The sequence below is a fragment of the Streptomyces sp. NPDC059740 genome (assembly GCF_042733155.1).
GTDB lineage: Bacteria > Actinomycetota > Actinomycetes > Streptomycetales > Streptomycetaceae > Streptomyces.
Genome location: NZ_JBHWGP010000045.1, coordinates 1 through 46171, shown reverse-complemented (window position 1 = coordinate 46171; position 46171 = coordinate 1). Strand labels below are relative to the sequence as shown.

27 protein-coding genes are annotated in these 46171 nt (G+C 73.0%); 9 read left to right on the top strand and 18 right to left on the bottom strand.

Going from position 1 to position 46171, the window contains the following annotated elements:
- Together ACFV3R_RS30905 and ACFV3R_RS30900 are read right to left on the bottom strand one after the other, a co-directional pair.
- The coding region (locus tag ACFV3R_RS30905) for a type I polyketide synthase (protein WP_385590039.1) at positions 1-1572 on the bottom strand (1572 nt) is incomplete at its 3' end.
- Between the two features lie 22 nt (positions 1573-1594).
- Positions 1595-15541 carry a type I polyketide synthase gene (locus ACFV3R_RS30900; RefSeq protein ID WP_385590037.1) on the bottom strand — a complete coding sequence of 4649 codons (13947 nt, stop codon included), beginning with the start codon at positions 15539-15541 and terminating at the stop codon, positions 1595-1597.
- A 411-nt stretch (positions 15542-15952) separates the two neighbouring features.
- On the opposite strand from ACFV3R_RS30900, the gene ACFV3R_RS30895 reads away from it, so the two are divergent.
- From ACFV3R_RS30895 to ACFV3R_RS30885, 3 genes are read left to right on the top strand one after another with little or no spacing between them, the layout of a single operon-like run.
- Entirely contained in the window at positions 15953-16306 is a 354-nt protein-coding gene (locus ACFV3R_RS30895; RefSeq protein ID WP_385590034.1) for a hypothetical protein, read from the top strand.
- A complete protein-coding gene (locus tag ACFV3R_RS30890; RefSeq protein WP_385590032.1) occupies positions 16303-17124 on the top strand; it encodes a class II aldolase/adducin family protein in 822 nt (273 codons plus the stop codon). Before ACFV3R_RS30895 ends, ACFV3R_RS30890 begins: the two co-directional genes overlap by 4 nt.
- Positions 17125-17158: 34 nt before the next feature.
- Positions 17159-20182 (top strand): non-ribosomal peptide synthetase, encoded by a 3024-nt coding sequence (locus ACFV3R_RS30885; RefSeq protein WP_385590030.1) that lies wholly within the window; start codon positions 17159-17161, stop codon positions 20180-20182.
- Positions 20183-20481: 299 nt separating this feature from the next.
- Here the strand turns inward: ACFV3R_RS30885 and ACFV3R_RS30880 are convergent, their stop codons facing one another.
- The 6 genes from ACFV3R_RS30880 to ACFV3R_RS30855 all read right to left on the bottom strand — a co-directional run bounded on the left by ACFV3R_RS30880 (position 20482) and on the right by ACFV3R_RS30855 (position 25653).
- Positions 20482-21693 carry an amidohydrolase family protein gene (locus ACFV3R_RS30880; RefSeq protein ID WP_385590028.1) on the bottom strand — a complete coding sequence of 404 codons (1212 nt, stop codon included), beginning with the start codon at positions 21691-21693 and terminating at the stop codon, positions 20482-20484.
- Entirely contained in the window at positions 21690-22829 is a 1140-nt protein-coding gene (locus ACFV3R_RS30875) for an MAB_1171c family putative transporter (protein ID WP_385590026.1), read from the bottom strand. The genes ACFV3R_RS30880 and ACFV3R_RS30875 overlap by 4 nt, the downstream gene beginning before the upstream one ends.
- Entirely contained in the window at positions 22826-23347 is a 522-nt protein-coding gene (locus ACFV3R_RS30870) for a hypothetical protein (protein ID WP_385590024.1), read from the bottom strand. The genes ACFV3R_RS30875 and ACFV3R_RS30870 overlap by 4 nt, the downstream gene beginning before the upstream one ends.
- Positions 23334-23879 carry a hypothetical protein gene (locus ACFV3R_RS30865; protein WP_385590022.1) on the bottom strand — a complete coding sequence of 182 codons (546 nt, stop codon included), beginning with the start codon at positions 23877-23879 and terminating at the stop codon, positions 23334-23336. Before ACFV3R_RS30865 ends, ACFV3R_RS30870 begins: the two co-directional genes overlap by 14 nt.
- A 214-nt stretch (positions 23880-24093) precedes the next feature.
- Positions 24094-24339 carry a hypothetical protein gene (locus ACFV3R_RS30860; RefSeq protein WP_385590045.1) on the bottom strand — a complete coding sequence of 82 codons (246 nt, stop codon included), beginning with the start codon at positions 24337-24339 and terminating at the stop codon, positions 24094-24096.
- A 24-nt stretch (positions 24340-24363) separates the two neighbouring features.
- On the bottom strand, positions 24364-25653 hold the full coding sequence (locus ACFV3R_RS30855) for a PAS domain-containing protein (RefSeq protein WP_385590020.1): 1290 nt from the start codon (positions 25651-25653) through the stop codon (positions 24364-24366).
- Between the two features lie 391 nt (positions 25654-26044).
- On the opposite strand from ACFV3R_RS30855, the gene ACFV3R_RS30850 reads away from it, so the two are divergent.
- From ACFV3R_RS30850 to ACFV3R_RS30840, 3 genes are read left to right on the top strand one after another with little or no spacing between them, the layout of a single operon-like run.
- A complete protein-coding gene (locus tag ACFV3R_RS30850) occupies positions 26045-27496 on the top strand; it encodes an acetyl-CoA carboxylase biotin carboxylase subunit family protein (protein WP_385590018.1) in 1452 nt (483 codons plus the stop codon).
- Positions 27493-29505 (top strand): PEP/pyruvate-binding domain-containing protein, encoded by a 2013-nt coding sequence (locus tag ACFV3R_RS30845; RefSeq protein WP_385590016.1) that lies wholly within the window; start codon positions 27493-27495, stop codon positions 29503-29505. The genes ACFV3R_RS30850 and ACFV3R_RS30845 overlap by 4 nt, the downstream gene beginning before the upstream one ends.
- A complete protein-coding gene (locus tag ACFV3R_RS30840; RefSeq protein ID WP_385590014.1) occupies positions 29502-30917 on the top strand; it encodes an MFS transporter in 1416 nt (471 codons plus the stop codon). Before ACFV3R_RS30845 ends, ACFV3R_RS30840 begins: the two co-directional genes overlap by 4 nt.
- Positions 30918-31040: 123 nt before the next feature.
- On the opposite strand, the gene ACFV3R_RS30835 is transcribed toward ACFV3R_RS30840, so the two are convergent.
- The 6 genes from ACFV3R_RS30835 to ACFV3R_RS30810 all read right to left on the bottom strand — a co-directional run bounded on the left by ACFV3R_RS30835 (position 31041) and on the right by ACFV3R_RS30810 (position 35840).
- A complete protein-coding gene (locus tag ACFV3R_RS30835) occupies positions 31041-31643 on the bottom strand; it encodes a hypothetical protein (RefSeq protein WP_385590012.1) in 603 nt (200 codons plus the stop codon).
- 327 nt (positions 31644-31970) lie between these two features.
- The gene (locus ACFV3R_RS30830; protein WP_385590010.1) at positions 31971-32699 is read right to left on the bottom strand and encodes an SDR family oxidoreductase; all 729 of its coding nucleotides are present in this window, start codon (positions 32697-32699) and stop codon (positions 31971-31973) included.
- Between the two features lie 98 nt (positions 32700-32797).
- Positions 32798-33496, bottom strand: a complete 699-nt coding sequence (locus ACFV3R_RS30825; RefSeq protein ID WP_385590008.1) for a nitroreductase — start codon at positions 33494-33496, stop codon at positions 32798-32800.
- A gap of 227 nt (positions 33497-33723) precedes the next feature.
- Positions 33724-34209: a MarR family winged helix-turn-helix transcriptional regulator gene (locus ACFV3R_RS30820; protein WP_385590005.1), complete on the bottom strand. Its 486-nt coding sequence runs from the start codon at positions 34207-34209 to the stop codon at positions 33724-33726.
- A 197-nt stretch (positions 34210-34406) separates the two neighbouring features.
- A complete protein-coding gene (locus tag ACFV3R_RS30815) occupies positions 34407-35159 on the bottom strand; it encodes an SDR family NAD(P)-dependent oxidoreductase (RefSeq protein WP_385590003.1) in 753 nt (250 codons plus the stop codon).
- Between the two features lie 69 nt (positions 35160-35228).
- Positions 35229-35840 carry an NAD(P)-dependent oxidoreductase gene (locus ACFV3R_RS30810; protein WP_385590001.1) on the bottom strand — a complete coding sequence of 204 codons (612 nt, stop codon included), beginning with the start codon at positions 35838-35840 and terminating at the stop codon, positions 35229-35231.
- A gap of 134 nt (positions 35841-35974) precedes the next feature.
- Here ACFV3R_RS30810 and ACFV3R_RS30805 point away from each other — a divergent pair, with 134 nt between their 5' ends.
- Both ACFV3R_RS30805 and ACFV3R_RS30800 read left to right on the top strand, forming a co-directional pair.
- Positions 35975-36640 carry a TetR/AcrR family transcriptional regulator gene (locus ACFV3R_RS30805; RefSeq protein WP_385589999.1) on the top strand — a complete coding sequence of 222 codons (666 nt, stop codon included), beginning with the start codon at positions 35975-35977 and terminating at the stop codon, positions 36638-36640.
- Between the two features lie 271 nt (positions 36641-36911).
- A complete protein-coding gene (locus ACFV3R_RS30800; RefSeq protein ID WP_385589997.1) occupies positions 36912-39719 on the top strand; it encodes a glycoside hydrolase family 2 TIM barrel-domain containing protein in 2808 nt (935 codons plus the stop codon).
- Positions 39720-39843: 124 nt separating this feature from the next.
- Here the strand turns inward: ACFV3R_RS30800 and ACFV3R_RS30795 are convergent, their stop codons facing one another.
- The 3 genes from ACFV3R_RS30795 to ACFV3R_RS30785 all read right to left on the bottom strand — a co-directional run bounded on the left by ACFV3R_RS30795 (position 39844) and on the right by ACFV3R_RS30785 (position 44376).
- Positions 39844-40644 (bottom strand): TIGR03084 family metal-binding protein, encoded by an 801-nt coding sequence (locus ACFV3R_RS30795; protein WP_385589995.1) that lies wholly within the window; start codon positions 40642-40644, stop codon positions 39844-39846.
- Positions 40645-40700: 56 nt separating this feature from the next.
- A complete protein-coding gene (locus ACFV3R_RS30790; RefSeq protein ID WP_385589993.1) occupies positions 40701-43022 on the bottom strand; it encodes a protein kinase in 2322 nt (773 codons plus the stop codon).
- A gap of 760 nt (positions 43023-43782) precedes the next feature.
- The gene (locus tag ACFV3R_RS30785; RefSeq protein ID WP_385589991.1) at positions 43783-44376 is read right to left on the bottom strand and encodes a snapalysin family zinc-dependent metalloprotease; all 594 of its coding nucleotides are present in this window, start codon (positions 44374-44376) and stop codon (positions 43783-43785) included.
- A 347-nt stretch (positions 44377-44723) separates the two neighbouring features.
- On the opposite strand from ACFV3R_RS30785, the gene ACFV3R_RS30780 reads away from it, so the two are divergent.
- On the top strand, positions 44724-45947 hold the full coding sequence (locus ACFV3R_RS30780; RefSeq protein ID WP_385590043.1) for a metallophosphoesterase: 1224 nt from the start codon (positions 44724-44726) through the stop codon (positions 45945-45947).
- Positions 45948-46077: 130 nt separating this feature from the next.
- Here the strand turns inward: ACFV3R_RS30780 and ACFV3R_RS30775 are convergent.
- Positions 46078-46171, bottom strand: a 94-nt coding sequence (locus ACFV3R_RS30775) for an acyl-CoA dehydrogenase family protein (protein ID WP_385590041.1), incomplete at its 5' end; no start/stop codon positions are given.

The following is a 46171-nucleotide window of genomic DNA, read 5'->3' as shown; positions in this document are numbered from 1 at the left end:
CGGACGACCCAACACCTCCTCCCGCAACCGACCCGCAAACTCCCCCAACCCCCCACCCGAACGCGCCGACAACACCCACACCGGAACATCACCCAAGGGCGCGGACGAGTCCGGGCGTTGCACGGTCGCCGGCTCATCGGCTGCCTGCCCGGCCTCCTCCACGGCCGCCTGGGCGGGTGTCCGGTCGGCGTCGGCCGGGGCGTCCTGCGGGGTGGGGGCCTCCTCCAGGACGACGTGGACGTTGGTCCCGCTCGCGCCGAAGGCGGAGACACCGGCCCGCCGCGGGCGGGCCGTGTCCGCCGGCCAGTCGACGGGCTCCTGGAGCAGGCGGACCTCACCCGCCGACCAGTCCACATGCGGGGTCGGCTCCTCGGCGTGCAGGGTCTTCGGCAGCAGTCCGTGCTGCAGCGCCATCACCATCTTGATCACACCGGCCGCTCCGGCGGCGGTCTGCGTGTGGCCGATGTTGGACTTCACCGAGCCCAGCCACAACGGCCGGTTTCCGGCCCGCTCCTGGCCGTAGGTGGCCAGGAGCGCCTGCGCCTCGATCGGGTCACCCAGCTCGGTGCCCGTACCGTGCGCCTCCACCACGTCCACATCGGAGGCCGACAACCGCGCGTCGGCCAGGGCCTCGCGGATCACCCGGCGCTGCGCGGGGCCGCTCGGCGCCGTCAGGCCGTTGGAGGCACCGTCCTGGTTCATCGCGCTGCCGCGGATGACGGCGAGCACCTGGTGGCCGTTGCGCTCGGCGTCCGAGAGGCGCTCCAGCAGCACCAGGCCGGCGCCCTCCGCCCACCCGGTGCCGTCGGCCCGCGCGGAGAACGCCTTGCAGCGCCCGTCGGAGGCGAGCCCCTGCTGCTTGGCGAAGTCGGCGAACATCAGGGGTGTGGCCATCACCATCACGCCGCCCGCCACCGCGAGCGTGCACTCACCGGCCCGTAGTGACCTGGTGGCGAGGTGGACGGAGACCAGCGCCGACGAGCACGCGGTGTCCACCGTCAACGCCGGTCCGTTCAGCCCGAGGGTGTAGGCGAGCCGGCCGGAGAGGACGCTGATGGCGCTGCCGGAGATCAGGTGGCCCTCGCCGCTGCCCGTCCCGCGGGAGATCCAGTCGTAGCCGGAGGCGGTGGCCCCGACGTAGACGCCGGTGCGGGAGCCGCGCAGCGTGGCCGGGTCGATGCCGGCCCGTTCCAGCGTCTCCCAGCACACCTCCAGCAGCACCCGCTGCTGCGGGTCCATCGCCAGCGCCTCACGCGGCGAGATCCCGAAGAACCCCGCGTCGAACCCGGCGGCGTCGTGCACGAACCCGCCCTGCCGCTCGTACCCGGTGGCGTGGGCCTCGGCCGGGTCCCAGCCGCGGTCGGAGGGGAAACCGCCCACTGCGTCCGTCCCCGACGCGACCAGGTTCCACAGCTCCTGCGGGCTGCGCACCCCGCCTGGGTAGCGGCAGCCCATGCCGACGACGGCGACGGGTTCGCAGTTCGCCGTCTCCAGCTCCCGCAGGCGCTCCCGGGTCTCGTGCAGGTTCGCAGTGACCTGCTTCAGGAAGTACCGGAGCCTGTCCTCGCTCACTAGTTCCACCTCGTTGCAGGGGTCATTGGATGCCGAATTCCTTGCCGATGAAGTCGAAGACCTCGTCGTCGTCCGCCGCCGCGAGCTGCTCGGCGACGTCGGGCCCGTCCGTCGCCCGTGCCCGGAGGCGCTTCCAGGTCGCCGTCAGGGCGTCCAGCCGGGCGGTGATGCGTGCGGCGGCCTCGTCGTCCGTGGGCTCTTCGCCGTCCGTCTGCTCCGTCAGGCCGGTCAGCAGCGACTCAAGCCGGTCCAGTTCGGCCAGGACGGGTGCCGGGCCGGTGCCCTCGTCCGCCTCGTCCGCAGGGCCCGCGAGGTGCCGCAGCAGGTGAGCGGCGAGGGCGTGTGCCGTCGGGTGCTCGAAGACCACGGTGGAGGGCAGCTTCGCTCCGGTGGCGGCGGCCAGCCGGTTGCGCAGCTCGATCGCGGTCAGGGAGTCGAAGCCGAGGTCGCGGAAGGCGCGTTCGGGGTCGATGTCTTCGGAGCCGGTGTGGTCGAGCACCCGGGCCGCCTCGGCGCGGACCAGGTCGACCAGCGCGTCCTCCCGTCGGGTCGGCGGGAGTTCGGCCAGCCGGCGGGTCAGGTCGGTGCCGCCTCCCTCGGCCTCGCCGTCCGCTCCCGGCCCCGGGTCGGCGACGGCCTCCGGCAGTTCGGCCAGCAGCGGACTGGGGCGGTGCAGGGTGAAGGCCGGGGCGAAGGCGCTCCAGTCGACGTCGGCGACGGTGACCAGGGTGTCGCCGCTGTCCACGGCCTGCCCGAGGGCGCGGAGGGCCACCTGCGGGTCCAGCTCGCGCAGCCCGTGCCGCACCGACCGGCCGGTGGCGCCGTCCTCCCATGGTCCCCAGGCCACGGAGGTGACCACCTGTCCGCGGGCGCGGCGCTGTTCGGCGAGCGCGTCCACGAAGGCGTTGCCTGCGGCGTAGCCGGGGACGAGGGCGCTGCCCCAGGTGGTGGCGACGGAGGAGAACAGCACGAAGGCGTCGAGGTCGAGGCCGGCTGTGAGCTCGTCGAGCCACTGTGCGCCGGCGGCGCGGGCGCCGGCGACCTCGGCCAGTTCCTCGGTGGTGGTGTCGGCCAGAGGGGTGGACTGACCGGCCCCGGCGGTGTGCACGACGCCGGTCAGTGCGGGGCCGTGGGCCGCCGTACGGCGCAGCAGGCCGTCGAGTTCGCTGCGCCGGACGCTGTCGCAGGCCGCGATGTCCACGGCGGTGCCGGTGGCGGCCACGTCGGCGGCGAGCGCGGCGAGCGCCTCGGTGCCTTCGGTGAGCGGACGGCCGGCGGCGAGCACGACGCGGTCGGCGCCGAGGGCGGCCAGCCAGCGTCCGACTTCGGAGCCGATGGCGCCGGTGCCGCCGGTGACCAGGACGGTGCCGCGGGGTTGCCAGCCGCCGGCTGGGGGCCGGGGGCGGCCGGCCCGCACCAGACGGCGGGCCAGGACGCCCTGCGGGCGCAGTGCCACCTGGTCCTCGCCGAGGCCGGCCAGCAGGGCGGCGAGCCTGGGCGCGGTGCCTCCGTCCCAGACGGCCGGCAGGTCGACCAGGCCGCCCCAGCGGTCGGGGTGCTCCAGGCCGGCCACCAGACCGAGGCCCCAGACCTGGGCCTGGTGGGGGCTGCCCGCCTCGTCAGGACCGGTGGCGACGGCACCGCGGGTGAGGACCCACAGCGGTGCGTCGGTGCCGGTGGTGCCCAGGGCCTGGACGAGCTCCAGCGTGGTGGCCAGTCCGCGGCTGAGGGCGGGGTGCCCGGTGTCGGGGTGGTACGGGGACTCGTCGAGGGCAAGCAGCGAGACGACACCGGCGAGGGCGGTGTGCCGGGTCAGACCGGCGGGGTCGTGGCCGTCCGCGACGAGGACTTCGGCGCCCCGGTCGGTCAGGGCGCGCGTGACCAGGTGGGCGGTCTCCGGGTCGGTGGACGCGCCGACGAGCAGCCAGGTGCCGGTGGGGGCCTTGGGGGTGGCCGGGTCGGGGACACGGGACCAGCTGACCCGGTAGCGCAGGTGGGCGAGGGCCGAACCGTCGCGCTCGCGGCGGCGGAACGTCGACAGGGCGGGCAACAGGCCGCCCACGGTGGTGTCCTCGACCTCGTCGAGGTCGAGCAGGGTGGCCAGGGAGCGTGCGTCGCCGCTCTCCACGGCGGTCCAGAACGCGGTCTCGCTCTCGGTCCCGTGCGTGCCCGTGGTGGCCCGGACGACCGTGTCGGGCCAGTAGCGGCGGCGCTGGAAGGCGTAGGTGGGCAGCGGCACGGTGGCGGCCCGGCGCAGTACCGCGGTCCAGTCGACGGCGACTCCGGCGGTGTGGGCCGCCGCCAGGGAGGCCAGCAGGCGGTCGGCGCCGCCGTCGTCGCGGCGCAGCGTCCCGGACACGATCGGTGCGTGTTCGGCCAGGGTGTCCCCGACGGGTCCGACCAGCACCGGGTGCGGTGAGACCTCCAGGAACGTCCGGTGTCCGGTCTCGCCCAGGATGCGTACGGCGCGTTCGAACTCGACGGCCTGCCGGAGGCTTGCGTACCAGTAGGCCGGGTCCAGTTCGGGACCGGTGAGCGTCTCCCCGTTCATCGCGGAGACCATCGGCACCTGACCCTCGCGGGGCGCGATGCCGTCCAGGGCGGTCAGGATCTCCGCACGCAACTCCTCCACGTGCGCGCTGTGGGAGGCGTAGTCCACCGGGACCACCCGGGTGCGCACCGACTCCGAGCAGGAGGCGGCCAACTCCCGCAGCGCCTCCGGCTCACCGGAAACCACGGTGGCCCGCGGGCCGTTGACCGCCGCAACCGACAGCCGGTCCCCGAACGAGGCGATCCACTCCCGCACGGTGACCGCGTCCTGCGCCACCGCCATCATCCCGCCACGCCCCGCCAGCGCCCGAAGCGTCCGACTGCGCAGCGCCACCACCCGCGCCCCGTCCTCCAGCGACAGAATCCCGGCCACCGTCGCAGCAGCGATCTCACCCTGCGAGTGACCCACCACCGCATCGGGACCAACCCCCGCGGCCTGCCACACCGCCGCCAACGACACCATCACCGCCCACAACGCCGGCTGCACCACATCCGCAGCCTCAAAGCCATGCAGCCCGGCCAGGACCTCGTCCAACTCCCAGTCCACGTGCGGCGCAAGGGCCCGGGCACACTCGGCCAACCGCGCCGCGAACACCGGCGACACCTCGGCCAGCTCCCGGCCCATGCCGACCCACTGGCTCCCCTGCCCAGGGAAGACGAACACCGTCCGGCCACTCCCGCCGGTGGGGACGAAGCCAGTGACCGCGGTGTCGGTGGGTTGCCCGGTCGCGACGGCGGCGAGTCCCGCTGCCAGTTCCTCGCGGTTGGCGCCGACCACGACGGCCCGGTGTTCGAACGTCGCGCGGGTGGTGGCCAGCGACCAAGCCACGTCCGCGGGCTCCAGCTCCGGCCGGGCCAGCACGTGCTCGCGCAGGCGGCCCGCCTGGGCCGCGAGACCGTCGGCGGAGCGGCCGGAGACCGGCCAGGCCACCGTGTCGGCGTCGAGGGCCCCCGGGGCGAGCAGCTCGTGCGGTTGCGTGTGCCCGGCCGCGGGCTCCTCGGGGGGTGCCTCTTCCAGGACGACGTGCGCGTTGGTGCCGCTGACGCCGAACCCGGAGACACCGGCGCGGCGCGGTCGGTCGCCCTTCGGCCAGTCCACGGGATGCTGCAGCAGCCGTACCTCGCCGGCCGACCAGTCGACGTGCGGGGAGGGCCGGCCGGCGTGCAGGGTGCGGGGCAGCAGACCGTGCTGCATCGCCAGTACCATCTTGATCACGCCCGCCACGCCCGCGGCGGCCTGGGTGTGGCCGATGTTGGACTTCACCGAGCCCAGCCACAGGGGCCGGTCCGCGGGCCGGTCCTGGCCGTAGGTGGCCAGCAGGGCCTGCGCCTCGATCGGGTCGCCCAGTTCGGTGCCCGTACCGTGCGCCTCGACGACGTCCACGTCGGCGGCGCAGAGGCCGGCGGCGGCCAGCGCGGCGCGGATGACGCGTTGCTGAGAGGGGCCGTTGGGGGCGGTGAGCCCGTTGGAGGCGCCGTCCTGGTTGACCGCGCTGCCGCGGACCAGTGCCAGCACCTGGTGGCCGTTGCGGCGGGCATCGGAGAGCCGCTCAACGGCCAGGACTCCCACGCCTTCGGCCATGCCCATGCCGTCGGCGCCGGCCCCGAAGGCCTTGCACCGGCCGTCGGCCGCCAGGCCGCGCTGCCGGGAGAAGCCGATCAGGTCGCGCGGGGTGGGCATCACGGTGACGCCGCCGACCAGTGCCAGTTCGCACTCTGCGGCGCGCAGCGCCTCGCAGGCCGTGTGCAGGGCGACCAGTGAGGAGGAGCAGGCGGTGTCCACGGTCAGGGCGGGGCCTTCCAGGCCCAGGAGGTAGGACACCCGTCCGGAGAGGACGCTGGTGGCGGTGCCGATCATCAGCTGGCTCTCCAGGCCGTTGCCGGTGTCGGCTCCGGCCTCCAGCCGGTCGTAGCCCGAGCCGAAGCCGCCGACGAACACGCCGGTGCGGGTGCCCCGCAGTGCGGTGGGGTCGATGCCGCCCTGTTCCAGTGCCTCCCAGACGGTCTCCAGCAGGAGTCGCTGCTGGGGGTCCATGGCCAGCGCCTCGCGCGGGCTGATGCCGAAGAAGGCGGCGTCGAAGTCGGGGGCCTCGTGGAGGAAGCCGCCACCGCGGACGTACAGGGTGCCGGGGTGGTCGGGGTCGGGGTCGTAGAGGTCGGCCAGGTCCCAGCCGCGGTCGGTGGGCAGGCCGGAGACGGCGTCTGCGCCGGCCGCGAGCAGTCGCCACAGCTCCTCGGGTCCGCGGACGCCGCCGGGGAGGCGGCAGCCCATGGCAACGACGGCCAGCGGCTCGTCCGGTACGGATCGGCCCGGGGTGGCCGGCCGGGTTCCGGCCGGGGCGCTGTCGGCCCCGACCAGTTCCTGGCGCAGGTGGGTGGCGAGGGCGCCCGGGTCGGGGTGGTCGAAGAGCAGGGTGGCGGGGAGCCTCAGGCCGGTGGCGCCGGCGAGCCGGTTGCGCAGCTCCACCGACGTCAGGGAGTCCAGGCCGATCTCGCTGAACGCCCGCCCGGGTGCGATCACGTCGGCGGTGGCGTACCCCATGACGGTGGCGGCCTCGTTGCGGATCAGCTCTTCCAGGAGGCGTTCCTGGTCGGTGCGGGTGAGATCGGCCAGGCGGTGTGCGAGGCTCGGTGCGCGGTCCTGGGCTGCGGCCTCGGTGGCGGCGGCCAGGGCCTGTGCCGCGGCCCGGATCTCCGGCAGGTCCCGCATCAGCGGAGCCCGGCGCAGCTGCTCGGGTCCCCGGGCGGTGGCCATCGCGGCGAAGTCCACGGCCATCAGGGAGAGCACGGGGTGCCGGGTGTCCTCGATGGCCTGCGCCATGGCGCGCACGGCGTCGTGGGGCTCCATCAGGACCTCCCACTTGTTGCGGGCCAACCGCTGACGGGCCCCTTCGCTGGCTTGTCCGACACCGCCGCCGGCCCAGGGGCCCCAGGCCAGCGAGGTGGCGGCCCGGCCGCGGGCCCGGCGCTGTTCCGCCAGGGCGTCGAGGTAGGCGTTGGCGGCGGCGTAGTTGCCCTGGCCACCGCTGCCGAAGGTGGCGGAGATGGAGGAGCACAGGACGAAGGCGTCCAGGTCCAGGTCCGCGGTCAGCTCGTCCAGGGCGGTGGCACCGGACGCCTTGCCGGCCAGGGTGTTCGTCAGGCGGGCGGGGTCGAGCCGGTCCAGGACGCCGTCGTCGAGGGCCCCGGCGGCGTGTACCACGGCTGACAACTGGGGTCCGGTGGCGGCGATGCGGTCCAGGAGTCCGGCCAGGGACGGCTTCCGCGCGGTGTCGCAGGTGACCACCTCGACGGGGGCTCCGCTTCCGGCAAGTTCGGCGGCGAGGCGGGCGGCGCCGTCGGCGGCGGGGCCGGAGCGGCTGGTGAGGACCACCCTGCGGGCGCCGCGGCCGGTCAGCCAACGGGCGGTGTGACCGCCGATGTGGCCGGTGCCGCCGGTGATCAGGGCGGTGCCGTGGGTGGCGAAACGGCCCCTGCCGGCGGGGGGTTTCGGGGCGTGGGCCAGGCGGCGCAGCCGGATTCCGGCGGGGCGGAGGGCGACCTCGTTCTCGTCGCGGGCGGCGAGGACGGCGGTCAGCCGGGTGGCGGCCCGTGCGTCGAAGTGTGCGGGCAGGTCGATCAGCCCGCCCCATCGGTCGGGGTGCTCTGCCGCGGCGGTGCGACCCAGGGCCCAGGTCTGGGCCTGGGCCGGGTCGGCGGGCGGTTCGTCGGGGCCGGTGGCGACGGCCCCGCGGGTGAGCACCCACAGCGGGGCGTCGGTGCGGGCGTCGCCGAGGGCCTGGACGGCGGTGAGGGTGGCGGCGATGCCGGATGCGACGGCCGGGTGGCCGGGCAGGGGGCTGGTGTCGAGGGCCAGCAGGGAGAGCACTCCGGTGAGGGCATCCTGTCCGACGGCCGCGCTGATGCGGGCGGCAAGGGCTGCGCGGTCGGGGTGGGCCGGGTCGACGTCGAGGACGAGCGTCCGGGCTCCGTGGTCGGCAAGGGCCCCGACGCACGGGTGCGGGGCCGTGCCGGCGGGGGTGAGCACCAGCCAGCGGCCGTCGAGTGCGGTGGGGGCCGGTTCGGCTCCTCGGGCCCAGTCGATGACGAACCGCCAGTCGTGCACGGCTGTTTCGGTGTACCCGGCTCGTTCGGCGGTGGCGTCCGGGGTCGTGGGGGCGGGGGCTGCGGCCGGTTCGAGCCAGTAGCGGGTGCGTTGGAAGGCGTAGGTGGGCAGTTCGGTCCGGGTGGCGGGGGGCAGCACGGCGCTCCAGTCCACCGGCAGTCCGGCCGTGTACGCCTCGGCCAGGGCGGTCAACAGGCGTCGGGCGTCGCCCTGTTCGCGTTCCAGGGTGCCGATGGCCAGCGGTGCGGGCAGGCCGGCGCCCTCCGTGGTCTCCACGACGGCTGCGGTGAGGACGGGGTGGGCGGAGACCTCGACGAAGCTGCGGTACCCCGAGCGCGCCAGAGCCTCCACCGCCTCCGCGAACCGCACCGTCTCCCGCACGTTCGCATACCAGTACCGCGCCCCCAACCGCTCACCCCCCACCCAGTCCCCCACCACCGTCGAGAAGAACGGCACCCTCCCCACCCGCGGCCGCACATGCCCCAACTCACCCGGCAACGACACCGCCAACGGCTCACACAACACCGAATGCGCCACAAAATCCGTCGCCGGAACCCGCCACCGCATCACCCGCCGCGCCCGCAACACCCGCTCGAACTCCACCAACGCCCCCGGCTCCCCCGACACCACCGTCGACACCGGACCATTCACCGCCGCCACCGACAACCGCTCCCCCCACGCCCCCAACAACCCCCGCACCTCACCCACCGGCATCACCACCGACAACAAACCACCCTCAACCCCCAACCCCACCAACGCCCGCGACCGCAACGCCACCACCGCAGCCCCATCCTCCAACGACAAAATCCCCGCCACCGTCGCCGCCGCAATCTCCCCCTGCGAATGACCCACCACCGCATCCGGAGTAACCCCCGCCGCCTCCCACACCGCAGCCAACGACACCATCACCGCCCACAACACCGGCTGCACCACATCCGCCGAACCCCACCCCACACCCACCGACTCCCCCACCAACACCGCCCGCACATCGAACCCCACCCACGGCTCCAACGCCGCCACACACTCCGCAAACCGCCCCGCAAACACCGGCGACTCCCCCAGCAACCGCCGCCCCATCCCCACCCACTGACTCCCCTGACCAGGAAAGACGAAGACGGTACGACCGTCTCGGGCGGTGCCGGTGACGGTGCCGGGAGCGGGCCGGCCGGTCATCACGGCGGTCAGGCCCCCGGTCAGCTCCGCGCGGTCGGTGCCGACCACCACGGCCCGGTGCTCGAAGCTGCTGCGGGTGGTGGCCAGGGACCAGGCCACGTCGGCCACCTCGGGCGCGTCCTCGGCGAGGACGTGCTCGCGCAGCCGGCCCGCCTGGCCGGCCAGCGCCTCAGGGCCCCGGGCGGACAGCGGCCACGCCGTCACCGCCACGTCCGCCGACAGCACCGGCGTCGCGTCCACGACGGGCGGTTCCGCCTCCGAGTGCTGTCCTGCCGAGTGCTGTTCGAGGATGACGTGCACGTTGGTCCCGCTCATCCCGAACGCCGAGACGCCTGCCCGGCGGGGAACGCCGGCCTCGGTCGTCCAGGGTCGTTCGCGGGTCAGCAGCCGCACCTGACCGCTGTCCCAGTCGATGTGCGGGGACGGCTCCTCGGCGTACAGGGTGCGCGGCAGCGTGCCGTGCCGCATCGCCAGCACCATCTTGATCAGGCCGGCGAGGCCGGCGGCGGTCTGGGTGTGCCCGATGTTGGACTTCGCCGAACCCAGCCACAGTGGCCGGTCCGCGGGCCGGTCCTGCCCGTAGGTGGCGAGCAGGGCGTGGGCCTCCACGGGGTCGCCGAGGGTGGTTCCGGTGCCGTGCGCCTCGACCGCGTCCACCTCGGCGGCGCCCAGCCCGGCGGCGGCCAGCGCGGCCCGGATGACCCGCTGCTGGGAGAGGCCGTTGGGAGCGGTCAGGCCGTTGGAGGCACCGTCCTGGTTGACGGCCGTCCCACGCACGACCGCCAGTACCGGGTGACCGTTGCGCAGGGCGTCCGAGAGCCGTTCGACCACGACGGTCCCGGCGCCCTCGGCCAGGCCCATGCCGTCCGCCGCGGCGCCGAACGCCCGGCACCGGCCGTCCGGCGACAGTCCCCGCTGCCGGGAGAAGCCCACGAACTGGGACGGGGTCGCCATCACCATCACCCCGCCCACCAGGGCCAGCCCGCACTCGCCGGAGCGGAGCGCCTGGCAGGCCAGGTGCAGGGCCACCAGCGAGGAGGAGCAGGCGGTGTCGATGGTCAGGGAGGGCCCTTCCAGGCCGAGGGTGTAGGAGACGCGCCCGGAGATGATGCTGCTGGCGTGGCCGGTCACGAGGTAGCCCTCGGAGGCGCCGTCGCCTTCGGGCAGGCCGGCGCCGTAGCCGGTGAGTGCGGCGCCGGCGAACACGCCGGTGGCGGAGCCGCGCAGCGATGCCGGGTCGATGCCGGCCCGCTCCAGCGCCTCCCAGCCGGTCTCCAGCAGCAAGCGCTGTTGGGGGTCGACGGCGACCGCCTCGCGCGGGTTGATGCCGAAGAACTCCGCGTCGAAGTCGGCCGCGTCGTGGAGGAACCCGCCGGAGTGGGTCAGGGACTTGCCCGGGCTGTCGGGGTCGGGGTCGTACAGGTCGGGGTCCCAGCCGCGCTCGGTGGGGAAGTCCGCGATCACGTCGGCACCGGACGCGAGCAGGTCCCAGTACTGGTCGGGCGTGGCCACGCCGCCGGGGAAGCGGCAGCCGATGCCGACGACGGCGATCGGCTCCTCCGGGTCGGCCGCGGGGGCCGGGCCGGGAGCGGCGGCGGTGGTCGCGGTGCCGAGCAGTTCGGCGGCCAGGTGGGCGCCGAGGGCCGCCGGTGTCGGGTGGTCGAAGACGATGGAGGAGCGCAGTCTCAGGCCGGTGGCGGCGGACAGCCGCTTGCTGAGGTCCACTGCGGTCAGGGAGTCGAAGCCGAGGTCGCGGAAGGCGCGGCCGGCGGGTACGTCCTCGGCGGCACGGTGCCCGAGAGCTGCGGCGGCGTGGTCGCGGACCAGTTGGGCTGCGAGGCGTTCGCGCTCCGCGGGGGTGGCGGCGGCGAGGCTGCGGGCCAGGTCACCGGCCGCGCCGCTACGGGGAGCGGGGCCGGGCTCGCCGGCGTCGAGCGCCTGGTGTGCCTCGGGGATGCGCTCCAGCAGGGAGCGGGAGCGGGCCGCGGTGAACACCGGCGCGAAGCGTGACCAGTCCATGTCGGCCACGGCGAGGTACGCGCCGACGGCGGCGCCCTCGTCGAGGATGCGGCCCAGGGCGTCGAGGGCGGGACCGGCCTGCAGGAAACGTGTGCCCTGGGCGCGCAGGGAGGAGGGGGTGACGGTGCCGGGGGCGTGCGACGCGGCGGCGTCGACCGCGTCCCAGTCGCGGGTGTTCCAGATGCCCCAGCCCAGGGAGAGCGCGGAGCGGCCGCGGGCGCGGCGCTGTTCGGCCAGGGCGTCGAGGTGTGCGTTGGCGGCGGCGTAGACGCCGTGCTCGTTGCTGCCCCAGGCCGCGGCTATCGACGAGAACAGCACGAAGTCGTCGACCCCGCCGGCGAGTTCGTCGAGGATGTCGGCGCCCACGGCCTTGGCGGCGAGGGCGGTGGCCAGGCCGTCGAGGTCGGTGTCCTCGATGCGGGTGAGGTGGAAGACGTTGGCGGCATGCACGATCGTGCTCAGCGCCGGGCCGGTGGCGTCGATGCGCTCCAACAGCGCGGCTACTTCGCTGCGTTCGGCGATGTCGCAGGTGACGAGGTCGACGGCGGTTCCGGCGCCGGCAAGCTGGGCGACGTGGGAGGCGAGTGCGGGTGTCGGACCGGAGCGGGTGGGCAGCACCAGGCGCGGCGCCCCGCGCCCGGCCAGCCAGGGACTGAGGTGCAGGCCGATGGAGCCGGTGCCGCCGGTGACGAGCACGGTGCCGCGGGGCGCCCAGCGGGTCGGTTCGGGCGTGGCGGTGGGACGACGCGGTGCGCGTTCCAGACGGCGGCCCAGCAGCCCGGCGCCGCGGACGGCGACCTGGTCCTCCCGGCCGTCGGCGAGCGCCGAGACCAGGTGGGTGGCGGCTCGTTCGTCGAGCCTCTCGGGCAGGTCGACGAGGCCGCCCCAGCGGTCCGGGTGTTCCAGGCCGGCCACCCGGCCCAGTCCCCAGACCTGAGCCTGTACGGGGTCGGCCGGCGGTTCGCCGGGGCCGGTGGACACCGCCCCCCGGGTGGCGGCCCACAGCGGCGCGCCGACACCGGCGTCACCCAGGGCCTGCACCAGGGCCATCGTCGCGGCGACGCCTCGGGGGACGGCGGGAGCCCCGGGCAGCTGCCCGCCGTCGAGTGCGAGCAGTGAGAGGACGCCTGCCGGGGCGCCGTCGGTGCAGGCGGCCGAGACCAACTCGGCGAGGGCGGAGCGGTCGACGGTGTCGGTGCGCAGCACGACGGTCCGGGCGCCGTGCGCGGTGAGGGCTCGCACGCAGTCGTCCGGGTCGGTCGCCGCGGTCATGACGAGCCAGGTGCCGCTCAGCGAGGCGGGGGGCGCGGCGGGGAGGGGCTGCCAGGCCGTGCGGTAGCGCCACGTCTCGTCCGGGGAGGCGGGTGCGGTGGCCACAGGCTCGGCCCGCCGGGGCCAGTAGCGGCGGCGTTGGAAGGCGTAGGTGGGGAGGTCGACGGTGCTGCCGCGCCCCAGCACGGCGGCCCAGTCCACCGTCACACCTTGGGTGTGGGCCTCGGCCAGGGAGGTGAGGAGCCGGTCGGCCCCGCCGTCGTCACGCCGCAGCGTGCTCACCACCACCGGGGCCTGTTCCACCAGGCTGTCCGAGACGGCCATGGTGAGCACGGGGTGCGGCGAGACCTCGACGTAGGTTCCGTGCCCCCGGTCGGCGAGAGTGCGGACCGCCCGCTCGAACTCGACCGTCTCGCGCAACGAGGCATACCAGTAGGCCGCGTCCAGCTCCGGACCGGTGAGCGTCTCGCCACTCATCGCCGAGACCATCGGCACCTGACCCTCGCGGGGCGCGATGCCGTCCAGGGCGGTCAGGATCTCCGCACGCAGTTCGTCCACGTGCGCGCTATGCGAGGCGTAGTCCACCGGGACCATCCGGGTGCGCACCGACTCCGGGCAGGAAGCGGCCAACTCCCGCAGCGCCTCCGGCTCACCGGAAACCACGGTGGCCCGCGGGCCGTTGACCGCCGCAACCGCCAACCGCTCCCCGAAACCGGCGATCCGCTCCCGCACGGTGGCCGCGTCTTCCGCCACCGCCATCATCCCGCCACGCCCCGCCAGCGCCCGAAGCGTCCGACTGCGGAGCGCCACCACCTGCGCCCCGTCCTCCAGCGACAGGATGCCGGCCACGGTCGCAGCAGCGATCTCACCCTGCGAGTGACCGACCACCGCATCGGGACCAACCCCCGCGGCCTGCCACACCGCAGCCAACGACACCATCACCGCCCACAACGCCGGCTGCACCACATCCGCAGCCTCGAAGCCATGCAGCCCGGCCAGGACGTCGTCCAACTCCCATTCCACGTACGGCGAAAGGGCGCGACCACACTCCGCCAACCGCGCCGCAAAGACCGGCGAAGACTGGGCCAGCTCCCGGCCCATACCGACCCACTGACTCCCCTGACCCGGGAAGACGAACACCGTCCGGCCCGGGCCTTCGGGCAGGGCCTCGCCTGTGACGACCGCCGGGTCCGTCGCCCCTTCGGCCAGGGCGGTCAGGGCCTGGAGGGGGCTGGGGCCGAGCAGGAGCGCCCGGTGCTCGAAGGTCGACCGTGTGGTGGCCAGAGTCCAGGCCACGTCGGCGGGCTCCAGCTCCGGCCGGGCCAGCAGGTGGGCGCGCAGCCTGCCCGCCTGGGAGGTGAGCGCGGCCGAGGAGCGCGCGGAGAGCAGCCACGCCGTCGCATCTGTCAGCACCGGCGCGGCCGGGGTTCCCAGTGCCGCGTCCGGCTGCTCCGGGTCCGCCTCGGTGGCGGGGGGCTCGGCCACGACCATGTGCACGTTGGTGCCGCTGATGCCGAAGGCGGAGACGGCGGCCCGTCGCGGGCGCTCGCCCGCGGTCCACGGCACCGGCTCGCGCAGCAACCGCACCTGCCCTGCTGCCCAGTCCACACGTTCCGACGGCTGCTCGGCGTGCAGCGTCGGTGGCAGCATGCCGTGCTGGAGCGCCATCACCATCTTGATGACGCCCGCCACGCCGGCGGCTGCCTGGGTGTGCCCGATGTTGGACTTGACCGATCCGAGCCACAGCGGCCGGCCCTCGGGCCGGTCCTGGCCGTAGGTGGCAAGCAACGCCTGTGCCTCGATCGGGTCGCCGAGGGTCGTCCCGGTGCCGTGCGCCTCGACCGCGTCCACGTCGGCGGCGGTGAGGCGGGCAGCGGCGAGTGCGGCTTGGATGACGCGGCGTTGCGAGGGGCCGTTGGGGGCGGTCAGTCCGTTGGAGGCGCCGTCCTGGTTGACCGCGCTGCCGCTGATCACCGCCATGACCCGGTGGCCGTTGCGCCGGGCGTCGGAGAGACGTTCCAGCACCAGCATGCCGGCGCCCTCGCCCCAGCCGGTGCCGTCGGCCTGGTCGGAGAACGGCTTGCACCGGCCGTCCGCGGCCAGGCCCTGCTGCCGGGCGAACTCCCGGAAGAGCACCGGGGTGGACATCACCGTGACACCACCGGCCAGGGCCAGCGTGCACTCCTCGGCCCGCAGCGCCTGTGCGGCCAGGTGCAGTGCCACCAGGGAGGAGGAGCAGGCGGTGTCGACCGAGATCGAGGGGCCTTCGAGGCCGAGTGTGAAGGAGATCCGTCCGGACAGCACGCTGTTGGCGGTGCCGGTGAGCAGGTGACCGGTGGCGTCCGCGAAGTCCATGCGCTCGCCGGTGGCGTAGCCGGCGGACGAGGAGTAGAGACCGGCGAAGACGCCGGTGCGTGAGCCGCGCAGCGAGGCCGGGTCGATGCCGGCCCGCTCCAGGGCTTCCCAGGCGGTCTCCAGCAGCAGACGCTGCTGCGGGTCCATCGCCAGTGCCTCACGCGGCGAGATCCCGAAGAAGTCGGCGTCGAAGTCGGCTGCGTCGTGGAGGAACCCGCCCTGGCGGGTGGCGGGGCCGGGGAGGTCCGGGTCGTCGAGGTGTTCGGCGTCCCAACCGCGGTCGCCGGGGAAGGCGGAGACGGCGTCCACGCCGCCGGCCACCAGCTGCCACAGTTCCTCGGGGCCGGTGACGCCTCCGGGGTAGCGGCATCCGATGCCGACGACGGCCACGGGTTCGTACCTGCGCTCGGAGACCTCCCGCAGCTGCTTGCGGGTGGTGCGCAGGCTGGCGGTCACCATCTTGAGATAGTCGCGAAGCTTCTCTTCGTCCGCCATTTCCCTACCATTCCAAGATCATCGGAATTTTCGCCGTCAACACCCGTGGACTGGTCTGAATACTGCGTGGCAGCGGATCTCCCACTACTTCGGCCCGGAGGGTACTACGAGTCGGCGATCTTTCCGCCACCTCGTTCAAATGCCGCCCGGCGGCGGTTGGACAGCTGCGGCCGACAACTCCACCCGCCGCCGTGAACCGCACCGCGTGCGAGTGGTCGGGGAACGCGAACCGGAGGCCGGTGGAGCGCGCCGGCCCGGCGTCAGGGGCGGTGTCCAACTGCGGCGTTCGCCAATTGATGGGTGAAAACCGGACTGCTAGCCTCGGCCGGGCACGTCAAAGGCCGATCAGAATGCCTTGATGCCCGATTTACCTGAAGTACATTCCGAGCGCTGGACGAGGAGTGACGGACAGTGGGTTACAAGTTCTCGCTGGTTCTCAATCGAGAAGTAACCGAGCAGGAAACGGTGAAGCTGAAGGAAATCGCCTGCGGGAACGCTGCTTTCGACAGTGACACGCTGCCGACCGATGCGTCCGTCGCGGTCACCCGAATAGATTTCGACGACACGGTCTCCCCCACCCTCGCCGAGGCCATCGAAGCCGGCATGCAGGCGGTCAAGCAGCTGCCCGAGCTGGAGATCCCCGGCCTCAGCGTGCCCGCCCAGCCCGCGGGCCCCGTCACCGAGACGGACGAGGCGGTGACCGCCGAGGCCACCGGGCCCGAGGGCACCGCGGCGGAGAAGGCGGAGAGCAAGGCCGCGTCGTGACCGCCAGAGAAGAACTGTCGATCGAGAACCTGAGGCCGATCCCGGAGAAGGAACTGCTCTCCCGCTACCGGCCGGTCTCCCCCGAGGGCTACCAGGACCCGGCCGAGGAGCGCCGCTACCGCAAGGAGCGCCTCGCGGCGGCGCTGCGACTGTTCGGCCACTTCGGCTTCGACGAGGGCGTCGCCGGCCACATCAGCGCGCGCGACCCGGAGTACCCGGACCACTTCTGGGTCAACCCGTTCGCCGTCCCCTTCTCCCACGTGCGCGTCAGCGACCTGCTGCTGGTGGACGAGGAGGGGAACGTCGTCAAGGGCGAGTACCTGGTGAACAAGGCCGCGTTCGTCATCCACTCGTGCATCCACCGGGCGCGTCCCGAGGTCGTCGGCGTCGCCCACGCGCACTCCATGCACGGCAAGGCGCTGTCCGCCACCGACCAGCGGATCGAGCCCCTCACCCAGGACGCCTGCGTCTTCCACGACGACCACTCCGTCTTCGAGGAGTACACCGGACTCGTCAACGACCTGGCCGAGGGGCGGCGCCTGGCGCAGACGCTCGGTTCGCACAAGGCGATGATCCTGCGCAACCACGGCCTGCTGACGGTGGGCAACTCGGTGGACTCGGCGGCGTACTGGTTCGTCGCCATGGAACGCTCCGCCCAGGCACAGCTGTTGGCCAAAGCCGCCGGTACGGCGCTGCCCATCCCGCCGGAGTACGCCAAGTTGACGTATGAACAGTCCGGCATGGACCAGGGCGGGTGGATACAGTTCCAGCCACTGTTCGAGTACATCGCTCGAAGAGAACCGGACCTGTTCGACTGATCGCCGCAGGCGAGTCGGAGAGAGCGAGGAGCCCATGACCCAGCCTCCCTGCGACACCGGTCACGGTGTCTTCCAACGGCCGATATCCCCGACCGAGTGGTGGTTCCTCGCCCACCCCGACGCACTCAGCCCCACCATCGGCATCGTGGTGGAGGGCGACGGGACGATCGGGTACGAGCGTCTGGCGGAGGCCGTCGCCGTCGCCTCCGCGGCCTGTCCGGGTGCCCGCCTCGTCCACACCGAGCAGACCTGGGTCGACGGCGGCGCCCCGCCGCCGGTGGTGGTGCTCGACACCGGTTCGCGCCCGGTCGACCTGGCGAACCTCCCGGAGCTGCAGGCACCGCTGTCCGGGCCGGACGTCCCGTTCTGCCAGGTCCTCCTGGTGCGGGGCGCCACCACGGCGGTGGCCTTCCGCGCCCACCACGCGGTGATGGACGCCCGGGGCGTGCTCATGTGGGCCAGTGACGTCTTCCGGGTGCTGCGCGGGGAGGCACCGGTCGGCGCACCGGACCCGGTCAGCGACAAGGACGTCTACGAGCAGGCGCTGGACTCGCAGAAGCTGCTCCTGCCGCTGCACGACAAGCCCTCCATCCTCGGTCCCTGCGAACCGACCGACCCCTCGCGGTCGGTCTGCGCACGACGCACCGTGCAGGGCACCGACCCCGGCCTCGTGGCGCGGCTCGCGGTGATGCTCGCGGAGCTCGTCGAAGCCGACCGGCCGGCGGTGTTCTACGTCCCCATCGACCTGCGCCACTCCGTCCCGGGGGTGCGCAGCACCGCCAGCCTCGCCCTGGGGCTCAACGTGGAGGTGGCCCGGGGTGACACCTGGCAGGCCGTCCACGAGCGGCTGTTGCGTGGGGTGAAGGACTGCGAGCACCTGCGGAACGTGCCCCCGGCCGAGCTGATGGAGAACCCGCTGCCGACGCTCGGCGAGGGCATCACCACCATCGACCGGACGGCCCGCGGCAAGGAGTCCTTCCCCACGGACGCGGGTCTCTCGCACGTGGGCCGGGTGGACCTGGAGCTGCTGGAGGCACCCGGTTTCAGCGCCCGGACCGCGTTCGTGCTGGCCCGTCCCGTGCCGACCAGTGCCCCCGAGCTGAACCTGCTGGAGGTCGGGCGGCACACCGAGATCACCCTGTCCTGGTGGGACGGCGCGGTGACCGCGGAGCGCGTCGAGGCCCTGCTGGACCGTGTCGAGGAGGAGCTCTCGCCGGCCGCGCACCGGAACTGGGCGGGCAACGACACCGCCGTGGCCCCCGTGGACCGCACCGACGTCGTCAGCCGCTTCCTGCGCCGCGTCGAGGAACGCCCCGACGCACCCGCCCTGGAGGGGCCTGACGAGCACCTGACCTACCGCGAGCTGGAACGCCGCACCGCCGCGGTGGCCGCCGAACTCCGAAGACGCGGGGTCGGTCCGGAGACGGTGGTCGGCGTCCTCGGCGACCGCTCCGTGGCCGCGCTGGTCGGGGTGTGGGGGGTGCTCCGGGCGGGCGGGGCCTACCTGCCGCTCGACGCGCGCAACCCCGACGCACGTATCGCCGACATGCTGGCCGACGCGGGTGCGCCGGTCTGCCTGACGCAGCGTCCGTACCAGGAGCGGGACTGCTTCCCCGACGGTTGCACCCCCCTGACCGTCGAAAGTTTCCGGGAGGTGCGGGACGCGGTCGTGGTGGACCCGGAGATCCCCGACGACCGGCTCGCCTACGTGATCTACACCTCCGGCTCGACGGGGCGCCCCAAGGGCGTCGAGGTCGAACACGGCAGCCTGCGCAACTTCGTGGACTGGGCCGTGCGCGACTTCGGCCTGGACACCGCGACCCGCATGCCGCTGCTGGCCTCCCTGGGTTTCGACGTCGCGGCCAACAGCATCTACCTGCCGCTGCTCTCCGGCGGCACGGTCCTGCTCCGGCCGGCGGACATCAGCCCGGCGATGCTGCGGGAGGTGCTGCTCGACTCCGGCGCCGACTCCCTCACCCTCACCCCCTCGCACCTGGCGCTGGTCAACCGGCTCGGGCTCCGTCCGGCGGGCTTCCGCAGCGTGGTGGTGATCGGGGAGCAACTGCACACGGCCACCGCCCGCGAGGCGCGCGAGGTGTTCGGACCGGACTGCGCCATCGTCAACACCTACGGCCCCACCGAGGCCACCGTGATGATGACCGAGCACTGGTTCGACGCCGAGACCGACACCGGCACCGTGGTGCCCATCGGGGTGCCCACGGACAACTGCACGGTCCACCTGCTCAGCGCGCACGGCCGGTTCGTCGCCGAAGGCGAGTCCGGGGAACTGTGCATCGGCGGGGCCCAGCTGGCCCGCGGCTACCGGGGGCGGCCCGACCTCACCGCGCAGCGCTTCGTCCGGCTCGCCGACGGAACCCGCGTCTACCGCACGGGCGACGTGGCCCGCCTCCTCCCCAGTGGTGAACTGGAGTTCGAGGTCCGTATGGACGACCAGGTGAAGATCCTCGGCCACCGCGTCGAGCCCGGTGAGGTCGCCCAGGCACTCAAGTCGCACCCGGCCGTCGCCGACGCCCTGGTCGCCGCGCGCACGGCCGGCGACCACAAGGCTCTGGCCGCCTACGTGGTGAGCGCCGCGGAGGTGACCACCGAGGAGATCACCGCACACCTCTCGGCCACCTTGCCGACCTACATGCTCCCCGCTGCCACGGTCTTCGTCGACCACATACCGCACACGCTGAACGGCAAGGCCGACCTGCGGGGGCTGCCCGACCCGTTCGCGCAGCCGCTGCCGGTGGCGGGCGCGACCGCCGGCCCCGGGGAGCGCGGCCTCCTGGAGAGCGCGGTCGCCCTTGTCTGGGCAGAGGTCCTGGGCAGTCCCCACGAACTGATCACCCGTGACGCGGGCTTCCACGACCTCGGTGGCAACTCCCTGGAGTTCCTGACCATGCTCGCCTCCGTGGCGAACCGGATCGTGGGCGAGGAGGGCCGGGACCGGTTCGACGCCATGCTCGGCCGGATCGTCCGCGAACCCACGCTCGCCCGGGTGGCCGCCTGCGCCCGCGAGGCCAGGGAGCCGGCCACCCTGCTCACGGCCTGAGAGGGTGGGCGGCTCCGGACCGGCCGGCCGCCCACCCGCAGCCCCGAGGACAGCGGTCGTCCCCTGCCGACCGCGCCGGGTCCGGGGCGGTGCCGCCCCGCACCACCCCGGACCCGGGACCCGGCTGTCCGAGCCCGCCGCGCCCAGGACCTGACCTCGCCTTCCCGTGACCGCCCCGAGCTCAGCCGCGCGACCTCGGTGGCCGCTCGCACCGCGTCGCCGGGCAGCCCGCTCACGGGACGTACTCGCAGCGCGCGACCTGGTACCGCGAGGCAGTGCCGGATACGGGAGAGGAGGGCCTAGAAGGCCGTCTGCGGGGTGATGACGCGCCGCACCTCGCGCAGGGCGGCCAGATCGGTGAGCGGGTCGCCGTCGACGACCAGGATGTCGGCCCTCCTGCCGGGTGCCAGCGTCCCGGTGTCCGTGAGGCCGAGGGCGTCCGCCGCGTGCACCGTGGCCATGTCCAGCACCTCCGCGGTGCTGAACCCCAGGGAGACGAAGAACTCCAGCATGCCCGCGTAGTCCCCGAAGTGCGCGCCCGGGACCCCGGCGTCGGTACCGGCGATGAAGCGGACCCCGGCGTCGCGCATCCCCCGGATGATGCGGCACATCGACTCGGCCCGCTCGGCACCCAGTTGCTCCAGGAACAGCCGCCAGTCACCCGAGACGCAGCGGCAGACGTAGGTGCCGTCCTCAGCCATCCGGCGGATGGTCTCCTCGTCTGGCACCATGCCCTCGGCGGTGCGCCAGGAGCAGTGCTCGACGGTGCGCACCCCGGCCGCGACGCAGTGCCCGATGGTGTCGGTGCCGTGGGCGTGCGCGGCAACCGCCAGCCTGTGGCGTGCGGCCTCCTGGACGATCAACCGGAGTTGGTCCTCGGTGAACTGCGCCTCCCACATCCGCGGGCCGCCCGGAGTGAGGGCTCCTCCCGAGGCCATCACCTTGATCAGGTCGGCCCCGGCCGCCGCGTTGCGCGCGATGCGGTCCCGGATGGCTTCCTCGGTGGCCACCTCGCCGCCGAGGAAGCCGCAGTGACCGCCGGGCGAGGTGAGTGGTGTGGTCGCGGCGACGATGCGGGGGCCGGTCACGGAGCCCGCGGCGACGGCGTCCCGCAGCCGGACGGTGAGGGCGTCCCGGTCGCCCAGGTCCCGCACCGTCGTCACGCCCGAGGCGAGGAGGTGACCGGCACGCTCGGCCATCGCGGTGGCCAGCTCGTGCGGATCGGCCTCGGCCACGTTGCGGATCGGGTCGGGGCCCGAGTCGAAGGAGAGGTGGACGTGGCAGTCGATCAGGCCGGGCAGGACCGTGGCACCGGGGTGGTCCAGACGGCGCACTGCGCTACCGGCTGCGGCCTCGACCTCGCGGACCGGCCCGACCGCGGTGATCCGGCCGGACTCCACGAGGACGGCACCGTTCCGGGTCACTTGCCCGTCGGGGCCGGTGAGCACACGGTCGGCGACTATCAGGGTCGCGTTGCCACTGCTCGCAGTGGCGGGGGCGGAGGCGGTCACGCTGTCCTTTCCCGCAAGGCGTTGGAGAGGGTGATGAGTTCCCGGGCGTCGGCGGCCAGGTCGTTGCCCACCGGCGAGGAGATCCGGACGGCGGTGTAGGCCGGGTCGGCCTCCTGGTCCGCCGCCTTCATCGCGACGGCCTTGGGGAGGTGCTGGGCGAGCCGGTCGGCACTGCCGCGTTCGAGGTCCTCGTCCGGCGCGACCCGGGCCAGGTACGGGCTGATCCGCACCAGGCCGTCCCGGCACTCGATGACCCGGCGGTAGAACCGCTGTTCCTGGTTGCGGCGCTGCAGCAGCCGCCGCCACACGGAGGTGTCCGGTGTCCGGTCCAGCACCAGCTCCGGGTAGGCGGCGGTGAGAGCGGTCCAGAGCGGGTCGAGTTGGCGGCACAACCGCCGGTGGTGGAGGTAGGACCGTGACCGGGCCACCAGTTGGGCACCGCCCGAGCAGCACACGCCGAGGAGGACGAGGTACTGCGACCAGTTGGTCAGGTTCCAGTTGGCCGTGTTGAAGCCCGCGTGCCCCGTCGGGTCGTCGATGCGCAGGAACACCCAGGTGATGCGGCCCAGGGAGGTGAGGGTGAGCCCGAGGAGTCCCAGGCCCATGGCCCACAGGCCGAGCCGGAGGTGGCGGAAGGTCCGGCGTGCGTAACGCAACGCCCACGCCGCGGAGACCAGGTAGGCGTAGACGAAGTAGGCGTTGCCGACGAGGTAGAACGCGGCGATGGTCACACGCCCCATGTCGGGCGTGGTGAGGGTGTGGCCGCGCAGGGCGGCGGGGGTCGCCACCATCACCGCGACGGACACGAGTTGAACGGCGGCGAGCAGGGCCACGTTGACGCGCCGAAGCCGGCTGGAGCGGCCGGCGCCCCGTACGGCGGAGGTGAAGAAGAAGATCAGGGCCAGCAGGCCCGCCATGTAGATCGCGTTGAACACGATCTTCCCGACGCCCGTCGTCGTGGCGCCGTCGATCGCCGCGGTGGCGGCCGGCAGGCTCAGGCTCTCCCCGACGGCGAGCAGGGCGAGGCAGGCGAAGAGGGCTCGCAACGCCCGGTCGTAGGGGGCCCGCAGCAGGTCGAAGCCCTTCCAGAGCGCGCCGACGGTCATGAGCAGAATGGCGATGAGCTGGAAGGTCACAGCCACCCCCACCGCGGGTTGAGCGCAGACCGCAGCGGGCGCAGTTCCGGGTCCTCGGCGCCCCGCGGGGTGACGTAGTCGATCACCACCGCCCACTCCTGGATGATGGTCGCCACCAGCTCCGCCTCCCGTTCGTAGTCCTCGGCGTAGCAGGTACGGCGGAAGCCCCGGGAGGACCCGTCGCCGGAGAAGTCGGGCCCGAGGTCGGGGAGGGCGCCGGCGTCCGTGTTGTCGTCCTGGTGGTCGGCGAGGATGTGCCCGATCTCGTGCAGGATGATGTGGTCCTGGTGCACCCGCGTCGTCTCCTCCTGGTAGAAGACGACCTCCTCGTGCGGCCGGGACATCCACAGGCCGAACGGTCCGGGTATGGGCAGCGCCCACGGGACCAGGCGGATCGGCCGGCCCCGGTGATCCCCGATCCGCCGGCACAACTCCTCGACGCGCAACGGGGGCTCGATGTCCAGCTCCCGCAGCAGACGCCGGCAGCGGCGACGCAGCTCTCGTTCACGAACGGCCACGTTGGTCCCTCCCGCCTTCCGCCCGGGACGGGGCCGACGGCTCCGCTGCGCCGTCGCGCGGCACGGGAACGCCGTCCTCCTCCTGGTCGAAGGACTCGATCATTCTGAGCAAGTGGCCCCGCATGGCGGGCGTCATCTCACCGGCCCGCATCGCGATGGCCCGTACCTGGTGGTCCGCCAGCCACTGCCGCAGCAGTTCGTCCTCGCCGGCCGCCGGCTTCTGAGCGGCGACCAGCTGCTGCACGCTGATCGGTGACGTCCTGGGGGGACGCCGGTCGTCGAAGAACTTGGCCAGTCCTTCGAGGACGGCCAGGGAGGGGTTGGTGTGCGAGCCGTTGCGCAGCATTGCCAGGTAACTGCGGGACAGGGTCGCCGGATGCGTCGGGTCGGCGGTCACCGCCTTCGCCACCTCGGCGGTCGAGTACTCGCGCTCCCGGCCCTTGGCGTCCGTCCAACACACCTGCGCGAAGAGTCTGTTGAGTCTCTCCGCCAGAGGGCCCTGCCCTCGCCTCTCGTCACTGCCGGCCGCCATGACCACGCTCCCCGTGCCGCTTCGACCTCGCGTTGTCACGGTCAGGATGGCACACCTCGAACGTGTGCCGGATGGGACGGGTGGTACCGGGGGTTGACCCGGCGTGCGGCAACCCTCCAATATATTGGACATCTTCCCCGTCCGGGGAGCGGGGTGGGACGGGGGTCCACCCCGCTCCCGTCAGGTCCTCCTCCCCCGGCTGACCTCCCGGCCGTCACGCGCCGGGCCGGCGCCTCGCCGGGAGCCGACCGCCTCTTCCCCGCGCGTCGGCTCCCCCGGGCGTCGCGGGCCCCTCTCCGGGCACCACCCGCACACCCGGACCACCCGGACCGCTTACACGGTAGATGCAGGTGTCGTCGCCCCACAGGGTCGCCTCGGCCACGGCGTACCCGCCCCGTGCGTCGCTGCCTGCCTCCAGGATCTCCATCTCCACCCTGACCAGCCGGGTGGCCGGCGTGATCCGCCCATAGCTGCGGCGCCCGGCTCAGGAGGGGCTCGGCGGGCGGAGGGCCGTGGCCGGGTTCGGGGGCCAGGCGCGCGGGGCGAGGATGCCGAGCACGTAGGCACGGGCGACCAGGGCGGGCCGGGTCGCGGCGCCCAGGAGCGCCCGGAGCCGGCTGAGGTGGTAGTCGACCGCCTGCCGGGACAGCTTCAGCGAGGTGGCGATCTCGCCGTTGGTGCTCCCCCCGGCGAGGAGGCACAGTATGCGGATCTGGGCGGCGGTCAGCGGGGGGTGGGCCTCGTGGGCGATGCCCTGGTGGGTGACGACGGCCCAGACGTGCGCGACCCGGCCGACGGGCCCGCGCACCGTGGTCAGGTGGAGCTGTGCGCGGCGCTGGCGCCCTTCGGCGTCCAGGAGCACGGCGGGGGTCTCCACCCGTCTGATGCGGCGGGTGATCAATGCCTCCCAGGCCGTGCGCAGCGGGCGGAGGTCGGGCGTGGCGGCGAGCAGGGTGTGCGCGCGGCGGCCGACGAGGTCGGACAGAGTCGTCCGGAAGAGTTCGGCCGCTGCCGTACCCGCCTGTTCGATACGGCCGTTGACCGAGAGGAGCGCGCAGGGCAGACCGCTGTGGTCGCGCAGCGCCCGCAGGTTCTCCTCGGCCTCCCGGCGCTGGTCCATCGCGCGGGCGTGTTCGGTGATGTCGACGTAGATGCCTGCCACACAGGTCTGGCCGTTCTCCTGGACGGGGAAGCGGTGGCCGGCCGCCTGCCCGGTGCTGCCGTCCGAGCGGTGGTAGCTCAGGTGGTGGCGTACCGGCTTGCCCCGGCGGAGGATCTCCTGGTCCAGGGCCCGGAACTGCGCGGCGTCGGAGGGCGGGTCGAGGTCCTCGATACGGCTGCCGACGACCCGCTCCGGGGTGGTGCCGTAGAGGTGCGCGTAGGAGTGGTTGGCCCACAGGTAGCACCCGGTCCGGTCGCGGATGAAGGCCGCGGCCGGGGCGAAGTCGGCGAATTCCGCGAAGGCGGCGTACCGGCGGCCAGTCGCGGGCTGCGCAGCGGTCTCCACTGCGAGTCCGCAGGCAGGGCCCCGGCTCTCGTCCGGGGGCCATCTCACGTGGAACGACCGGCCGTCGAACCGGACGAGGCAGTGTCCGTCTTCGGACGGGCGTCCCGCAGCGGACACCTCGCGGCGCGTGCGGTCCAGGAAGCGCTGCACGGTGGGGAGGTCGGTGAAGGCGCCGCCGCCTCCCTCCACGAGACGCCCCTGCTCGTCCGCCTCCCACCAGGACACGGGGAGCTGCTCCAGCAGTGCACTGAGACCGGAATCCTTCACGACGGCCTTTCCGTCCATGTTCCCGCCGGTCGGCGGGGAGTGACACGGCGATGCCTATCCCGTGCGGAACCCGCCCAAGCCCGGTTCTCGGCCGACTGTGACGCACGCGTCCACCCTCGGAGCGCCTGGGCATGCGTCCCCACCGAACCTCCACCCCACTCGCGGTGGGACTTTGGCGTTTGCCTGACCGGCGCCCGCCTCCGAAGGCGCTTCGGGGCTCCGCCGTCTGATTCCCTTGAGTGCGCCACCGGTCACCCGCTGTGTTCTACGCGGGTTGCGTCCCGCTGTACCTCGACCACGTCCGAGGGCGGGACCGGCAGGCGATCAGGAAGCGGGGCCGAGCCACCGCTCGGCTCCTGGAACGGGGCAATGTGATGGGAGACGGACTTCAGTGAGCACAGTGCTGTTGGTGTACGCCAAGGGCGGTCCCCCGCTCGGCCATGTCCTGTCCCGGGCGGCCGCGCGGGCGGAGGTGCACCTGCTGGCCCTCAGCGCGCTTCCGGCAACGGTCGCCGAGCCTGCGGGAAGTCTGTGCGCCTCCGTCGTGACGCCCACCGACGCGGAGAAGGCGGACCTCGTCCCGCTGATCGTCGCGCGGGCCGGAGCCGTCGGTGCGGACGCGGTCCTGACCTTCTCCGAGTACGCGGTCGTGGCCGTCGCCGAGGCCTGTGAGGTGCTCGGGCTCGCCGGAGCGGGAGACGCCGCCGCGCTCGCCCGCGACAAGCGGATGATGCGGCACACCTGGTACCGGCGCGGCCTGCCGCAGCCCGAGTTCCGCCCCGTCACCACGGAGTCGGACCTGCACGCGGCCGCCGCCGCCCTGCCCGTCCCCATGCTGCTGAAGGCGGCCTGGAGTGCGGGCTCCACCGCCCACCAGGTCATCGGCTCCCCGCAGGAGGCCGTCGCCGCCTGGCGGCGCTCGCGCGAGGTGATGGCCGAGTCGGCGCAGCTGGGCTTCGCCGAACTCCATGTCCCCGAGGCCGACGGCCACTTCGTGGTCGAGGAGATCGTGACCGATGACGCCGCGCACTGGTTCGACGAGCCCGGCTGGGGCGACTACGTCAGCGTCGAGGGCGTGGTGGCGGACGGCGTCTTCCACCCCGTCTGCGTCAGTGGCCGGATGCCGACGGTGGAGCCGTTCACCGAGCGGGCGGGCATCACCCCCGCGCCGCTTCCCGCGGACCTCCAGGACCGTGTCGTGGCCCTCGCCCGGGAGGCCGTCGACGCCCTCGGCCTGCGCGACTGCGGCACGCACACCGAGATCAAACTCGGCGCCGGCGGACGCATGTGGCTGATCGAGACAGCCGCACGCTTCGGCGGGGCCATGACCGTCCCGCAGATCGAGGAGGTTTTCGGACTCGACCTGGTCGGCATGCTCGTGGACCACCTCCTGGGCCGCCCGGTCACCTGGCCGGAACGGGTCCTCGGCCCCGAGCAGGCACGAGGCGCGGCGGGTTCCCTCGTCGTCCTCGCGGTGGACGGCCGCAACGAGGCCTGGCCGGACCGCAGGGTGTGGGACTTCCCGCTGGTCCAGGAGGCGGTCGTGCTGAGCGAGGGCAGCACTCTCTCGGTGGTACCGGAGAGTTCACTGCCCGACGGCTGCACCGTGCCGGTCTACGACCCCGCCGGCGGAGCCAACACGATGGCGGCCCTGTGCCTGCTCTCCGCCGCCGACGCGCGCACCGTTCTCCGGGACTTGACGACCCTGGTGGACGCGCTCCCCGTCGTGCTGCGGCCCGCCGTGTCCGCGGCGCCGCAGCCGGTGCCCGCACCACCGCAGTCCGAGCCCGTCACCCGCCCGCGGGTCCGGGCGGTCGCCCAGTCCGAGGGAGCCCCCGCATGAGCACCACCGTGCTTCCCGCCGCTGTCGCCAAGGCCGCGACCGACCGCACGGTCGTCGGCGAGAACCTCTCGCTGCCGCTGTTCCGCACCCTGTCCGGAGTCCTGGCCGGGCATCCCTACCTCAAGGTCGTCGTCGACCGTGCCGAAGCGACCTGGCACCTGCTCGACACGGCTGCACACCCCTTTCACGTCAACTACACGGCCACCCGGATCCTCGGAATGGGCCTCGACGAACTCGACTCCCGGCTGGACGAGTTCAACGCCTCGGTCTACACCGACCCCGAACGCCGCTTCCTGCTCGGCGTGCTGTCCCTGCACACCGAGCAGGAAGCGGAGGGCCGCGAGCGCACCTTCCTCGTGCTGGAGACGACCGAGGCCGACACCATGCACGGGGAGTTGCTCGAGTTCTTCTACGCCTTCGTCCGGGAGCGCGTCGACGGCAGGCTGCCGCTCCTCCTCAAGCCCGCCAACCACGGCCAGGAGGAGGAGCTGGCCGCGATCAGCGAGCAGCGGGTGCCGCGCGTCCTCAGTCACGAACTCTTCGGCACCAGGACCCGCACACCGCTCAACCCCGGTGAGGCAACGGGCCGGTTGCGCTACTTCCGCACCGTGGCGGAGTACGAGGCCGCGGCCGGCGGGCTCGGCTGGACGGACATCGTCGCCATGCCCTGCCTGCCGGACGACGTGCCGAGGGTGGCCGGCTTCGTCAACACCGCGCCCATCACCCCGCTGTCCCACACCAACGTCCTCGCCTCCGGATGGGGCATACCCAACGCCATCATCCGCGACCTGGAACAGCTCGTGGAGAAGGACAGCCTGGACGGCTCATGGGTCCGCTACCGGGTCCGTGAGGACGAGATCAGCCTGGAGCTGCTGGAGCAGGTCCCCGAGTTGCGGGCTCCGTCCTGGCACCAGCAACGCATCCGGTTGGAGCCGCCCCTCCTGGAGGACGCGCCCGTACTCTCCCTGTACCGGCTGCGCAGCGCCGACCGGGACCGCTACGGCACCAAGGCGGCCAACCTCGGAGAGCTGCACCACGTGCTCGACAGCCGCACCGCCGACCTCACCGCCTTCCACGGCCGCCCCCGCCCACCGCGGGAGAACCTGTACGGGCACCTCGCGGCCCGGCTCGGCCTCCACGCCCCCTCCCCCGCGAAACTCCGCGCCGCCGCCGCCTCCTTCGTGGCCCGCACGGTCCGGGCCCCCGAGGGTGTCGCGTTGCCCTTCTCCCTCCTGCACCGCTTCCTCACCTCCTCACCCGCCCTGCAACAGGGCATCGGCAAGCTGAAGATGGCGCTCGAACTTGACGCCACCGACGTGCTCGACTCGCTCTGCCTGGAGATCCAGCACCTGATCCGGCACACCCCGGTGCCCGAGTCCGTCGCCGGACAGATCACCCGCGCCTGCCCCGCCCCGCTCGCGGCGGGCGACCGCCTCGTGGTGCGCTCCTCCTCCAACGCCGAGGACCTTCCGGGCTTCTCCGCGGCCGGGGTCTACGACTCCGTCACCACCGTCCGCGGGGCCGGCGAACTCCTCGCCGCAGTGCGGCAGGTGTGGGCCTCCCTGCTCTCACCGCGCAGCGTGCGGCTGCGCCACCAGGTCGGCATCTCCCTGGACGACACGTACATGGGCGTGATCATCCAGCTGTACGTCCCCGCTGCGCTCGGCGGCGTCCTGGTGACCTGCAACCCCACGCGGCGCGAGGACTTCCGCAACGTCTACCTCAACTGCTCGCCGGGCTCGCCCGAACAGGTCGTCGAGGGAGGGGTCCTGCCGCAGCAGTACCTCTACAACACCGTCGAGGGCGGTGGGCGCACCGTCGCCCTCGGTTCCTGGCCGGAGGGACTGCCCGCCGCCGTGCGCGCCCGGCTCGCGGACCTGTCCCTGACCGGGCGGCTGCTGCAGTCCCACTTCAGCGCACCCGAGGTGGACGACCCCCTGGACATCGAGTGGCTGCTGACCGACCAGGGCGACTTCCGCCTGGTCCAGATCCGCCCCTACGCGCTGTGAACCCCCGCCTCCGGCCGTCCACGGGCACGTCCCCGACCGGCACCGCCCGCCGCGTCATCCGGCTCAACTACGGTTTCCAGCTGCTGTTCAACCTGCTGTGGTGGATGCCGGTGTTCTACGCCTACCAGAGGGAGGCCGGCCTCTCCGACAGCCAGATCTTCGGTATCCAGAGCATCTACTACGTGGCCTTCTGCCTCTTCGAGATCCCGACCGGGTTGATCGCCGACCGCATCGGTACCCGCAACTGCCTGTGGGCCGGTGCCGTCGTCATGACGGCGGCGAACCTCACCCCGGTGTTCAGCGCCTCGTACACCGGCTTCCTCGTCCACTTCCTCGCCGTCGCGGCCGGCCGCTCCCTCACCTCGGGAGCAGCCAGCGCCTACCTCTACGACGGGCTGCGCGCCGAGCGTTGCGAGGAGCACTACCTGAAGGCGGAGGGCACGGCCCGGGCACTGGGGCTCGCCGCGAAAGTCCTGTGCTGGCCGCTGGTCGGGCCGTTGATGGCCTTCGCCCACCCTGCCCCGTACGTCCTGAGCGCCGTGAGCGCGGCGGGCTCACTGGCCTGCGCGGTGGCCCTGCCCCGCTCGGCCGCCTCCGCCAGGGGGCGCCGGAGGGGCGCGCCGGCCACGGCCGGCAAGGCGTCCGGGACGGCGGGGGACGGCCGGGGCACCTCGCTGGACGACGCGAGGGCAGCGCTGCGCTGCGTCCTCTCCTCGCCGTGGCTGGCACTGGTGATGGTGCAGGGCGTTGCGGTGTTCACCCTGTCCCGGATCTGCCAGGTCAACCTCTTCCAGCCGATCCTGCTCGCCCACGGCATCGGCGAGTCCTCGCACGGCGGGGTGCTGGCCGCCATGACGGTGGCGGAGGCCGTGGGGTCGGCGCGACCCCAGTGGCTCGGTAGCCGCCTGACGCCGGTGGCCTGGGTCTCCGTCCTCAGCCTCGTCCTGGCCGGCGCCCTTGCGGGCATCACTCTCGGCGGGCCCTGGACGGTCGTGGCTCTGCTCTGCCTGTTCGCCGCCGCCACCGGCTTCGCCTATCCGGTGCAGCGCAAGCTGGTCAACGACGCCGTACCGGCCCACGCCCCGCGGGCGACGCTCCTGTCGGTCGAGTCGATTCTGGACCGTGCGGTGTGCGCACTCGCGGCCCTCGCCGTGGGCGCCTACCTCTCCGCCGGGCGCCTGGACGCCCTGCTCCTGCACTGCGCCCTGGCCACCGCACTGCTGCTCGGCGCCTTCCAACTGGTGCGGCGCCGCCGGAGGTTGCGGATCTCCACCGGTGGGGCGGCGGAGCGGGACGCCGTCCGGCACTCGGCCGATCGGTCCGTCCGGGAGGCGTCGGCGGACACGGGGCGCGCGCCCGGGACGGACGGCACGGACCCGGCAGCCGACGCCCGTCCCAAGGCAGGCGTGTGAGACGGCCCGCAGGCCCGTATGCCTTCCGGGGGCGGGCCTGCGGGCCGCGGTGGCGCTCGCACACTCCTGCCACCCTCGCGCCCCCGGTGGGAGGTGCCCGGCGGCAGGGGCAGCGGGTGAGGATCAGTGCGTCAGGAGTGCGATCAGGCGAGCCGGGAGGTAGGCGGGGCGGCCGGGCTGCCCGACCTGGTAGGCCACATAGCCGAGCGCGGCGGCGGCATCGGTCTCCTCGGCGCTCTCGCCCTCGTAGACGAGGCAGCAGCCGCCCGCCTGCGACCTGGCGCGCTCCCAGAGGGCGGGTGCCGGCTTGCGCTCCGCCTCGGTGCGCGGGGTGAGGATCCGGTCGCCGAAGTCCTTCCAGGCGAACGGGGCGGGTCCCACCCAGGCCCCGTCGACCTCCTTCTCCAGTACGGCAGCCCGCTCGGCGTCCGTCTCGCCCCAGGAGGGCGGCACGTTGGTGAGCAGCCCGACCTCGATGCGCCGCTCCCTCAGCCTGCGCAGGTAGGCGGCCGCACCGGGCAGGTAGCCGGTGCTGGAGTCCTCGGCCGTGTGCACCAGGGTCTCGCCCAGGTCGAAGTAGACGACGGCGCAGCCGTGCGCGGCTTCCGCCACCGCCCCGGCCGGCGCGTCGTGCGGGACGTCCGAGGGCACGGCCGCGCTCGCCGCAGTGACCAGCGCGGCCGACACCGCGGCGGCGCTCAGAAGCGCGAGCCCCGCACGGTACAAGCCACCTAAGGAGGACCTGTTCACGGTGTTCGGTGCCCCTCTCTTCGACGCATCGCAGGGCGCCCTGGTGTCAGGTACGTGGACGACAGGTTCGCGAGGTTCCCGCGCCGCCCTCGTCCGCCCGGCACACCGCCCCTCCGTCACCCTTCCTTCCAAGCCATACCCCTGGGCGGCCCGCCCGACTCGCCCCCCGCGGGGCCCGGCGGACCCGATCGTGCTCCCGGGCGGCACCGGCCCCGGCCCGGCCGCCGCGCGGGGTTCCCGGCCCCCTCCCACGGGGCGGCCGGAGCGCGGCGCCTTGCGGGCTGCGCCCAAGTGATGCGGGAGTCAGGCGAGCCAGTCGGTGTAGCGGGTGGCGGCGAGGTGGGCGTCCTTGTCGGTGAGGACATCGCCCTTGACGACGGCGAACATGCCGGCGGTGGGGTCGGTCACGACCGTGCGGTTGTCGCCCTTGCGGGAGAGGGTGACCCTGCCCAGTTCGTCCAGGGGGAAGACCTCGGGCCCGGCGATGTTGCGGATGCCGTTGAGCGGGGCTCCCGCGGCGACGTCCGCGACCGCGGCGGCCACCTCCTCGGAGGCGATCGGCTGGATCGGCGTGGCGGGCAGGCGGACGGTGTCGGCGTCGGCCGTCCAGGACATGACGGACTCCATGAACTCCATGAACTGCGTTGCCCGGACGATCGAGTACGGGATCGGCCCGGCCGCGAGGATCTTCTCCTGGAGCTCCTTGGCCCGGTAGTAGTCCAGCTCCGGGACCTGGTCGGTGCCCACGATCGACAGGATGACGAAGTGGCCGGCGCCGCCTTTCCGGGCCGCTGCCAGGAGGTTGTCCATCGAGGTCTGGAAGAAGGCCGGGGAGGCTTCGTCAAAGGTCGGCGAGTTCGTCAGGTTGACGACGACGTCGGCTCCCGCCACCGCCTCGTCCAGCCCCTGGCCACTGATGACGTCGACTCCGTTGGACTTCGAGTGGGGTACCGCCTCGTGCCCGGCGACGTTCAGGTTCTTGACCACCTGCGACCCGATCAGGCCGGTGCCGCCGATGACTGCGATCTTCATGACGTCCCTTTCCTCCGCTTTTTCTGCGCAATATGACATACGCGAGCATGCTGGGGCACGGCAAGGAACGACGCGTCGGCCCCCGGGGACGACCGAGGTCAGTCGCCGTCGACGAACGTGACCGTCTCGTCGAGCGGCGCCCGGCCCGTACGGCCCTCCACCGCCCCGGCGTCCTCGAACCCGATCGACATGCCGCAGAAGAGGACGAGCTCCTCCGGGGGTGACAGGACGTCCGCGACGGTGCCGTGGAATTTCGCCCATGCCATCTGCGGGCAGCTGCCCAACCCTTCGGCCCGCAGCAGCAACATGACGGTCTGCAGGTACATACCGAGGTCGGACCACTGGGGCCGCCCCAGGCCGCGGTCGATGTAGCAGAACAGGGCGGCGGGAGCGCCGAAGCAGTCCCAGTTGGCGGCAGCGGCCCGCCGGCGCGCCTCGACGTCCTCACGCGGAACACCGAGTGCTCCGTAGCGCTGCTCCCCGAAGGCGGACCGGCGCTCACGGTAGGGGGACCTCAGCACGGACGGGTACATCTCGTACTCCGCCTCGTCCCAGGGGTCACCCGCGGCCAGGCGCTCGCCGGCACGCTTCTTGATCTCGGCCAACGGTGAGCCGGTCACCACGTACGCATGCCACGGCTGGAGGTTCGAACCGGACGGCGCCCAGGCCGCGGCGGACAGCACCCGCTCCAGCACCTCCCTCGGGACGGGCCGGTCGGTGAACCGCCGCACCGACCGTCGACCCGTGACCGCCTCGTAGACGTCCGTGCCCCCGACTCCATCCGTTCCGCGGCCCATTTCAGATCACCCGTGAAAGTATCATTCGATACAATCTCGCCTGCAACCAATGGCCACGGAAGCATACGGAAACCGCCCCTCGGACGCGCCGCCCGGACCTGCACCACCCAGGGCCGGCGGTCGGCGCGAAGCAGCCACGACGCCACCCCGAGGGCGATGCCGCACAAGTCACCGGGGTACAGGGGGAGATGCGCGCCGCCGCGGTGGACGACCGGCGGCGCACGGAGTCACCCCTCGTCGGTTGCGGGATGGGCGAGCCGGGTCAGCAGGTCGGTCAGCTGCCGGGCCTCACCGGGCCCCAGGTCGGCGACCAGCCCTTCCGCCAGCGGCTCAGCCGCCTCATGGGCCGCGTCGAACAGTTCGAGCCCCTGGGGTGTGATCTCCACCGCCCGCACCCGCCGGTCCCCCGGCACGGCCCGGCGCACGGCCAGCCCCTTCCGCTCCAGGTCGTCCACCACCCGCATGATCCCGGCCTTGTCCGACCCCGTCGCGGCCGCCAGGTCACGCTGGACCGTGGGCCCGCGGTCGACCAGCACGAGCAGCACCGCGAAGTGCCGCAACTCGACACCGAGCGGCCGAAGAGCCTCCCCCAACACCCCGGCCGCACGCCAGTGCGCTCGGCGCAGCAACAAGCCGAGAGCGAAAGGCGAGGCATCCCCGGGCCGGTCGGTCGCACGCGGGGCGGTGCCGGAAGGAGAGGTATCGGTGGGCATGGAAGGAGGCTACTTCATTCGTTACGGTATCGTTTGATACCAACTGCGCCGGAGCCCGCCCCGCGACTGCCGAGCCCGTGCCGCGCCCCATGACCGCGCCCCGTCACCGCGGACCGGCCCGAGCGGGCGCCACTCACGCGCCCCGCCGGCGACGTCCCCGCCATGTCGCCGGCGCGCACCCCTTGGCCGTGGCACCCTCAGGCCCGCCGGCCGCCGTCCACCGACAGCGCGATCCCGGTGACGTACGAGGCGGCGTCCGAACAGAGCCAGACGACAGCCGCCGCGGCCTCTTCCGGTGCGGCCATCCGGCCGAGCGGGGTGGTCGCCTCCTGCATCGCGATCATGTCGGTGCCGGCCGCCACGCGTTCGAAACCGGGTGTGCGGGTCGGGCCGGGGCAGACGGCATTGACCCGGATGCGGCGTGGCGCGTAGTCCACGGCGGCGACCTTGGTGAGTCCGACGACGCCGTGTTTCGCGGCGACGTAGGCGGGGGCGGTGGGGATCGCATAGAGGCCGCCGTTGGAGGCCACGTTGACGATCGCTCCGCCACCGCGGTTTCGCAGCGCGGGCAGTTCGTACTTCATGCACAGGAAGGTCCCGCCCAGGTTGACATGGGCCACCCGCTCGAACTCCTCCAGCGACATCTCGTCGAGCTGCCGGTGATGGGAGGCCAGGCCGGCGTTGTTCACGGCGAAGTCGAGACCGCCGCAGGTCTCGACGGTGCGCTCGACGGCCGCCCGGACCGCGTCCTCGTCGACGACGTCGACGCAGACCGCCAGTGCCGCACCGCCCTCCTCCTTGATTCTCTCGGCGGTGTCGGCCGCCGCGGCCTCGTCGATGTCGGTGACGGTGACCATGGCGCCCTGCCGGGCCAGTTCGATCGCCGCAGCGCGGCCGATCCCGCTGCCCGCGCCGGTCACGAGTCCGGCCTTCCCGGAGAAACTGCTCACGCTGAACCTTTCGATGGGGGTGCCGGCGCCCGGTGGGGCGCAGGGACTGACTGCCGCCTCGGACGGCGGTCAGCCAAGGGGCACGAGGATGCCGCTGCCGGCCCTGCCGGTCTCCGCTTCGTCCAGCAACAAGGAGGCCAGCGTGGCCCGGGAGATCCTGGGCGGCAGCAGCGGGCGCCGCAGCTCCGCCAGGGGCACGGTGCGGCGAGTGGGGCTGAGGGGGCCGTCCGTGACGTCCGGGGCGTGAAAGACCGTGGCGCCCGCGTCCAGGGCGATCCGGTCGGCTTCGGCCTTCTCCGCCAGTTCCGCACCGACGAACAACCGCATGACCCCTGCGTAGATCAGCCCACCCGACCGGCTCGACACACCCGAGCCCAGCGCACCGAGCCAGACGGTGCGCACGCCGGCTGCCGCAAGCGCCTTGGCCCCGGCGACCAGCGCTCCCGGACCGTCGCCCTTGCCGATGCCGATGGCCGAGACGACCACGTCGACGTCAGCCAGGTCGGGGAAGCCCCGCGGGACGGTGACGTCCGCCTTCCTGATCTCCGTCCGCCCCGGTACGGGCACGGCGACCCTGGCCGGCGTGCGCACCAGGGCCACGACCTCGTGTCCGCGCTCCAACGCCTGCTCGACGAGTACACCGCCGGTCCGCCCCGAGGCTCCGAGTATCGCGACGCGCATGATCACCAATCCTTGACTGAACAACTGTTGGTGACTTGAGTAAACGACCGTTGGTCAGCGGTGTCAAGGCGAGCGCGACCTGTAAACTGAACACCTGTTGTTGCATCGTCCACGCAGGTCGGAGGGGAGTGAAGGTGTCACCCCAGGAGCGGTCCGCTCCCCGTCGCCGCAATCCGCGAGGGCAGGGACAGGTGCTCAAGGCCCAGCTCGTGGACGCCGCGGCCAAGCTGCTGGCCACCCTCGACCAGCCGGAGACGCTCACCCTCCGGCAGGTCGCACGTGAGGTCGGGGTGGCGCCGGCGAGCATCTACAGCCACTTCTCCGACCTGAGCGCACTGGTCCAGCACGTGCTGCGGCTGCGCTACGAGGAAATGGCCCGGCTCATGGACGAAGCCGCGCGGTCCGCCCAGGACCCGCCGGCCGATCTCGTCGCCCGCTGCGCGGCCTATGTGCGCTGGGGGGTCAGCCAGCCGGGCCACTACCGCACGCTCTTCGGCGGGCGCATGCCTGCCGACCTGGTTCCCGGGTCAGCACACGGCGCGGGGGCCGAACCGTTCGGCGCTCTCGTCGCCTCTCTGGCCGCCGCAGCCCGCGGGGGGCGCCGCCGGTCCTCCACCGAGGAGCAGTGGCAGGCCGGTCTGATGCTCTGGACCGCCCTGCACGGCCTGGTCAGCCTCTACAACGACCACGGCAACCTCCCCTGGCCACCCCTGGACGAGCTGATCGCCGACGTGGTCAGCCTGCACACCGACCGCCCGGCAGCCGAGATCTCGGCCCTGCTGAACCAGCACGAGGAGTGAACCGGAGCTTCCCGGCTCTGAACGGCGTTCACCTCGTGTGAGCCGCAGGCCCGTCCACGGCCCGCGGGGCCACGGCGCCATGCATGACGGCCCCGGTGGTGCGGCGGACCGAGCAACAGTCGCCGGTGGAGCCGGGACGGGCCCGGCCCCACCGCTCGCCCGGCTCCTGCCGGCACAGAACCTCACAAGGCCGTTGACAAAGGAACCGGGGCCTGCGGACGATGGAGCTCGCACCAGGGCCGACAACGTTGTCAGATGCATCGGGAGTGACGTGACCGAGTTGAATCGCAGGCGTTTCCTGTCCACCGGGATCGCCACTGCCGGTGGGGGTGTTCTCGGGACGCTCGGACTCTCCGGTGTCGCCGGCGCTGCGCCGGCGGGGACCGCAGGCACCCGTCTCCTCCACCGCGACGGCCACGAGATCACCAGCGGATGGACCTTCGGGGCGGCCGACGGCAGGACGCCGCCCGGCAGCCAGATGGCCGGCCCGCAGCACATGTCCGGCCTCAAGCCCGCTGTCGTGCCGGGCACACCACTGACGAGCATGATCGCAGGCGGCGAGTACCCCGATCCCCTGTACGGCCACATCGTGACCGACACGGTTCCGGACACCCTCAAGGACAGCGACTACTGGTACCGGGTCTCCTTCCCCGTGCCCCGGCTGATCCCCGGCCAGCGGTTCTGGCTGCACTTCGCCGGCATCAACTACCTCGGGACCATCTGGCTCAACGGCACCAAGGTGGGCACCGTGGAAGGCGCCTTCAAGCGGGGCGACTTCGACGTCACGGACATCGTCGCGAAGGCCGACGGCACGGCCCACCTCGCGGTGCTCGTCGGCAGGCTGCCCGACGTCGACCCCCCGTCGCTGCCGAGTTACGCCAGCGGCGTGACCCGTGGCGGGCGCAACGGCGGCAAGACCGGGATCACCCTGAAGAACGGGCCGACGTTCTTCTGCACGGCGGGCTGGGACTGGCTGCCGACCATCCCCGACCGGGACCTGGGCATCTGGCAGCCGGTCACCTGGTCCACGACGGGCCAGGTGCGGCTGAGCGACGTGCACGTCGATCCGACGCTCTCCGCCGATCTGAGCACCGCCGACGTCAGGGTCACCCTCAGCCTCGACAGCGCCTTCTCCTCGTCCCGGTCCGTGGTGGTCCGGGGCACCCTCGACGGCCGCGAGTTCGCCCGGAGCGTCACCGTGCCGGCCGGCGCGTCCACGGTGACGGTGACGCCGCAGGACATCGCCTGCCTGCGGTTGGACCGCCCGAAGCTGTGGTGGCCGAACGGCTACGGCGACCCGCACCGCTACCGGCTCTCGATCGGCGTGGAGTCGGGAGGCCAGGTCCACGACGAGCGGACGGTGGACTTCGGTGTCCGCCGTATCGAGTACACCAAGCCGATCCAGTCACAGGCCGGCACACCGGTCGACTGCCTGGCGATCACCGTCAACAACCAGCCGATCCTGGTGATGGGCGGCAACTGGGGCCTGGACGAGGCACTCAAGCGCATTCCGCGGGAACGTCTCCGCGAGCAGGTGCGGTTGCACAAGGAGGCCAACCTCAACCTGATCCGCAACTGGAACGGCCAGAGCAGCACCGAGGACTTCTACGAGGCCTGCGACGAGTTCGGCATCCTCGTCTGGCAGGACTTCTTCTGCTCGACCGAAGGTCCGCCGCCGGCGAACGTCACCCGCGACCTGGACAACATCCGGGACTGCATCGTGCGGTTCCGCAACCACCCGTCGATCCTGCTGTGGTGCGGCGGCAACGAGGGCCCGCCGCCGCAGCCCCTCATCGACGGCCTGGACGCGCTGGTGGCCGAGCTGGACCCCAAACGCGCCGCGCTGACCAGTTCGGCCGGTGACACCGGCAAGAACCCCATCGGCGGCTACAGTTCGGGCGGGCCGTACCACTGGGTCACGCCCAGCACCCACTTCGAACTCAACGACGGCACGCACTGGCCGCCGTTCCACAACGAGGTCGGCTCGTACTCGATCCCGACGCTGGAGTTCATCAGGAAGATGCTCCCCGAGGCGTCGTGGGAGCACCCTGACGACTTCTGGGCCGACCGGGACGTCAACGGCAACGGCGGCAACGGCGGCGGCGCCGGCTACCTCGACCTCACCGCGAAGCGCTACGGCGAAGTGCAGAACCTGCCGGACTTCGCCCGCAAGTCCCAGCTGATGAACTACGAGTGCATCAAGGCGATCTACGAGGCGCACGCCGCGAACATGCAGAGCGCCGCGCCGGGCAAGCCGTACCCGCGCACCGGCGTCATCATGTGGATGACCAATCCGGCGCAGCCCAGCTTCGTCTGGCAGATGTACACCCACGACCTCGAGGCGCACTCGGCGTTCTACGCGGTCCGGCACGCCTGCCGGCGGGTCAACGTGATCCTCGACAGCCGGACGTACGACGTGGTGGTGGCCAACCACACCCGGGCGGCTGTGCGGGGCACCGTCTCCGTCACCCTCCACGACCTGGACGGCAAGGCGTTCGCCCGCACCTCCTGGCGCGTTGCCGGAGCGGCCCCCTGCGACCACACCGTCGTCGGCAACATCGCCGAGCAGCTGAACGCCGCGCCTTCCGACGTCGCCTTCGTCCGGCTCGCGTTCGAGGAGGCGCACGGAGCCGAACCCGTCCGCAACTTCTACTGGATCGAGAACCCGGCCCGGGCCGCGGGGTTCCTGAGCCTGGACGACGTGAGCCCGGCGGCCCTCTCCGTCGTGGCCGACGCGAAGCACGGGCGGGACGGCCTCGAACTCTCGGTGGAGGTGGAGAACACCGGCAGGTCCGTGGCGCTGATGGTGCACCTGCAGGTGTACGACACCCGGACCGGCGAACGCATCCTGCCGGCGACGTTCGACGACAACTACCTGAACCTGGTGAGCGGTGAGTCGAGCACCGTCCGGGTCCGGCTGGACACCGACCAGGTCCGCGGGCACAAGGGCATCGGGGTGCGGATCGACGGCTGGCGGATCGACCGGCGCGCCTCCCGGCTGCGGGGACACGGCGTGGCCGTCACCTTCAACCAGGCGGCACTGTCGACCCATCCGTCCACGAAGACCTTCGGCGGGTAGGCCAGGGCGCGGGTACGGCCGACCGCGGCCGGCCGTACCCCTCGTGCGGACCCCACGCGCTGACTGAGGTACCGGGCCGGGCGGTCCGCGACTGCTCCGGGCCTCCTCGCCACTCCCGAAAGACTCAGCAGTCGGTCGTGGCGGCCGAGGGGCGGCGCTTGACCCCTGGAGGTCCGGCGAACGCCTGTGCCACGTGGAGCCACTGCCGGGCCGCGGCGCCGCTCGCCCGCAGGTCGAGGTCGTCGGGGTGGCGACGCTGGGTGACCAGCAGGCAGAAGTCGAGGGCCGGGCCCGTCACCCGGTCCGGCGCGTCCGCCGGCCCGAAGTGCCAGGCCGAGTCGTCCGGTGCGGTCAGTTCCACACGTACCGGGGTGTCGGGCCGGTCCAGGCCGTGGGCGGCGAAACCGTGCGCGAAGGTGCGGTGCCCCAGGTGGGCGATGTGCCGCAGTCGGGCGCCGGGCGTGCGGGTGCGGCCGAGGGCGTCCGCGACGTCCTGGCCGTGGGCCCAGGTCTCCATGATCCGGGCAGTGACCATCGAGGCCGGCGACATCGCGGTGCCGAACCAGGGAAGCCGCCGCCCGTCGGCGGGAGTCGCGGCCAGGGCGTCCGCCAGTGCCCTGGCCCCTGCACGCCACCGTCGCAGGAGCCGGTCGGGGGCGCAGAGGTACTCCTCCGCCCCCGCCTCGACGTACCGGGACAGCCCGGCGTCCGCCGGGGGCGTGCGGGCGGAGAACTCCTCGGGGGCGGTGAGGGACCGCAGTGAGAGGGCGTCCGTCCAGGCGAGGTGCGCGATCTGGTGCGCGACCGTCCAGCCGGGCGCGGGGGTCGCCCGGTTCCAGTCGGGTCCGGGCAGCGCGCGGACGAGGGCGTCCAGGTCTGCGGTCTCCCCGTCGAGATCGGCCAGGAGGGGCGTCAGGTCGACCATGGTTACTCCCTGTCGTGGTGGGATGCGGGCCCTCACGTGCCTCGGTGCCGCCCGGTTCAGTCCCCCTTCGGCGGTTTCTGCGCGTCGAAGGCGAAGAGGGTGTTCTGGGCTGCGGCCACGACCACCGCACGCCCCGCAAGGGTCACGCACGGGCTGTCCTCCTGCCCGCCCGACAGACCGTCGGTCTGCGGCACGGTCGACCACAGCGTTCTGCCGTCGTGGGGCGACAGCGCGACCACCCGGCCGGTGGGCGAGCTGAAGTACAGGGCGTCGGCGCCCGCGACGGGACCCGATGCCCCCTCCACGTCGGTCTGCCGCGACCACTTCTTCCGGCCGGTCGCCGGGTCGAGCGCGGTGACCAGACCGGTCTGACGGCTGACGTAGACGGTGCCGTCCGCCATGCCGGGCGTCCCCGCGTAGGTTCCGGCCAGTCGGGAGTACGTGACCTTCCGCGAGTCCGGGTCGACCCGTGCCACCGCGTCGTAGCCGGCCACCTCCGTTCCCTCCATGTGCTGCCGGAGGAGTACGAGCCTGCCACCCGAGGCGCCCACCGGCATGAAGCGGCCCTTCACCGCGATGGGTTTGCCCAGTGCCCCCGAGGAGCTGTCGACGGTGTACACGGTGGGGTGGCGTACCTCCAGTGCGTCCACCTCCGTGCCCGCCGCGCACATCGCGAGGAGCCGGCGGCCCGACGGGAGGGGGGCGCACCGCTTGCCCGCGGGGAACGGCGTCCTCCAGGTGACCTCACCGCTGTGTGCGTCCCGGGCCTCGAAGCGGGAGTTGGTGGCGTCGACCGTCACGACGGCGGAGCCGACCACAAGGGCGTTCAGGGAGCGGCTGGTGACGGCCTGCGACTGGGTGCTGACCGGGACGGACCACAACTCCCGCCCGCTGTCCGCGTCGACGGCCACCACCTCGCTCGGCGGGCCCTGCGGGTTGTCCTGGTCGGCGAAGCGGTAACCGAGCACCGTGTCGTCCGTGGCGCCGACCATGTACATGCCCTGAACGGGGACGCCCGGGCTCTTCACCGTCCACACCCGTGCGCCGTCCCGGGCCCTGATGCGGGTCGCGACGACCCCTCCGCCCCCGCAGAACAGCGCATCGCCGTGCGCGACGCAACGCAGCTCGTCGGGGGCCCCGGAGCCACCGCCCCGCACGGTCTCGCGCCACGGTGCGAAACCGGCGGGAAGTGCACCACCCGGCGCCGCGACGCTGCTGCCCTTGTCCTCGCCGCTGGGCCACCCGAAGCCGCCCGTCTTCAGTGCGGCGACTCCCCCGCCGATAGCCGCCACCGCGACCACGGCCGCGAGCACGGGGCGCCACCCGCGACGCGGAGCGCGGCCGGCCGGGGCGCCGGTGTTCTCCGCGCCGGGGCCGGCCGGGGCAGTGCCCGGGGCGGACGCGTCAGTGCCCGGGGCGGACGCGTCAGTGCCCGGGGCGGACGCGTCAGTGCCCGGAGCGGACGGCGCGGGGGCGGACGGTGCCGGGGTGTCGCGCGTCGCCAGGTGCTGCTCGGTGTGCGTCTCGCGGGTGCTGCCCGCGCGGGTCCCGTTCGCCTCGGTCCCGCCCAGGTCGGCCGGCAGGTCCCGCAGCAGCACGAGGAGTTCGTCCGCCGAGGGGCGTTTCTCCGGCTCCTTCTCCAGGCACGACTCGACGACCGCGCGCAGGGCTCCCGGCACGGCACCCAGCGACGGTTCCTCGTGCACCACCTGGTACGCGGTCATGTACGGGCTGTCCGCGTCGAAGGGCCCGCGCCCCGTCGCCGAGTAGACCAGCAGCGTGCCGAGCGAGAAGACGTCGGACCGCGGCCCCACTCCCCGCGGCGCCTGCAACTGCTCCGGCGACATGAAGGGCGGCGTACCGATGACCCTGCCGGTCATCGTCAGCGTCTGCTGGTCCGCGGCGCGTGAGATGCCGAAGTCGATGACGCGCGGGCCCTCGGGCGAGAGCACGACGTTCGAGGGCTTCAGGTCGCGGTGGACGACCCCCGCCCGGTGGATGTCGCGCAGCGCCTCCGCCAGCCCGATGGCGAGCCTCCGCAGCTCCGCTCCGTTCAGCGGGCCGTCCGTGGCAATGCGCTGGGCGAGCGTGTGCCCTTCGATATAGGTCGTCGCCATCCACGGCTGCTCGGCCTCGGGGGCGGCGTCGACCACGGCGGCGGTGAACGCACCGCTCACCCGTCTCGCCGCCGCCACCTCCTGCCGGAAACGGATGCGGAACTCGTCGTCCGCCGCGAACTGCTGGTGGATCAGTTTGATCGCGACAGGGCGCCCCGAACTCATCCGGGCCAGAAAGACCGTGCCCATGCCACCCGAGCCGAGCCGCGCCTCGAGCGCGTAGCCGCCGATCTCGGCTGGGTCCCCTTCGCGCAGCGACACTCTTCCCGACCTCCCGTCCCCCGTGCACCTCTGCCACCACGGGCCTGCGTACCTGTGCTGCACACAAACCTAGCCGCAGGGCAGTACTGCACAGCAAAGCAGGTGCGGCACAGGGAGCCCAGGGCCGCCCCGTGCCGGACGCGCAGAAAAGCGCCGCCGGGAACCTGGCGGACTTCTGCGCGGCCCGGAACACCGCACGGCGTATTCCGGCTGGCCTTCGGCCCCGATCGCCGAAGCCCGCTGCCGAGATCGGGGCCGGACTCCGCCCACTCCGTCTTACGGGGAGGGTTTTTCCAGAACTGAAATTGTTTCCGAAGCGCGCCCGATTCCTCACGGAACCTTTTCCAGTACCTCTTCCACCGGCCGACGACGGGGCGGTCCGTCGCTCGGTCCGGAGCCGAGGCGCATCGCCGTCTGCACGCACCCTTGCCCGCCGGCCGGGCGGCGAGCCGCGCTCGCCACCGCGGGTGTGCCAGGGTGCGGACTCAGACCCGTCGAGGGGTGCGCCGAGGGGGCGGTGGAGGGTCCCTCTCCGTGGCATGCCTCGCGTCGGTACCCCCGGCCCCGGGACCCGGCCGCCGCAGGCTGTGACAGCCGCCCGCCGAGGGGATCACCGCTGCCCTGGTCGGCACCGTTTCGCCGGTCGTCCCGAACGCCGCACTGCGACGGGCCCGCTCCCGGGCCGGTCACCACGTCGTCCGGACGCGCAGTGGGCCCCGGCACGGTCCTGTGCGGTGACCTGGCCGGTTCCGGCTGCCCGTCAGTGTGTGCCGGCGAGGACCGACGCGGACCAGACGTCGACCACGATCCGGTGCTGCTCCGGGCTCACGGCCGCCGCACCGTCCACGTAGTTCTGGTCCACCTCGGCCGCCTCTGCCGCGTCCGGCTCGGCGTCGGTACATGCCGTACCGGGGCCGTGGCCGGACATCAGCTCCGAGCACGGGCCGCTGTAGTCGTCGAGCAGCCCGAGGATGTGCCCGGTCTCGTGCGCCGCGATCCGGGTCTTGTCGTAGCCCTCGTCGACCGCTTCCTGACCCAGTTGCACCTGGCCTCTGCTGCCGCCCGGGACGATCGGCCCGAGGGTCGTCTGGGGCCAGCCACTGGTCGCCACGTAGACGAAGTTCGCGGAGCCGGGTGAGCTTGCCGGTTGCAGGTGCACGTTGTGTACGGCTGCGTTCCAGTTCTGCACGCCCTGGGTGATCGCGCCCGCCCACTGTCCTGCTCGACTGGCGTCGTAGGTGAGAGTGACCACCGCCGCGTTCGCCCTGGGCGCCGGGTGCGCCGAAGCCGCACCGGATGTAACGCCCAGCATCGCCGGGATCAGTGCCGCCACGGCCGCTATTCGTTTGATCACGGGACCCGTTCCCTCCCTGACGTCGGTTGCCTGTGCGCCACAAGGGCACCACGGCACCAGTGAGCACCACAAGTACGCGATTCACGGCAGGAGTTGAGCATCCGTCCGTCGGCGGTGGCCGGTTCCGCTGCGGCGCGGAGGGCGCGGCAGCCCCGGCGAGCGGCCCCACCTCGGGGTGGGCGGCTTCGTGGAGCACCGTGTGAGGGATGATGGGGACTGACCGTGGGGCGGACGTGAGGGGCGGCGGCGTGGCTGAGAGCGAATCCATCCTGGCGGAGCCGGACCACCGGCCGTCCGGCGGAGAGCCGCAGAGCACCGCGGCCTCGCCCGGGGGCGGAGCGCGACCGGTGCCGGACGCCCGTTCAGGGGCGGGCAGTCCGCGTGCCGGGCGGCTTCTGCGCCGGCTGCTGGGCGGAGCCGCGGCCCTCCTCGTCCTCATGATGCTGTTCGTCCTGCCCTGGTGGACGCTGTTCGCCTCCGGCGTCCACTGGCCGGTCCCGGTCCTCGTCACCGGCACGGTCGTCTTCGCCGCCTGGCTGGTCTCCTTCCCCTTCCTGATGACCGCGGGCCACGGGCGGCGGCGGGCCGACCGGGCGGCCCGGGTCGCGGACACCACCCTCGGGATGGTCTGGGTGCTGTTCACCTGGTCGGCGCTGGGCGGCCTGGTGCACCTCGTACTGATCGGGACGGGCGTCGGCGGCACCGGCCCGGCCAGGGCCGTCGCCGTGGCCGTGGCCGTGGTCTCCGCCGGCCTGCTGGCCTGGGGGCACCACGAGGCCATGCGTGTGCCCCGGGTGAAGCGGCTGGACGTCCACCTCCCGCGGCTCGGCGGCGGTCTGGACGGAACCCGGGTCGTGCTGCTGGCCGACACCCACTACGGGCCGATCGACCGCGTCCGCTGGTCCACTCGGGTCGCTGAGGCTGTCAACGCGCTCGATGCGGACGTGGTGGTCCACGCGGGCGACATCGCCGACGGCACTCCGGCCCAGCGCCGGGAGCAGTCCGCGCCGCTCGGAACGGTCCGGTCGCGGCTGGCGAAGGTCTACGTCACGGGAAACCACGAGTACTTCGCGGAGCCCCAGGGCTGGCTGGACCGCATGGCCGAACTGGGCTGGGAACCGCTGCACAACCGCCATGTCGTGGTGGAGCGCGGGGGTGACCGTCTCGTCCTGGCCGGTGTGGACGACCTGACCGCGGAGTCCTCCGGCCTGGTCGGGCACCGCGCGAACCTGCTCGGCGCGCTGGCGGGGACGGACCCGGAACAGCCGGTCCTGCTCGTCGCCCATCAGCCCAAGTACGTCGAGCAGGCCGCTGCGGCCGGCATCGACCTGCAGGTCTCCGGGCACACGCACGGCGGCCAGATCTGGCCGTTCAACTTCCTCGTCCGGATCGACCAGCCGGTGGTGCACGGCCTGAGCCGGCACGGCGAACGGACCCGGCTCTACACCAGCCGGGGCACCGGCTTCTGGGGACCGCCCTTCCGGGTCTTCGCACCGAGCGAGATCACACTGCTCACCCTGCGACCGGGCGACGGGCCGGCCGCGTCGGAGCGCTCCGCAGACGCGGTCTGAGTCCGCCCCAGCGCGGTGAGGCGGTGGGACCGTTCCGCGTGAGGGCGTCGCTGCGAGGGGCCGAACCGTCCCCACCCGGCGACTGGAACGGTCCCGCCCCCGTCCCCGGCTTCGGCGGGCCCCCGTTCCGCTACGGCAGGTTGCGGGCCATGACGATGCGCTGGACCTGGTTGGTGCCCTCGTAGATCTGGGTGATCTTCGCGTCCCGCATCATCCGCTCCAGC

What these genes read in the sequence shown, in the direction of transcription:
- ACFV3R_RS30845 (WP_385590016.1), top strand. Translation starts at nt 27,493, where the DNA reads ATGAGCACCACCGTGCTTCCCGCCGCTGTCGCCAAGGCCGCGACCGAC.
- ACFV3R_RS30885 (WP_385590030.1), top strand. Translation starts at nt 17,159, where the DNA reads ATGACCCAGCCTCCCTGCGACACCGGTCACGGTGTCTTCCAACGGCCG.
- ACFV3R_RS30830 (WP_385590010.1), bottom strand. Translation starts at nt 32,699, where the DNA reads ATGAAGATCGCAGTCATCGGCGGCACCGGCCTGATCGGGTCGCAGGTG.
- ACFV3R_RS30810 (WP_385590001.1), bottom strand. Translation starts at nt 35,840, where the DNA reads ATGCGCGTCGCGATACTCGGAGCCTCGGGGCGGACCGGCGGTGTACTC.
- ACFV3R_RS30865 (WP_385590022.1), bottom strand. Translation starts at nt 23,879, where the DNA reads ATGGCGGCCGGCAGTGACGAGAGGCGAGGGCAGGGCCCTCTGGCGGAG.
- ACFV3R_RS30795 (WP_385589995.1), bottom strand. Translation starts at nt 40,644, where the DNA reads ATGGTCGACCTGACGCCCCTCCTGGCCGATCTCGACGGGGAGACCGCA.
- ACFV3R_RS30900 (WP_385590037.1), bottom strand. Translation starts at nt 15,541, where the DNA reads ATGGCGGACGAAGAGAAGCTTCGCGACTATCTCAAGATGGTGACCGCC.
- ACFV3R_RS30825 (WP_385590008.1), bottom strand. Translation starts at nt 33,496, where the DNA reads ATGGGCCGCGGAACGGATGGAGTCGGGGGCACGGACGTCTACGAGGCG.
- ACFV3R_RS30820 (WP_385590005.1), bottom strand. Translation starts at nt 34,209, where the DNA reads ATGCCCACCGATACCTCTCCTTCCGGCACCGCCCCGCGTGCGACCGAC.